Genomic DNA, 57,671 nt, shown 5'->3' with positions numbered 1-57,671 from the left:
GCCGATTACAGTGTCGAAAAAGAACCTCTGGTGGCGATAAATGAATTTAAAACTATGGTCCGGGAGCTTCACAAAGCCGGGATTGAAGTCATTCTGGATGTGGTGTTCAACCATACCGCCGAAGGCGATGAGAGCGGCCCGACATTTTGCTTTAAGGGCTTGCAGAACGGGGCCTACTACTTGCTGGATAAAAGTAATGGCAAATACGCTAACTACAGTGGTTGTGGCAATACCTGCAATGCCAATAACAGTGTGTTGCGGCGGATGATTATTGATGCCTTGCATTATTGGGTAACTGAAATGCATGTCGACGGTTTTCGTTTTGACCTGGCCTCGGTGTTGGCCAGAGACAGTCAAGGGCATCCGATGAAAGAGCCGCCGTTACTGTGGTCGATAGATTCGGATCCAATCCTTAGCAGTACCAAGATCATTGCTGAAGCCTGGGATGCCGCAGGCTTGTACCAGGTCGGTTCGTTTATCGGCGACCGCTGGAATGAATGGAACGGCAAATATCGCGATGATGTCCGGGCATTCTGGCGCGGTGATAACGGTTATGTCGGCCGTTTTGCATCGCGAATCTTAGGCTCTCCAGATATTTACTGTAGCCACCGCCACTCACCGCACAGGTCGGTGAATTTTATCTGTGCCCATGACGGCTTTACCCTCAATGATCTGGTCAGTTACAGCAAAAAACATAACCATGCCAATGGCGAAAACAACCGTGACGGCGATAACCATAATGTGTCGAGTAACTACGGAATCGAAGGCCCGACCGCGATAGCTGAAATTGATAATATTCGGAACCGTCAGTGCAAAAACATGCTGGCAACTCTGTTTCTCTCTTTGGGGACGCCGATGATCTGCATGGGCGATGAAGTACGGCGGACTCAGCAGGGCAATAACAACGCGTATTGCCAGAATAACGAAATCAGCTGGTTCGACTGGCGGTTAGCTGACAAGCATGCTGATATTCATCGTTTTGTCACTCAACTTAGCCAGATCCGCAGTGCTGAGCCGACGATCGACTGGAATATGCATATGTCGCTCAGCTCGGTGCTGGAAAATGTCGGGATTAGTTGGCATGGCACGGAGCCGAACAAGCCGGATTGGTCTGAACATTCCCACTCGCTGGCACTAACGGTTAACCATCCGATCACCAAAGATGAGCTGTATGTAATTTGCAATGCTTACTGGGATCCGCTGGAGTTCACTATCCCGGATCGAAACAGTAGTGATTGGCACATACTGATCAATACTGCCGAGCCAAGTCCCGGAGATATTTATACGATTGAGCAGGCACCGAAATATCAGGGTAATACCATTCTGGCGACCGGGCGTAGTATGATCGTTATGGTTGCTAAGAAGAGTTAGCGCCAAAGTAATCCGGTGTCCTGATGAGAGTCGGTGACATCGGGCTGAGTTAATCGCCAGCGTTTTTCTGAGAGCCAGATTATTATTCAGTTTGGTATAACCCAGAGAGTAAGATTTACCATGCTCATCGACAGCCATTGCCACTTCGATTTTGAACCTTTCGATTCCGATCCCAAGCACTATCTGGCTTTGGCCCATAGTGCCGGAGTCGGAAAAATCATTATTCCTTCTGTCGGGCAACGAAATTGGCAGCGAGTGCAGAGTCTCTGCTCGCAATTTGATGAGCTGTTCTATGCCCTTGGCCTGCATCCGTTTTTCAGTGAGGAGCACGGGAGTGGTGCGCTGGAAGGGCTGAAACAGCAGTTGGCAAAAGCTGTCGCAGACACGGGACAAAACGCATCTAAATGCGTTGCTGTCGGTGAATGTGGACTAGACTTTGCCATTGTCGGTGCTGATCGGGAACAGCAAATTGAGTTACTCAGGGCGCAACTGGAGCTGGCTAATCAGTATGCATTGCCAGTAATCCTCCATTGTCGAAAAGCCTTTCCGGAGCTGTTAAGACTGTTGAAACAACATCCGCCGTCAGCGGGTGGTGTGTATCACGGTTTCAGCGGAAGTTTGCCTCAGGCACAACAGCTTATTGAGCTGGGGATCAAAATTGGCGTAGGGGGAACGATAACGTATCAGCGGGCGAATAAAACCCGCAATACAATCGCAGCTTTGCCACTGGCAACACTGATGCTGGAAACCGATGCGCCGGATATGCCCGTTGCTGGCTTTCAGGGACAACCGAACCGTCCCGACAGGCTATGCAACATCATTGAGGCGTTAGCCGATATCAGGCCTGAGTCCCAGTCGGAAATCGAGTTGGCCACCAGTTTAACTACGGCTGAATTGTTTCGAATTTCGATGTGATCTCGATCGCTAAAGCAAACGAAAATGCCAAACGGTTGCTTTGGTTAATAAGTAGTTTGTGAGTAGCGTCACAATTGTGGTTTTGCTTTCACTTTCTTTCCTAGGAAAGTGTGATATCCGCATTAGTTTTATCGGTCACGGCATGAGTATAATGCGCCGGACTCTTAATGAGCCGAATTGTCGAGACGCCAAACTTAACTAAAGGGATGCCATAAACTATGAGCCTGTTTATGAGCCTGGTTGGGATGGCAGTACTGCTAGGTCTAGCTGTACTACTATCAGATAACCGCAAAGCTATTAATTTACGTACTGTTGGTGGTGCATTTGCCATCCAATTCTGCTTGGGTGCCTTTGTACTGTATGTGCCTGTAGGTCGTGACGTGCTGTACGGCATGTCTACTGCTGTTGCCAATGTTATCAACTATGGTAACGACGGTATCAACTTCCTATTCGGTGGCCTGACTTCACCTAAGATGTTTGAAGTGTTCGGTGGTGGCGGTTTCGTATTCGCCCTACGTGTACTTCCTGTAATTGTATTCTTCTCAGCACTGATTAGCGTACTTTACTACCTAGGCATCATGCAGGTTGTTATCAACATCCTTGGTGGTGGTCTGCAGAAAGCACTGGGTACTTCTCGTGCCGAATCTATGTCTGCTACAGCTAACATTTTCGTAGGTCAAACCGAAGCACCTCTGGTTATTCGTCCGTTTGTACCTAAGATGACTCAATCTGAGCTGTTTGCGGTTATGTGTGGTGGTCTGGCGTCTGTTGCTGGTGGTGTACTTGCTGGTTACGCTTCAATGGGTGTACCTCTGGAATACCTAATCGCGGCATCTTTCATGGCTGCACCAGGTGGTCTGCTATTTGCTAAGATCATCAAGCCTGAAACTGAAGAGCCAATCGAGCAGATGGCTGGCGATGCAGTATCTGAAGACGAGAAACCAGCGAACGTTATCGACGCAGCAGCAGCTGGTGCATCTTCTGGTATGCAGCTTGCTCTGAACGTTGGTGCGATGCTTCTTGCATTCATCGGTCTGATTGCACTGATCAACGGCCTGCTGGGTGGTATCGGTGGTTGGTTCGGTATGCCAGAGCTGACTCTGGAACTGATCCTTGGTTACGTATTCTCTCCTCTGGCATTCCTAATCGGTGTTCCATGGGAAGAAGCAACTATCGCTGGTTCTTTCATCGGTCAGAAACTGGTAGTGAACGAATTCGTTGCTTACCTGAACTTTGCTCCTTACCTAGCTGAAGGTGCAGAAGTTGTTCTTACTGACAAGACTTCAGCAATTATTTCTTTCGCATTGTGTGGTTTTGCTAACCTATCTTCTGTAGCAATCCTACTTGGTGGTCTGGGTGGTCTGGCTCCAAGCCGTCGCCACGACATTGCTCGCTTCGGTATGAAGGCAGTAGCAGCAGGTACTCTATCTAACCTGATGTCTGCAACTATCGCTGGCCTGTTTGTAAGCCTGAACGCAATGTAATCACTGATTTAATTCAGTAAGTATATTAAACGCCACAGCCATGCTGTGGCGTTTTTGTATGTGTAACTCCTCGTCCTTTTCCTGCCGCATCTCTTCACTTATGTCTATTCAACAGATTTGGTAAAAACCTTGTAACGTGTGAAACTTTGTTCTGTTTAATCGATTGCGCTCCGATTTTGGTGAGCTCCCTTTGTTACTATCAATCTTGTCGTTACAACGGCACCCCCAGTGACCGCGGGCTACACTTTTCTTGTGCTGTATAACACAGAGAGAAAAGTTATGAGCGAAACCATACTGGCGCTGGCGGCAGGTTTTATTGTCGGGGTCTTGTTTTCAGCAATAAAACTGCCCATTCCTGCGCCGCCGGTTCTGCCCGGTGTCATGGGTATTTTCGGGGTGTATGCCGGTGGTATTTTTTACCAGTGGCTTGTGGAGCGTTTCTTTACTTGATGAGTAATTTATCAAGTAATAACAATTGTTTACTCTAATCTATAGTCGTAAACACATTGTGCACGGATGGAAACACGACTTTGATGGTGGGGCGTAAAAGAGCTTGGTATTATTAGCGAGCACCATCAAGAATTGACGATTGCTGTTTCAGCGTTTCCCCGTCGTGATGGGAGTACTGTCACGGTTTGCTGAACGGCACTTATTGCAAGATGCGTTGGTTACCCTGGTGTCTTGCGCGGTGAAATGGATATCAATCAGGTTGGTAATCTCGCATTGCTTTCCTGAGTCTTCAAGGAACCAAGTCCGCTCATCTAACTGTTCGCTGTAGGCGGGCCGTTTGACGGTATAGGAATAGATTGCCGTCAAGCGTATGGAACAGTTTCTATAAGCTTGGTAGAAAATAACTGGACTGGAGATAGTCATGAGCGATTTAAAAGCTGCTGCACTACGTGCACTTAAACTAATGGATCTTACAACTCTGAACGATGACGACACTGACGCAAAAGTGATCGAGCTATGTAAGAACGCGAAAACCCCTGTAGGCAACACAGCAGCTATCTGTATCTACCCACGTTTTATCCCTGTTGCGAAGAAGCAGCTGCGTGAGCAAGGTACACCTGAAGTCCGTATTGCAACTGTAACTAACTTCCCACACGGTAACGACGACATCGAAATCGCAGTAGCTGAAACGAAAGCTGCTGTTGCATACGGTGCTGACGAAGTTGACGTAGTATTCCCTTACCGCGCTCTGATGGCTGGTAATGAGGAAGTTGGCTTCGAACTGGTTAAGCAGTGTAAAGAAGCATGTGGCGACATCCTTCTGAAAGTAATCATCGAAACTGGTGAGCTGAAGACAGAAGAACTGATCAAGAAAGCATCTGAAATCTCAATCAAAGCAGGCGCTGACTTCATCAAGACTTCAACTGGTAAAGTGCCAGTGAACGCGACACCGGAATCTGCTGAAATCATGCTGAACGTAATCAAAGAGATGGGCGTAGAGAAGACTGTTGGCTTCAAGCCAGCTGGCGGCGTTCGTACTGCTGAAGATGCGAAGACTTACCTGGAAATGGCGGATCGCATCCACGGTGCTGACTGGGCTGACAACATGCACTACCGCTTTGGTGCATCTAGCCTGCTAGCTAACCTGCTACATACGCTAGGCGAAGGCGAAAAAGCGGCTGAAGGCGGCTACTAATCTTATCTCGTAAGGTGGCAATGAATGCCACCTTATTTATTTCCGTGACTGTTTACTGTGTGGTTCTTGCCGGGTTTTAGGCACGAGCAGCATTCTTGCGGCCGAGAATCATGCCGTAAAGCGATTTAGGATGTACAAATCGGCTTTACGAGGTAAATCGTCATATGCCCTACACAAATTATCAGAATTGGGGAATACCATGTATTTACCACAAGAAATCATCAGAAAAAAACGCGACAACATCGAACTAACGGCTGACGAAATCAACTTCTTCATTCAGGGTGTGGCTAAAGACACAGTTTCTGAAGGTCAGATTGCAGCATTCGCAATGGCAATCTACTTCAATGACATGACCATGAATGAACGTGTTGCCCTGACTTGTGCCATGCGTGACTCCGGCATGGTTATTAACTGGGATCACATGAACTTCGGCGGCCCAATCGTCGACAAGCACTCTACCGGTGGTGTAGGTGACGTAACTTCACTGATGCTTGGCCCTATGGTTGCAGCATGTGGCGGTTTCGTACCTATGATTTCTGGCCGTGGTCTGGGCCATACCGGTGGTACGCTGGACAAACTGGAAGCAATTCCAGGCTACAACATTACCCCTTCTAATGAAGTATTCGGTCAGGTGACCAAAGACGCAGGTGTGGCAATTATCGGTCAGACTGGCGATCTGGCACCGGCAGATAAGCGTGTTTACGCTACTCGTGACGTGACAGCAACGGTTGATAACATCTCCCTGATCACAGGTTCTATCCTGTCTAAGAAACTGGCTGCTGGTCTTGGTTCGCTGGTAATGGACGTGAAAGTCGGTTCAGGTGCCTTCATGCCAACTTACGAAGCGTCTGAAGAGCTGGCTAAATCTATTGTTGCGGTAGCAAACGGTGCCGGTACTAAGACAACAGCTCTGCTGACTGACATGAACCAGGTACTGGCTTCAACAGCTGGTAACGCACTGGAAGTTCGCGAAGCGGTGCAATTCCTGACCGGTGAATACCGTAACCCTCGCTTATTCGAAGTAACCATGGCACTGTGTGCCGAAATGCTTGTAAACAGCGGCCTGGCGGCTGATCTGGAAGAAGCTCGTGCTAAGCTGCAGGCTGTACTGGACAACGGTAAAGCGGCAGAGTGCTTCGGCAAGATGGTTGCTGGCCTGGGCGGCCCTGCGGACTTCATGCAGAACTACGACAACTACCTGGAAAAAGCAGACATTGTTAAGCCGGTATTTGCTGAAACTACAGGTTACGCATATTCAATGGATACTCGCGGCCTGGGTATGGCAGTTGTTGGTATGGGTGGCGGTCGCCGCGTTGCGACTGACAAGATCGACTATGCAGTAGGTCTGAGTGACATGATCCGTCTGGGCGATGAAGTTAATGCGGAAACTCCGCTGGCTGTCATCCACGCCCGCACAGAAGCTCAATGGGAAGAAGCGGCTAAAGCGGTTCGCGAAAGCATCGTGGTTTCTGAACAGAAACCTGAACCGACCCCAGAGGTATACCGCCGCATTCGTCCTGAAGATGTTTAATGGAGTCAAAATGAAACGTTCAATTATCCTTGTACTAGATTCTTTCGGTATTGGTGCAACAGAAGACGCCGCTGATTTCGGCGATACTGGTGCCAATACACTTGGTCATATTGCAGCAGCATGTGCCCGCGGCGCAGCTGACAACGGCGAGCGCAGCGGCCCGCTACACCTGCCTAACATGACGAAACTGGGTCTGGCCAAGGCGTGCGAAGAATCTTCAGGTGAATACCCTGCAGGTCTGGATGCGGATGCTGAAATCACTGGTGCTTTCGCTCACGCAAAAGAAATTTCTTCAGGTAAAGACACTCCGTCTGGCCACTGGGAAATTGCTGGTGTACCTGTACTGTTTGAATGGGGTTACTTCACTGAACACTCCAACAGCTTCCCTAAAGAGCTTTTGGATCGCATCGTTGAACGCGCTCAGCTGCCTGGTTACCTGGGTGACTGCCACGCATCAGGTACTCAAATCCTGGATGACCTGGGCGAAGAGCACATGAAGACTGGCAAGCCAATCTTCTATACTTCTGCTGACTCTGTATTCCAGATTGCCTGCCATGAAGAAACTTATGGCTTGGACAAGCTGATGGAGCTTTGCCAGATCGTTCGTGAAGAGCTTGAAGACTACAACATCGGTCGTGTTATCGCGCGTCCATTCATCGGCGCCGGTAAAGGTCAGTTTGAGCGTACCGGTAACCGTCGTGACCTGTCTATCGAGCCACCTTCAGCAACTGTGTTGCAGAAGCTGGTTGACGAGAAAGGCGGTAACGTTGTTTCTATCGGTAAGATCTCTGACATCTACGCAGGCTGCGGCATCACTAAGAAAGTGAAAGCAACCGGTATTCCTGCGCTGTTCGAAGCTACACTTGAGCAAATCAAGGAAGCGGGTGACAACACTATCGTGTTTACTAACTTCGTAGATTTTGATTCAGCTTACGGCCACCGTCGCGACGTAGCTGGCTATGCTGCAGCACTGGAATACTTCGATAAGCGCCTGCCGGAAATTACTGAACTGCTTCAAGAAGATGACGTGTTAATCCTGACAGCAGACCACGGTTGTGACCCTACGTGGGAAGGTACTGACCATACTCGTGAGCACATCCCTGTTCTTGTATCAGGTCCTAAAGTGAAGCCTGGCTCACTCGGTCGCCGTGAAACGTTTGCCGATATCGGCCAGTCACTGGCAGAATACTTCGGTACAACCGATATGGAATACGGTAAGTCATTCCTGTAATCACGGAAACCTATCCCTGCCGCTGTTTCGTTCTATAGTTTTATAGTTCGAAACAGCACTTCAAAAATAGCAAATTGATGTTGGACAGAAGCATCCAACGGAAAACGGATAAATCAAGGAAATAAAAGATGGCTACTCCTCACATTAATGCAGAAATGGGTGATTTTGCAGATGTTGTTCTGATGCCGGGTGACCCGCTACGTGCTAAGTACATTGCAGAAACTTTCCTGGAAGACGTAAAGGAAGTTTGTAATGTTCGTAACATGTTTGGTTACACTGGTACTTACAAAGGCCGTAAGATCTCTGTAATGGGTCACGGTATGGGTATCCCTTCTTGCTCAATCTACGCGACTGAACTGATCAAAGACTTCGGCGTTAAGAAAATCATCCGTGTAGGTAGCTGTGGTGCAGTTCGTGACGACGTAAACCTACGTGACGTAGTTATCGGCATGGGCGCATCTACTGATTCTAAGGTTAACCGTATCCGTTTTGGTGACCATGATTTCGCAGCACTGGCTGACTACGGTATGGTTCAGAATGCTGTTGAAGCGGCGAAAGCGAAAGGTGTTGACGTTAAAGTTGGTAACATCTTCTCTGCTGACCTGTTCTACAACCCTGATTTCGACTTCTTCCAGACTATGAAGAAGTACGGCATCGTTGGTGTTGAAATGGAAGCTGCGGGTATCTACGGTCTTGCAGCAGAGTTTGGTGCTAAGGCACTGACTATCTGTACTGTTTCTGACCACATCCTGCGTGGTGAAGCGACAACTTCTGAAGAGCGCCAGCTGACTTTCAACGAAATGATGGAAATCGCACTGGAATCTGTTCTTCTGGGTGACGCAGAGTAATCCTCGGGATAGAAGTATCTGGATATTGAAAAGGGCTTGCCGATGGCAAGCCCTTTTTCTATGTGCTGTGTGTCGGGAGGTTGTTTGCTCAGTTATTAACTGAGCATATCCAATTCAGATCAGTCTTTCGCGTTTGAAGTAAGCAGGAACGGGAAGTGCCAGATATCCTTGCGGCGGCCGAAGGTAAATGCCAGCAGGAAGCCGATGATAAGCGCAGCAATTACCAATCCGCGGATAGTATTGGTCATGTACTCAACCTGGCTGGCGGCGTGTTCCAGCAGTCGCCCCTGCTCTAAGGTAATGCGGACAAAGCCCACCACCTGGCCTTCAGCCATGATCGGCTCAATCAACTGCAGGCGGCCGAAGCTGGCAACCGACAGCGGGGTAGATATTCCGGTAACCTGTTCAAGCGGCATGGATTCTTCAGTTTTGGCGACGGTGACCCCTTCCAGATCGTAAATAGTCGCATCAAGGATCAGCGGTTCCTGTGAGAGTTGCTGTACCAGAGACTGCAGTTTGTCCTGTTTCTTGTCGATCATATCGTTGGCGGCTGTTTCGGCAGCCTGGCGCACGACCATACGAGCCAGTGACTGAGTCTGATTAGTCAGAGCTTGGTAGTTGCGGATGGTGATATCCGAGCCAAACTCCAGCATGGCAACCAGCCCGCCTAAGCAGATGATCAGCACCAGAATTTGCCATGCTCGGTGTAGTCGCTTTGTTCTTAGTTTCATAATCTTAACGTCGCCAACAATATGGTCGAAATGTTCGAATGCCATATTGGGGCTTGCCCAAATAAATTGCAATAGGGTACTTTGGTAGCTGTTGAATATTATGACCAACCCATAAACATGGATGTAGTTAGCGTGCTGAAAATTGAAAAACACACTTCGATGCAACAGCATTATCCCGCTATCGGTGATGCTTCAAATTTAGACCGAAAAAAGGCCGGCGTATTGGTTTTTGGCCGCGGGATCACTGCTGAGTTGTTATCAGGATTGAATGAAAAGGCCGGAGAGACGCTGGATGTTACAGCGACTTGGACAGTCGGTAGCTATGATGCCTTGTTGCTCGGCAATGCCTTCTCTGATGCGCTGGAGCAGGCTGTGATTGCGGCTAAGCTTGACTGTACCCGAGTCAGTGATTTACCGGATTTATCGCAGCCGGGACTGGTAGTGATGGATATGGATTCCACTGCCATCGAAATTGAATGCATTGATGAGCTGGCGGTGCTGGCCGGTGTCGGCGAGCAGGTGGCGGAAGTGACCGAGAGGGCCATGCAGGGCGAACTGGATTTTGAACAGAGCCTGCGCCAACGGGTATCGAAGCTGGCCGGAGCCGATGAAGGCATTTTGGAAAGCGTGCGCTCAACTCTGCCGATGATGCCGGAGCTGCGCGAACTGGTGGCGTCTCTTCATCACCATGGCTGGAAGGCGGCGATTGCTTCCGGTGGTTTTACCTATTTCTCTGATTACTTGAAGCAGGAGCTGGATCTGGCCCATGCGCAGTCAAATACGCTGGAAATTATCGACGGCAAACTGACGGGACATGTGTTAGGCAAAGTGGTTGATGCCAGGGTGAAGGCTGATATTTTGCTGAACCTGGCTGAGCAGTACGGCATTTCGCAGGCTAATACAGTTGCAGTTGGTGATGGTGCCAATGATCTTCTCATGCTGAAAACGGCAGGGTTGGGGATTGCCTACCATGCTAAACCGAAAGTAGAAGCAGAGGCTCCTGCGGTGATCCGTTATGCCGACCTTGGCGGGGTGATGTGTATTCTGTCTGCTTCGTTGATCATGTCTTGAAAGCAGGCCGTTTGAAATAAAAAGCGAGAGTCGGTGGTTCTCGCTTTTGTGTTTAGTTACTGACTACTTGTTCTTGGCTTTGCTTTAGTTTCCGGTCCCTGGGATTGATTTGTTTGCGTCATCCAACTTCAAGTCGAACCATTACCTCATCGGTGATATCGTACATCTCACCGCATCCCGCCAGTGACGTGAACTCCATCTCCAGAGCTCGGGCCCGGTGAAGAATTTTCTTTGCCAGTGCACCCAGTTCCAGTCCCGTCAGGGCGGTCATCGGGTTGAGTACCGGTACTGCGGTGATCCTCAGCGCCATAAAACCGCCTTGTTTTTTCGCTTCTCTGATAAATTTTATCCGTTGCTCGGTGTTATCAAATTCATCACGCAGTTTGCTGTCGATGCGTTGTATCCGCCCGCCATTGATATGTAGTTTCAGGTACATCTCATGGATATAAGGTTGGTGGATTTCAACTGGTCGCATGGTTTCCGCCAGCATTCGTTTCACCCGATTACGGAAAATCGGTTCCAGCGAATAGCCATTGCCACCAGCGGCCTGGTTGAAAATTTTTGGCAGGGCCGGAAGCGGGTAATTACTGCAGATTGCCCGGATTTTCATCTTATGATCCACTTTCTCTGTGAAGTAAGGGATCATATTCAGGTGAGTCAGCAGCATCCGGTGCATTGCCAGCAGCAGATCACCGGTTGGCAGCGGTTCTTCGGTCTGGGTCAGCTTACTTTCATTATGCTGGATCAGGCGGCGCAGGAACTGCTCTCCCCGCCAGGCACTTTCCCCGCTGCCGGTGGTCAGCTGGATATTCTGGTGATTAGGGCTCACTCTGATCACACGATACGGGATATGGGTCAGCGGTGCTCTTTTATCCTGTTTTTGTAGCTCGGTGAAGCTAATGCTCACCTCCTGACCTCGCCTTAGCGGCAATGGTTGATGCAGATTCAGGTTCAGGCCGCTGATAGAAAAGTCGACGGTTGCTCCGGTCATGGTCGGTAAATCTGAGGAACTGAGTTCGATAGGGGTTTCGAACATAAACCGCGACTCACAACGTTGTGGTTTGGGATCAAAGAAGATGGCTTTGGCGTCCGATACAGGATTACGCGGGTGGCGGAATGGCTGCAAAGCCTTACCTGACAGCTGGGGCTTCATTGTCAGCCGGTAGTCCTGCTGTGCTTCTTCGTTAGTCAGATCTTGTAGGATGCCGATGTGAGTAAGGACGCTCAGTTTATCAACCATCTCGGGGGCGATTTCCTGCAGTTCGTCCAGGCAATCCTGTTCAATCGGGTAAACCGTCAGGCGGCTTACCCGCCAGCTGTTGCGCACTGCGCCGACATGCCAGAAAAGCTGGCGCTCTTCCATGGTCATTTCCGGCAGAGCCGCTGAATAGAAAAAGCTTTTCTGGCTGTGCTCATGGCAGAAACTGTAGATCAGTGTGCTGCACTGCTTCAGTCCTGCTTTACCCAGAGTTGCCATCCGTTCAGTTGAAAGCAGGTGGTTGATAACCGGCTGGTTGCGCTCGTCGTGCCAGTGATCCCAGATATGACGGTTGTGCTCGGTCAGCAGGCAATACTCCAGTTTGTTACCGGCAAAGAACATCGGCATGCTGGAGGTATGCTTGAGGAAGCAGTGCTCATAGCCTTTGGTACGGGCTTTGATCACTTCATCTTCATGATTTTTTTTGGTGCGGTGGTGTGACTGCCTCAGGCTCTGTTCGATAGCTTGCTTGATGGCGGTATTGTCGCTGGTAATTTTAAGGCGCAACCACTTGAAGCTGTCGTTATCTTTGTTGTCATCAATTCCCAGGATTCGGTATTCCACGCCTTTAGCGAGGCGGGGATCACTGAACTTTTCTGCCATTTGGGGAAAAGTTGCTTTTACCGACATGCCCAGGTTGTATTTAAATGCCGAAGGTACCTTGAATTTTGCTCCGGAGCAGGATAAATCTGAGGTAACACCATGTACCGTTTGTTTGAATGGCAGAGCCAGTTCAACCGGGGTGGTGATTTGCAGACGGTTTTCTTCCCGCGTAAGGTAATGGCCGAAGCGGATCAGGCTGGCATCAAACTGAGTATCTCGGCGGGGTGTCTCTGCTGTATGGGTTTCCTGCTTATGCTGCTGGTGGAGGATACGAAAGTTATTGCGAGTATTCATCAGCGCTTCGTAAAGGCCGACGCGGAATTTGCCGCCGAAATGCTTGATGCGTTTATGGTAGGTGTTGATGGCTACATCATCGAGCCAATGGCGTAGTCCACCTAGCTCATAGGGACGGCATTCACCGTTTACCCGGCCTCGGAGATCAACTACCTGGCGGCAGGGGGCCATGATACGGTTAAGCTCCATTTTGATTTGAAGACGAGCAGGGCCGCTGGCTTCGCTGGTCATCAGCAGAAACACGTCTTCAAAGTCATCACTGTCGTAAACCGGTATCAGTTTTTCGATCAGTCCTTTATAGTCGTCCGGCAACATAGATTTTTTGATACATTGATCCAAAGTTTAATATTTGTATTTTGCAGCAAAAGAATTTTTTGTCATTAGGATTCCGGCTGGAATTACCAGTTTAAGAATCCTGCGATGGAATAGTGTGCTGTAGATCAAGTTAGTAAGGTGAAACATGGCCAAGACCAAGCGCGCTTATGTGTGCAGTGAATGTGGTGCAGACTTTCCTCGCTGGCAGGGCCAGTGTAGCGCCTGTGCCGCGTGGAACACAATTACGGAATTTACCATTCCGAAAACCCGCTCGGCGGTCGGGGCATCGGCATCCTCAGCGGCCAACAGTTATGCCGGTGCAGCAACCAAAGTTCAGAAGCTCTCGGAAGTCGAGAGTAAAGATTTGCCGCGCTATAGCTCGGGTATTTCCGAGCTGGATCGGGTGTTCGGTGGCGGTATCGTACCGGGATCTGTTTTACTGTTATGCGGTGATCCAGGGGCGGGTAAATCGACTTTGCTGTTGCAGAGTATCGGCTCGGTAGCAGCAGGCAAGCAGGCGCTGTATGTGTCCGGTGAGGAATCGATTCACCAGATCTCACAGCGCGCCAAGCGATTGGGTACCCCTAATATCGATAAGATCAGCGTAGTGGCAGAAACCTCGGTTGAACAAATCCTCAACCATATTACTGCACAAAAAGCTGAGTTCGTGATTATCGACTCAATCCAGACTATGACCGTCGCTCACAATGAGTCGGCCGCCGGTAGCCCGAGCCAGGTGAAAGAGTCGGCAGCGGCGCTGACCCGTTTTGCCAAAACTGAAGGGGTGACCTTCATGATTGTCGGTCATATCAATAAAGACTCCAATGTGGCCGGCCCGATGCAGCTTATTCACATTGTGGACGGTTTGTTTTCCTTGTCGTCGACTTCCGATGAGAAGTTCCGGGTACTGCGTACTTCCAAAAACCGTTTCGGTGCTGATTCCGAGTCCTGTTTCTTTGCGATGACAGAGACCGGGATGAAGCAGGTGAAGAACCCGTCGGCGATTTTCCTCAGCCGTTCGGACAAGAACCACGCCGGTTCAGTATGTACCACGCTGTGGGAAGGCACCCGTCCGCTGCTGGTGGAGGTGCAGGCGCTGTGTAACAACTCGGTCACCGAGAACCCGCGCCGCCTGACCGTTGGTTATGATTCCAACCGCCTGGCGATGTCGATTGCAGTACTAGCCCGCCACGGCGGGGTGATGCTGTCGGACATGGATATTTTCGTCAACTGTGTCGGCGGTATCAAGGTAGAAGAAACCTCTGCTGACCTAGCTGTATTGTTGGCGATTTTCTCCAGCTTCAAGAATGCACCGATCCCGCAGGATGTGCTGGTGTTCGGGGAAATCGGCCTGAATGCGGATATCCGTCCGGCCGCCAACGGGGTAGAGCGTATTCGTGAAGCCGCCAAGCAGGGCTTTACCCGCGCGATTGTGCCGAAAGCCAATGCCAGCCGTCAGGTGAATGGCATTGAGATCATTGCAGTTGAAGACTTGCAGGAAGCACTGACGGCTTTTGAGCGGGTGGCGCTGTAGTCCGATTTATACGGCAAGCAAAAAACAATAAAAAACGAGAGTCGCGCTCTCGTTTTTTATATCAGATCTTTGTGTTCGCAACTCAGAGCTGGCGCTGATCCGGTGCCACTTCCTGGTTGCTGGCTGTTTTGATCGGCGCGACCGATTCCGGTACATGGTGAGTCAGCTGAACCTGCATCGATACAATATTATTGAACATCTCCAGCAGGTGGGCCCACTGTACCGTTTTCTCTTTTTCAAACAGCGAGTCAAAGTTCTCCGGTGTCCATTCTACAAACGGGCGCGGATTCAGGGCGCGGCCCAGGAAGCGAATCTCATAATGCAGGTGTGGGCCGGTTGACAGGCCGGTATTGCCGGTCCAGCCAACCAAATCGCCTTTGCGGACAAACTGGCCGCGTTTGACGTTGAATTTCTTCATATGCGAGTAAGTGGTGGCAAAGCCCATAGAGTGGTTAAGTTTCAGGAAATTACCTGAGCCTTTTTTCTTGCTCGGACGAACCACCTCTACCACAGCATCAGCCGGTGCATAAATTGGGGTGCCGATGTTGGCGGCGAAATCCAGTCCGCGGTGATATTTACGGCGTCCGGTGACCGGGTGGATACGAACACCGTACTGGGATGACATCCGGATCCCCGGTGTCGGGTTGCCGTTTGGCAACAGACGGAATAGGGTACCGCGTACGGCAGAGCTTACCGCTGCACTGTCGATTCGTTGTTCAAGCGGTAGCACCTCGCCATCGTTAGACTGCAGGCCAAGGATGGTTTCCACATCATCAATACGCTGGGTCAGCAGGGCCAGCGCCGCTTTTTTATCTGACAGCTCTTGTGACAGGGCCTGATTGGTAGCATTTTCTTCATACAGCGAAGCGGTTAGCTGCTCTGTCTGTTCATTGAGTTCGTTAAGCTGCTGATCCGACAAAATGGTTTGCTGGTACAAGCTGTAAATGCTGTAACCGGCAGAAGAGAGCATGGATAACAGGATAATGAACCCGAGGAAAAAATAGCGCTTCTTAAAGCGGTTAATTAAATAATGAGAAGTCCCTCGGTGATCAGAAACCGAGATACAAATACTGTCCGACATGTGATAACTACTATTCGTTAAGGTGCTTTTCCAGATCTGCCAGTTGTTCGAGCTCGCGATGCAATAACTCGTCCGTGCCGACGTTTAGCTCGACCAGGCGTTTGAGGTGGCTGGCACTCTCGATGTCAATATGATGGATCTGCATGCGCAGGTAATCGTCTTCCTGGCTGACCAGTTGGGTCTCCATGTTCAGTTCGACGTCACAGTCATGCAGACAGAAGCTGACGGTGTAGTATTTGTCATGGCCGGGTTTCCAGCCGGGAGGGCAGGTAAGCAGGATCCCTTGTAGAGAGAGGTCACAAACTTCCGCAGACCACTCCTCCTGAGCCTGTTTTATTTTGGCGGGAGTACGGTAAAGAATACGGATAAAGTGACGTCTTTCTGCCATAGCAATACTTTCTTTTTGTTTTAGTAAATTAAGTGTAATTAGAAATGAGACATTTCTCCAGCAATTCGATCACAAAAATGTGCTAGTCCAGCACAGGAACTGGTTGAATTCAGGGGGAATGGAGCTGGAATTAAAAAGGGCTGCAAGTGCAGCCCTTTTGAAATTAGCTTTTATCGTTTTGTAAGCATCAGCGCAATATGCTTGCCTGAATTACTTGGCGATACGCTTGTACTTGATGCGGTGTGGCTCGGCAGCCTGCGCACCCAGCGTCTTCTTCAGCCAGTCGGTGTACTCGGTGTAGTTACCTTCGAAGAAGTTCACCTGACCTTCATCACGGTAATCCAGGATGTGGGTCGCGATACGGTCCAGGAACCAGCGGTCGTGCGAGATCACCATGGCACAGCCAGGGAATTCAAGCAGCGCTTCTTCCAGTGCACGTAGTGTTTCTACGTCCAGGTCGTTGGTCGGTTCATCGAGAAGCAGTACGTTACCGCCTGCTTTAAGCAGCTTCGCAAGGTGAACACGGTTACGCTCACCACCGGACAGTTCGCCGATGCGCTTCTGCTGATCGCTACCTTTGAAGTTGAAGCGGGAAACGTAAGCACGGGCCTGAAGCTCGAAGTTGTTGATACGGATGATATCCGCACCTTCAGAGATCTCCTGGTAAACCGTGTTGTTGTCGTTCATGCTGTCACGGAACTGCTCAACAGATGCCAGTTTAACCGTATCACCCAGCTCGACAGTACCTGAATCCGGCTGTTCTGTGCCGCTCAGCATCTTGAACAGGGTCGATTTACCTGCACCGTTCGGACCAATGATACCTACAATAGCACCCTTAGGAATGCTGAAAGACAGATCGTCGATCAGTACACGGTCACCGAATGACTTAGTCAGGTTATTTACTTCAACAACCTTGTCACCCAGGCGCTCACCCGGCGGGATGAACAGTTCGTTGGTTTCGTTACGCTTCTGGTGCTCAGAGTTGTTCAGCTCTTCGAAACGGGCCATACGAGCTTTAGACTTCGCCTGACGACCTTTAGGATTCTGGCGAACCCACTCAAGTTCTTTCTCGATGGTCTTCTGGCGTGCTTTCTCTTGTGATGCTTCTTGCTTCAGACGGGCATCTTTCTGCTCAAGCCATGATGTGTAGTTACCTTCCCATGGAATACCTTCACCACGGTCAAGTTCCAGGATCCAGCCAGCTGCGTTATCAAGGAAGTAACGGTCGTGGGTAATCGCAACAACAGTACCAGTGTAGTCAACCAGGAAGTGTTCAAGCCATGCAACAGATTCGGCATCCAGGTGGTTGGTCGGTTCGTCCAGCAGCAGCATGTCCGGCTTTTCCAGCAGCAGGCGGCAGATAGCAACACGGCGGCGCTCACCACCAGACAGGTGCTTGATTTGTGCATCCCACTCAGGCAGGCGCAGGGCATCGGCAGCACGCTCAAGCTGGTTTTCCAGGTTATGGCCGTCTTTTGCTGCGATCAGACCTTCCAGTTCGCCTTGTTCTTTTGCCAGGGCGTCGAAGTCTGCATCCGGTTCAGCGTAAGCGGCGTAAACAGCGTCAAGACGGGTCAGGGCGTGTTTTACATCGCCAACCGCTTCTTCAACAACTTCACGTACTGTCTTCTCTTCATCAAGAACAGGTTCCTGTGGCAGGTAGCCGACGTTCAGGCCTGGCTGCGGGCGAGCTTCACCTTCGATATCAGTATCAATACCGGCCATGATACGTAGCAGGGTAGATTTACCTGCACCGTTCAGACCTAGGACACCGATTTTTGCACCAGGGAAGAAACTCAGGGAAATATCTTTCAGAATTTGGCGCTTAGGCGGGACAATCTTGCCCACGCGCGACATGGTATAGACGTATTCAGCCATATCCGTTTGTAATCTCTAATTAAAGGGAAAGGGGTATTTTACCTGTTCTGGACATAAGTTTAACAGCATTGTTCATAATTAGCGTTTAAGATGAATAAATACCAGTCTGCTTCCGGTTCCTGCTTATGAGATACCGGAAGTGAAGAAACAGCACGAGAAATGAAATGCCATTAGGTGCGTATTGTTTCAAGGGCGTATTATTTCTCAGGGGGCATTATCTCAAGGGTCTAAAGGACCTTAGGACAAGAGCTCTGGGAATAGCTTTCGCGGTATTTCTGAAGGAACAGAATCGACTGGAGTAGGATTAAAGAGTGACTTGTTATTTCATCCGTAAGGCATTCGGGGTAGCCCTGATGGCTCTGTGCCTGCTGGGCGGAGCCTCAGCACTGGCAGCATCGCTTGATGAGCAGCGTCAGTGGTATGAGGAAGCCAAGGAAGCGCTGAGTGACGACGATGTAGAAACCTTTCGCCGGCTGCGAGAAAAGCTGGATGATTACCCCTTGGTGCCATACCTTGATTACCGCGAATTTGCACGCAACTTGGTACAGAAAAAGCCCTCTGAAGTGGAGGCTTTTATCAAGGAATTCGACAGTCTGCCTTTCAGCGAAACTATCCGCGAACGCTACCTCCAGTATCTTGCCGATGCCGAGCGCTGGCAGAACTTTGTGTTTGTTCAGCCGATGCCTCCTCGAGACGAAGTGATGCGTTGCCATTATTACTACGCTCAGAGCAAGCTGGGTAACACCGAGCTTGCTTGGCAGGGCGCGGAGTCTTTGTGGATGACAGGAAAATCCATCAGTGACGCTTGTGATCCGCTGTTGGGTAAATGGCAAAAAGCCGGCCAGCGAACTAATAATGTTATCCTCGATCGTATGCTGCTGGTTTATGCAGAGAAAAACCGTAATCGTCTCAAATACCTATACAAACAGTTGTCGAAAAAAGGCCAGACCCGTGGTAAAGCGGTGCTGGATCTTTATGATAACCCCGAAAATGTCGGTGATTTTGCCAAGCGCAGCAAAGTCACACCTTTTAACCAGAACCTGACCATTATTGCCTATAAGCGGCTGGTGCGCAGTGATGTGCGCGAGGCGGTAAAACAGTACGATAGAGTAATGGCCGGTCAGCATTTCCCTGCAGCCAAGCGACAGCGTATGGCCGACTATACTGCCAGTGCGCTGTTTGCTACGGATGATAAAGAACTGATCCTTTGGCGTGACAGCAAGCTCGAAGGCACCCGAAGTAAATCCTTGCTGGAACGCAGATTCCGGCTGGCAATTCGTCAGGCCAAATGGCAGGAGGCACAAAACTGGATGGAGCGCCTGCCTGAAAACGAGAAAACATCAATACGCTGGACGTTCTGGCAGGCTCATTTGCTTGTTAAAGCAGGCAAAAAAGAAGAAGCAGACAAACTCTATCATTCCATTTTAGGCAAACGTAATTACTACAGTGCGGCGGCAGCGACCATCCTCGGAAAGCCGATTGTTTACCCGGTGAAAACGGCGCAAGAGACGATTGACCATAGCCATGAGCATGCCGCAGCCCTTCTGCGTATCAAAGAGCTGATTGCATTGGATAAGCTTTTTTCTGCCTATCGTGAATGGGAATACCTGCTTGATCGGCTGGATAATGATGAAGTGGTTAACCTCGCGACCTATGCCGCTGCCAATAAGTGGCATCATATGGCGGTGCAGGCGACCATATCTGGTGAGCTATGGGATTACATTGAGTTACGTTTCCCGATCGCCCATAAATGGTGGTTTGATTTCTTCAGTAAGAAGCGGGGACTGTCGGCGACCACCATGATGGCGCTGGCACGACAGGAAAGTGCCCTTAATGTCGAGGCATTATCGCCAGTCGGGGCGAGGGGGCTGATGCAGTTGATGCCGATGACTGCCAAAGAGACGGCGCAAAAACTAGGGCGAAATTATCAGGGCAAGAAAAGCTTGTTTGATCCAGGGGTCAATATTCGCCTTGGCAGCGGCTACCTGAAGATGATGCTAGAGCGCTATGACGATAACCGGATCTTCGCTTTTGCCGCCTATAACGCAGGACCGACCCGTGTAGCCCGCTGGCGAGAGGAAACAGACGGCAAGCTCAATGTTTACGAGTTTATTGAAGCGATCCCTTTTGCGGAAACCCGGCGTTATGTAGAAAACATCCTGATGTTTGAGGTGTACTATGGCGACTTGATCGGCAAGAAAACCCCGCTGCTCAAGCCCAATGAGTTAGAGGCAAAGTATTGATTGTTGGTTGTAAGCCAAGAACAGGATAGAATCCGGTGCGAGAAAGGTACTCATTGATGAGGTTTAAATGACTTCCACCCCAGAAACTCCAGACTTCACTGAATGGCAGCAAGTGATTGATATTTTGCGTCATGCTGCATCAGAGCAAAAAGAAGATGTGTTGCTGAAACTGCTACTGACACCGGATGAGCGATCTGTACTGCTGTCCCGGGTCAATATCTTTAATGAATTGTTGAATGGTGAGCGGAGCCAGCGAAAGATCAGTGAGTTGTTAGGCGTTGGTGTGGCAACTATCACCCGTGGCTCGAATGAGCTTAAGCATCATGATGAGGCTACCAAAAACTGGCTGGCACAGTTGCTGCGAGAAGAAAGCGCTAAATAACCTATGTTATACAGACCCTGCCCCGAAAGCGGCAGGGTTTTTTATTGCTGTTTTTATCCCCGAAAAGTCAGGCTGGGAACAGTTCCTGATTCATGAACGGGATCAGGGCCAGGATAAGTGCCTGCTGGTAAACCGTGCTGCGGCTGAGCTTATGGTTGGTCAGCATGGCAATCGCGCCGCCTTTTTGCTTGATGTTATTCTGGTTGAACATCTCGTCCATCACATCACCGAGCTCAATTCCCTGATGCACTTTTTCCAGCGCCTTCGGCGGTAGTGGTAGGGAGGCAGAACGGGCTTCACCGCGCTGGTTATGATTTTCGATAACCATCCAGGCAAAAGTAAATTCGCCGTCGATACCGGCTTCAATGCTGACGTAGTAGTCGGCATCCGGAACTTTTTTGCGGGCGTTGGCGATCCGGTTACGGGCACCATCCAGGGTTTCGTCGGCGCACATCGGCTGGTCACGAACCTCGCTGGCGACACTGATCCCCTCGAAAGAAAAAGTCTGGTTTGGAAATGCTGTTGCAAAAGCGTCAGCTACTGCAGATATTTTGGCAGGATTAGCTGAGGCGACGATAACTGATGACATACTATTACCTCCACCCCAGCTATTTTACGGTTTGCCGACATGATGTCACGCAAACATTCAAACCGTTGCTTAACGGTCGTAAGCCCAGTCCGACTGGATGATATAACCGTGGATCTGGAACTCACCATTGTTCACGAACAGGTTCGGGAAGTCAGGCTGGGAGGTTGAAAATACCACGCCGTCTGCCAGTTGGGTCATGTGGTAGAAGTCCGGTTCACTGCCGCGAACGGAGGCAAATACCGGCTGCTTAGGACGGTAAGTGGCCTTGCGGGTCGCCAGTGCATAGCTGCCAACCGGTGCGCATTGCGCGATGTTTTCGTTATCTACCAGCAGGCCCAGGCACTCTTCACGGTCAAGGTGATGCGGGATCGCACGCTTGCTTACTACATTCACACTGCTGCCCTGGCTGTAAGCAGTGAAATCCTTGCGATGAATAATCGGGATATAGGTGCTTGTTGTACCTTGTGCTGTTTCATCGCTGATAGCTGTAGTGGCACGGGTACCTGTATCAATCTGCCCGGTCAGCAGGTAGCTGATTGAGGTATTCAGGGTTGCTGCAATCTTTTCAAGTTCGCGAACTTCTATGCCGTATTTACCGGAAAGTTTACGGCTCATTGTGCCTTGTTGTAGGTCCAGTGCTTCGCCCAATTGCTTCTGGCTGATGCCCTGGATTTTGGCCAAACGCTTAATTCTTTCTAGATATTCCATAGTCTCTGGCTTCCTGCTCACAGTGGGTGAATGCCAAAAACGGGGCATTCGTAAAAGTCATAGCGCATTTTACTGAGATCAATTGCAAAGGAATCCATGAAGCATAAAAAGTGCGATTGATTTCGTTAAAGGAATATCCTTAATTGGCATGATGGGTAAAAAAGGGAACAAAATTTTGACGGTAAAATAAGAGTGGCGCTAAAAATGAATCTGCGAGTTGTGTCAACTTTTGTGGTTTGACCACTTGGTGTTCATCAGTTAGATAGCAAATATTGGTAATTTTTCTATCAATAGAGCTTCGTTTGCGAACGTCTTTATTTTGTGCTGAAAAATATATGAACGGTGTCGTTCTGTCGATACTTTGACCTTTTAATATAATCAGTTGCGCATAACTGATTGCCGGTATTTATTACCCAGCTCACATTTTGCTAATGGTTCGGCAATTTTTTGACGTTTGTCGTTGGCTAAACACCTTTTACATCAATAGGTTGGAATGCTTTGTGGGCATAAGGGCGTAACCAAGTATGAATGTAGTGCAACAAACAGGCCGAAATGAGAAGAAAATTTGAGTCACTTTGAGAGACTTTTACTAACTGAGATGCCGTGATTTGCTGGTGGGTATACGGTGGGGGAATTGGTTAATTAGGTGTGCGGTGGATATATTAATTTGAGGCTTTGGCGATGGTTATATGTAATGTTGATTTTCCCTGCGCTGGCGTAAGCTGAATTGGTGATATAACCTATTGTTTAAAAACGTTTATTTTAAATTTGCTTTTCTTTTGGAATACCATTTGGAATACAATAGGTTATGGTTATTAATGGATGTCTATGGATTAATGGTGACGATTAGAGCCAGGATTGTTTTAAAACTATCTGGCATTTTTCATATCAAATTCTTGGTTATGATAATCCATATAGCTTTTGAACCTTTCAAGGGAGTCAAAATCAAGATGCGTGATATTAAGTTCATGACCACTCTCTAACCCAAGCCCATTCATTTGTCTCATATCTAACGATGGTGAGACTTCAAGTTTGTATTTGTTATTATTAAATTTGAACGTTATAAGGTGGTTATCAAAAAGCTTATCAATGTGAGCACACAGCATAATACCATTTGCACCATCAAGTCGTTCCTTAGTTGTTTTACAATCTTTCCATGCTTTAATGTGAGAGGCAATCAGTATGTCACGGACATCAGTTAGTGTTATTGCACATTTCTCACCACCCCATGTGTTTATTACATGCTGCCGAAATTTCCCTTGGCCTACTCTTGCCATGATAAGGCTTTCTCGTTCCGAGTGGGAAAGAGATGTATCATCGACAATCTGATTTATATCAATACTTAAATTATCATCGAGTACTTGCTTTTCAACAAAATCTGGATCTGCAAGATTGAGTAACACATAACGGTTATTACCATAATGTTCGGTAATATCTATAGGTTCATCGAACCATATTAAATCATGAGGCTTAAATCTTATATTAAATAAGTTTAATGCGTCATCTTCTATGAAAGAGCTTGTATCAATATCTAGTGATTTGAGTTGTTGATACATATCATCAAACCAACCAGACTCATGGTAGTTAGATATAGCTACTTCGGCTTGCTTTCGGGTGACACACTCAACCTTTTTAATTTTACCCAAACATAATTTTCGATTACCGTCCATAGTATATAACCATATCGCATAGTCTAATCCTTGATGTTTTTTGTTTGGTGTGTTGATAGGTTGAAGAAATGAGTATTTATATCCATTAATAAGCTTACTGTGGTCGTTCAACCATTCTTCGTGACCATAACCTCTATCGTATTCAAATGAGTTACGATCTTTACTCTTGCCAAAATTTCCTGAAGGTAATATCCACTTATTTGTATTGAAGCAGATTCTTGCAAGTTTGTTTTCCATGGTAATACTCTGAAAAGGTCCTTAATAAAAGTTTATGGTTTGTTAGTCATGATCTTATTATGATTACGATAAGATGGTTTTAATTTAATCTTTCATATTCATCATTTATCAGCCGCTCTATTGTGTCACATATTTTACTGTTTGTGTGTTCAACTATTTTATCAAGTTTACTTTTAGTCGTTTTTGACATACTAATGCTATATGATTTCTTTCCATTTTGTTTAGACCTATACTTATACTGTGTCCATGCCTTTCTCATCTTCATTAAGATTAATTCTTTATCTCTATCGTCGTTGATGAGATCAAACAAAGCAATTGCAGAGAAATATTTCTCTTTATTGTTGATTGACTTAAATAGTCTTCGAGAATGATTGGTTGTGCGTATTTCTTTTAAGTATGATAAGGCCCATTCACATTGCTTTTCATTATATCTATCAATTAATGATTCTAAGCCTTTTTTGTTTAGGATATACTCCCATTCTCTTAATAAATCTTTGGCTATAATCTTTCTTTCTTCTATTTGTGCATTAGTCTCTTGAAAAGATTCAATTAAGCAATTACGACGAGCTAAAGTTGTAGCAGTGTCTGGATCTAATTTGTTTAGGTTTAGTTTGTTGATAGCAGTTTCAATTTTTAACTTTCTTGAGTAAATTTCTTTGTCTTTATTTAATTGTATATAACCCCAGGCCCAGTTTATTGCTCGTTCATCAACAGCACTTAGCCAAAACCAATCTTGGTTACATATCTTTTCACTCTCATAAGTCTTAATCATTTGTTTGACGCGGAACTTTAATTCTTTTTCTGAATATTTTTCAGCTAAATATTTATTTATTAGTCGGTTTTTTTCATCTAAAGGCTCTCTTTGGAAATATAAAAAATAATCAATGCCTTTTGGATCTATATTTAAATATTTAGCGTAAAACATGGCTTCACTTTCTGATTTTGCTTCAATTCGTTCTGAACTAGAAAAATCTAACATCTCCAATCCCTTGTATGAAATTAACAGTTAAAAACCACAACTACTTTGATATCTCCGTGTAGATATCTTGATGATTTTCGAGTGACTTTACCGTAGTTTTACAGTGTCTTTCTATAGAGTTTGTCACAAGTTTTTATAGAGTTTACAGATAAGAGCATGTATCTTAAGTTATTGATATGAATGAAGCTGTTATTTGTCTCTCTGAGATGGATGACTTGGCTTAAGCAGACATATGAGTTGAGTTATGAACATGTGGGTGGATGTGACATGCTCACGCTTTGTTGAGTGGATAAAGCTGAGGGGGGAGATGTGATATGCAGAAAACCTAGGACGTAGTTAGTTTTATAATGGCTCCTTGGCTCCTTGGCTCCTTAGATCTATGTGGTCGTTATTTTTTTATTGTTCTTGTAATAGTATGCCCAGGGTTGGTATGACTCTGATAATAAAAGTACTTATTAATTAAAGGTACCAATGTCTGCTTAATGGAGATGTAATTCATATTAACTTTTGCCCTTAAGTTGAGAGTGGTATTTAATCTGTTTGTTCTTTGGTTTTATTGCTGTTAGATATTTTGTCTTAAGGTTAAAACTGTCGGTATTGTTTAATATGTTTTAGCAATCATTAGATTAATCATATATAAAAATAATAGTAAGAAGTGATAGGGAAGGTTAGTAGATGAGTAATCATCGAATAGATAATCATGTAGAACTAATTATGTAAGGTGGTTAATTATTACATCTAGTCCTCTTTGTATGTTGAATACAAACCTAGAGGTTCAGAAATGAGTAACTATCAAAGAAAAAACAAATTCCACAAGAATGCTTGTTATAAAGGAATTGAGTTAGCAGCTAAGAACGCTCCATATGTAAGCTGTTATTTAAATAGCATCGATAAGGTAATAAACTATACGAGTGAACTGTACAGCCGAGTTTTTGCGGTTACTTTTGTTCTTCGCTATCCACGCAGGTATCGACAGAATCCAATGTATAATGACATTGGAGGCTTTTTTAGGTCTTTTAAAGCTAAGCATGATGCAGAACTTGATAGGAGAAATAAGAGAGGGGTAAGAGTTCATCGTAATAGAGGTGTTCACTATTTGTGGTGTCGTGAGTGTAATGAGGCTATTAACGACCACTTCCATGTAATGGTATTTCTTAATAAAGATAATTTTCAGAGGGTCGGCAAAATTGAAACACCACGCGAAAATTATGATAGAAAGAGTGTCTATCAAATGTTAGTTGAGGCATGGGCTCAGGTGCTGAATATTTCAGTATATGATGCGCATAGGGCTGTTCATATTCCACGGAATCCATATTACTATTTAGAACAAAACTCTCGTAGTTATAGAGAGCAGTTCTGTAATTTATTTCAACGAGCAAGTTATATGGCGAAATATCAAACAAAAAACATTTCAAGCGATAGGCGTTCTTTTGGATATAGTCAGCGACGAAGAGAGCACTTAAGTGTTTTCAACTAAAAAAAGAAGCCCTATATTCAGGGCTTCTCACTCTTATTAAGGACGATGTAATAGGTCCCAGGCCCGCCACTGCGAAGCTCGTAAAAAAAGTTTTGCTTCAGACTTTAATTGTGTCAGAAGTACATTACTATTTGACCAATTACCATTGAGGCAATAGCTACAAAATTGATGGCAATTACGAGACAGCAGAGAGTAATCATGAAGGCTTCCTACCATTGACTCTGCAAGTATTGCTATATCCTCATCACCAACAGCCCGGCCATTACAATCACAACTGACATATATTGTGATGGCCGTGGTTCCAGCCAAAAAACCTCGAGATGAAACAATCTCAATCAAGCCATATTTATTACGGTGAACAATTTGATCGTCACCGATATAAATACCAGAATGTTCAGCATGACCGAATGCCAAGTCACAGTAAACGACACTGCCACGAATAGGGTAAGGTGTTTTGTTGAACAGGTTATCGTATAGGCTTTGAGCTAAATTCCCTAACAAAGATACGCTAATTATCTTTACTAAATTCATTTATCTTCCTTGTTTATTCAAAGTAATCAATAACTTTAAGATGTAAGTCATTTAGCTGTTCTGTTGTCAGGTGCTTGTAGAAAGCGATAACCCAACTATTTAGTAATGCCTGGACCTTTGGCTGTGACAAAGTACATTGACGTGTTTCCGGGTGATAGAACCAACTGTGTGCGAAATTAAAGTAGAGTGACAGTTCACTCCTGGATGGCGTGTCATTAATTACATCAAATGTGGCGATAAATCTCAGTTGCCAGAAAGCTTTTATTTGTTCTCGTTCAAGCTGCATTTCGACAGGTTGCAACGGGTTCTTAGAGCTACTCTCTTTTTGACGAAAGTTAAGATTAATGCGCTTTGCATCTTCAGGAATGACAAAGCCACCTAAGATAGTGCTAATTAGCTCTGAAAGCGTGCTGTTGATACTTGTTTGATGGTTGCTAATCATTACTTGGTTCATAGATAGCCCCTCTCAGCGAATGACACACAATCTCTTCCGACCACGATATGATCCAAAACCCGTACATCGATTAAGGCCAGAGCCTCGACAAGGCGTCGAGTAATGCGTCTATCTGCGTTAGATGGGGTAGGATCTCCGGAAGGGTGGTTGTGAGCGATGATGACTGCTGCAGCATTAGCATTCAGAGCTGCTTTTACTACCTCTCGTGGATAGACATTGGCAGAGTCTATTGTTCCTAAGAACAGTACCTTGAACTCAATGAGTTGGTGCTGGTTGTCCAAAAACATAACTGCGAAAACTTCCCGTTTCCGATGACCTAATTTGTAGGCTATGTAGTCTTTAGTCGCTTGAGGGTTACAGAATGCATCTCCTCTAACGTAGTTTCTTTCAAGAATCTCAGCTGCTTGTTCCAGTACCTGACGTTCGCTGACAACCGCTACACGACGATACAAAGTTGGATGTGGCTTATGCATAAATACCTCTATTAATTAGTAAGAGAGTGAATTCATGCTGATGACATATATCTGAAAAAAGATTAATTGGTGGCAGTCAAGAAACAGTTTTTTTTCTACTCGAAGGGGAATCCATTGAAGAGAATTAAATGGAGATTTTTCAATGCGATTCATGAGATTAAAAGAAGTAATGAATGTGACTGGTTTAAGCCGTTCAAGTATTTACAACTTCATGGCTGAAGGGACTTTTCCGAAGAGTGTCCCACTTGGGGGCAGAGCCGTAGCTTGGGTTGAGGATGAGGTTCAGGAATGGATGGAAGCGAAACTTATTGAACGTGCGACTAGTCTGAATTAACTATAGCGCTAGTTAGTTGATATTTTGCCTATTCAAGAGTTAGATTATGTCACTGCATTGTATGCAACAAGTTTTTATTATTGTTCGGACTTTATAATTCTAACGGTGGGCTAGATGAATAGACAAGACGCAGAGTTGCTACTTAGAACCGCAATTGGCCAAGAAGATGCACATTTTCGTGATGGGCAATGGGAAGCCATTGATGCACTGGTAAACCATCATCAGAAACTGTTGGTTGTACAGCGAACAGGATGGGGTAAGAGCTCGGTCTATTTTATCAGCACAAAAATCTTCAGGGATAGAGGGCAAGGTCCAACAATCATCGTTTCGCCGCTTCTTGCTTTGATGCGTAACCAAATTGAGTCTGCAAAGCGATTGGGTATTAACGCTGTAACGATGAATTCAACCAATATTAATGATTGGGAGAAAGTGAAGCGCGAGATCTTAGATGGTGAGGTTGATTGTCTATTGATATCTCCTGAGCGTCTTGCAAACGATAATTTTGTTGAAACAGTCCTTCGCCCAATCTCGGACAAAATTTCCTTAATGGTTGTGGATGAAGCGCATTGCATTTCGGATTGGGGGCATGATTTTCGTCCTGACTATCGACGTATTACTAATATCCTAAAGCTATTACCTGATAATACGCCTGTATTAGGTACAACAGCTACGGCGAATGATAGAGTGGTGGATGATATTCAAACTCAGCTTGGCAATATTGAAATTCAACGAGGGTCACTTATTAGGGAGAGTCTTGCACTACAAAATATTGTTCTTCCTGATCAACCATCTCGCTTAGCTTGGTTAGCCCAGGTTATACCTAATTTAGATAATACAGGTATTGTATATGTGCTTACACAGCGAGATGCTGAAATCGTTTCGCGTTGGCTCAATACATGTGGTATCGACGCTAAACCTTATTATAGTGGCGTGACAAATTCTGACTTTGTCAATGAACGAGGGAAGTTAGATACTGACACGTATCGCGAACACCTTGAGCTGCAGTTGCTGAACAATGAGCTGAAAGTTCTTGTTGCGACAACAGCGTTAGGTATGGGGTATGACAAACCTGATTTGGGCTTTGTTATTCACTTTCAAGCTCCTGGCTCGATTGTTGCCTTTTATCAGCAAGTTGGTCGTGCAGGACGGGGTATTGATTCTGCTGTAGGTATTTTAATGTCAGGGGAAGAAGATGCCAGAATTCATGAGTTCTTTCGAAAAACAGCGTTTCCTACGCAAGCTAATGTTCAGCGAATTTTGAATGCGCTTGAACCCGTTGACTATTTAACTCCAGAAAGCTTAGAAAAAGAAGCCAATCTCCCCCAGGGAAGAATTGAGCACGTCCTAAAGTTTCTTGCTGCCGAATATTCAGCTCCAGTAGGGAATGTTGGTAAAAAATGGCATCGAAACCCAATTCCTTATCGAATGGACATGAATAAGGTTCAAGCTATAACGGGGATTAGAGAAGCTGAATGGATGGAAATGACCGAGTACCTCGAAAGTAAAGATTGCTTGATGCTCACCGTCCGAAATGCCTTAGATGATCACTCAACTGAACCATGTGGTAAGTGTGAAAATTGCATAGGCGAAGAGTTATTGCCTACGAGGATAGATGAAACACTCGGGCAAAAGGCTGCAGGCTTCCTTTGCCGAAGTGAGATGGTAATGGAACCAAGGAAACAAATTGCAGCCTCAAATGATGAAGCAGCCAAAACTTTTATAAGATATGATTTTCCTAGAGTATTGGGAGAATTAGCAGCGGAACCTGGTCGAATATTGTCTCGTTGGGGAGATGCTGGATGGGGCCAGATGGTTGCAGATGATAAGCATAGCAACCACTTCAGGGATGAGCTGGTGGATGCGACCGCTGAAATGATTATTGAACGATGGCAGCCAGAAGACTTCCCAACGTGGGTGTGTTGCATCCCATCGCTAAATCATAAGACGTTAGTACCTGATTTTGCGAAGCGTTTAGCTGATAAACTTGATCTTCCATTCGTGGATTCTTTGGAGAAAGTATTAGAGAATGAACCACAAAAATGGCAGCAGAACAGATACCATCAGTGTTCGAATTTAGACGGTGCATTCAAGGTCACTAAGTTAGGCCCTGAAGGCAGTGTTTTATTAGTCGACGACGTAGTTCGATCAAAATGGACCTTTACAGTTGGTGCTGCGCTATTGAAGCAGGCTGGAAGTGGTAAAGTATACCCAGTCGCTTTAGCTTCCACATCGGTAAATGATTAATGAATTTAACAGCAACAGCACAAGCGATTATTTTGCTTACTAGTTACTTTGGTAAGCAGGATAAAGATGCCGCAAAACCGCTCACCAATGCGGAGTGGGCGCGTTTTGCAATGTGGTTGAGAGATAGCAAACTAAGCCCTGCCGACTTATTGGATAACAACAAAAATGAGTTGTTGTCCCAGTGGCGAGACCCCAAAAATAAAGTTACCCAAGAGCGGATTGAAGCTCTATTAAAGCGTGGTCATAGCATGGCGTTGGCTCTTGAGAAGTGGAGTCGTTCTGGCTTATGGGTAATTACTCGTGCAGATAAGGACAGCTATCCTAAACGTTTACTACACAAACTAGGTAATCAAGCTCCTCCAGTTCTTTATGGCTGTGGCGATAAAGAGTTACTAAAAGCTGGTGGTGTCGCAGTAGTCGGATCTCGTAATGCTGCACAAACAGATCTAACGTATGCAGAGCAAGTAGGAGTGAAGGCTGCGAGCTCAGGTTTGGGTACAGTCTCTGGTGGTGCTAGGGGGGTGGATGAAGCGTCTATGTTAGGTGCGATGAATGCTGGCGGAGCAGTTATTGGTGTGCTAGCAGATAGCTTATTGAAAGCTTCCACATCTGCAAAATATCGAAGTGGCCTAATGAATAGCAACGTTGTGTTGGTATCCCCATTTAATCCTGAAGCTGGCTTTAACCGTTTCAATGCGATGGATCGTAACAAGTACATCTATTGTTTGGCTGATACCTCTGTAGTCGTCCACTCAGGTACCAAGGGCGGAACATGGGAAGGGGCTCTTCAAAACTTAAAAAAAGGTTGGATTCCTACATGGGTCAAACAAACCAAAGACCCACTTGCTGGCAATGCCGCAATTGTCGCTGCAGGGGCAAACTGGTGCAGTGGGAACATTGCAGAGTTAGATGTTCAATCATTGTTGGTTAGCAGCACTAATCTTAGCGCTAGCAATCAAAATGAACTATTTGGCCAACCGCAAGCCGATCTTTTCTCACCGCTTATCGACGTTCCAGAGGTGGACATAAAACAAAGTCTTACCTCAGAAGAAGACTCTGAGTCAGAACTAACAGTCGTTAAGGTTGTATCAGAAGATGCTGATAGCTCTCAATCGCCTGAAGCTACACCTAAAGTTGTATCTAAAGAGAGTTTCTTTGAGCTGTTTGTTCAATATTTGCAAATTGCAGCGAGTGAGGCTGTTTCTGAAGCGGAACTTGTTGAATCGTTAGGGCTCCACAAAAGTCAGGTGAAAGCATGGCTAGGTGTGGCAGTAGAACAAGGGCTAATAAGGAAACAGACAAGGCCGGTTAGATATCAATGGATTAGTTAATACTAGACTGTACTAACTTTAAATTTTCGGCCTTGATAGAGGCGTAACTGCAGTACTAGGAATGCTTTCCCAGTAATCAAACTAATCATAGGCAGTGCACATTGCACTGCCCAGATCATTGTCCATTCCCCAATTTTCCCATATTCTCTCACCATCAAACTTATCAACAAAATCGGTTAGAGCTAACACGCTGAAATGAATGATCAAATATTAACCTTGAAAGAGGTGGCGGCGTATTTAAAACTTGCCGAAAAAACCGCCTACAGACTCGCCAGTGAAGGTAAGCTACCAGGCTTTAAAGTGGGTGGTTCTTGGCGCTTCAAACGTGAAGATCTTGAAGCCTGGATAGAGAAGCAAAAAGGTGTGGCTGAATAATAGCCTATTGGCAACCAAGCCCCTCTATCTTTAATCCATTATCCAATTCAACGGTTCCGCGCTGGCTGAACACAATCATTGAGAAAATTATGCAAAAACTGACGCTTAACAAACTGTCCCGTAAGCTTTTTGAAGCTTGTGACATTCTGCGGGGCAAGATGGATGCTTCTGAATACAAAGAATACATTTTCGGAATTCTATTCCTTAAACGTATGTCTGACCAGTTTCATAAAGACTATGAAACCAAAGTAAAAGAGTTAAAAAAAGCTGGTCATAGTGACGCGGCTATCCAAACTGTAGTTAGTAAAGCGTCTCAGTTTAGTTTTTTCGTACCAGAGAAAGCGCGCTGGGAAAATCTGCGCCATTTAAAAACAAATGTTGGCTCAGGGCTAAACAAAGCGCTGGAAGCATTGGAAGAGAGCAATACCAAGAAAGGCTTGGAAGGCGTGCTCAAGCACATCAATTTCAACCGTAAGGTGGGTAAAAAACCCATCCCAGATGAGCGTCTGGTTGAGTTTATTCAGCACTTTGACAGCATCCCTCTCTCAAATGACGATTTCGAATTTCCCGATCTATTGGGTGCTGCCTATGAATACCTGATCAAATACTTCGCCGACAGCGCGGGTAAAAAAGGCGGTGAGTTTTACACTCCAGCCGAAGTGGTGCGCTTGCTGGTGGAAATTCTTGAGCCAGCTGAAGGCATGGAGATCTACGATCCGACTTGCGGTTCGGGCGGTATGCTGATCCAAAGCCGCAACTACGTGCAGGAAACGGGCGGCAACGTTAAGAAAATTCACCTGTTCGGCCAAGAAGACAATGGTGGCACCTGGTCTATCTGTAAGATGAATATGATCTTGCACGGAACAGGTGGCGCAGACATTGAAAATGGTGACACTCTAGCCACACCATTGCACCGAACCAAAGACGGGGAAGTGCGACCTTTTGACCGCGTGATTGCCAACCCTCCGTTTTCACAGAACTATAAGAAAGCGGATATGCAGCTCAAAGAACGCTTCAACACCTTTATGCCAGAGTCTGGTAAGAAAGCGGACTTGATGTTTGTGCAACACATGGTGGCTTCGCTCAAAGCCAACGGTAAAGCGGCTGTAGTAATGCCTCATGGCGTATTGTTCCGTGGCGCAGAAGAGCGCACTTGTCGCCAAGACTTTATTGAACGTGGCATTCTTGAAGCCGTGATTGGCCTGCCGCAAGGTTTGTTCTACGGTACGGGCATTCCTGCCTGTGTGTTGGTGCTCAACAAAGCTGGACGTGAAAACCGTGACTCAGTGCTGTTTATTAACGCTGACCGTGAATATCGCGAAGGCAAAAACCAAAACAGCCTGCGCCCCGAAGATATTGAGAAAATCACCAGCGTCTATAAAGCGATGCTGGAAGATGAAAAGCACCCAGGCGTTGAAAAATATGCCCGTCTTGTACACAAAGGTGAGTTATCCAAGCCCGAAAACGACTATAACCTCAATATTCGCCGTTATGTTGATAACAGCCCGGCACCAGAGCCGCAAAATGTGAAGGCACACTTGAATGGTGGTATTCCAGCCGCAGAAATCGATGCCCTACAAAGTACCTGGAACGACTACCCAGGTTTGAAAGAAAGCCTATTCGTACTGCGAGCAGACAAAGACTATCAAGACTTCGCTGATGAGTTCGATGCATTGTCATCGCTTAAGCCACATATTGAGAACTTCTCTGCTGTGCTTGAAAAACACGCTGCTTTCCAAGCCGTACTGGATGGTTGGAAGCAGGACCTTGCAGGCTTTGAAGCTCTGGGCGATAAAAAGCTCGGGGAGAAAGGGGTATTTGCGCTTCGCCGTGAATCACTCAATACCATCGAGCAGCACTTAATGCCTATCAAACTGTTGAACCAATACAAGGTGCGTGGTGCACTGGCAGATTGGTTTAAAACCCTGGAAGCCGATTTTAAATCTGTCGCGGCGAGTGGCTGGAACGCAGAGCTCATTCCTGATGAAGTGCTGTTTGCCAGCCAGTGTGCAGACGTCGTGGAAGAGCTGGAAACCAAGCAGGCTCGAATCAGTGAACTGCAAGCCTTTGTCGATGCAGCAGATGAAGAAGACTACGAGCCTGCCGATGAAAACCCTGCGTTACCTAGTGAATACGTTAAACAACTCAAAGACGAGCTTAAAGCTCATAAAGCGACCATCAAAACCAGTTTGGCGGTACTGAAAGCGCAGATCAAAGATGCGTTCATCCAGCTTAAAAACAGTGCGGAACTACCAAAAGGCACTAAGCAGGGGGACTTTGCTAAAGGGCTGACGGGTAAGGAGCTGAACTTTTCCATTCACAAAGAAATACTGGGTTTGGCGGGTGAGCTTGGCGTTCAGCTGGACAACTTTGAGCTGATTAAAGAGCACGCCCGCAAAGGCGCAATGGCTGCCGCTGAAGCAACCGCGATTGAAGCAAAGTTTGCGGCACACAAAGCGTTAGAAGATGAGTTGAAACAACTGAAAGCCGAAATTAAGGAAACGGAAAAACGCCGTGATGAACTGCTTGATGCTGCCCGTGACGCAATTACACCAGAAGAAGCGAAGGTCCTGATTCTGGAACGGTTCAAAACCGAGTTGGATCGCCAATACCAAAGTTATGTGCGTGCGTTGTTGCTTGACCGTATCGCTGCAGTTGAGAACTTACATAGCAAATACCAAGTTACCGCCAAAAGCATCATTGCCAAACGAGACCAGGAAGCGAGCAAGCTGGCTGGCTTTATGAAGGAGCTTGGCTATGAGTGATTGGGTACGAATTCCCTTAGATGAGTTAGTTGATGTTATTGACCCTCATCCAAGCCATAGGGCACCTGATGCGGTAGTCCAAGGTATTCCGTTTGTTGGTATTGGGGATATCCGAGAAGACGGCTCACTGATTGAAGGAAAAGGCAGAATAGTTTCCGAGAAAATATTTGATGAGCATATTAAACGCTACCAGATATCAGATCGCACTATCGGCTTTGGACGAGTGGCGACTATTGGTAAAGTCATCAGTTTTCGGAATCCTACGACTAAGTTTGTTGTATCTCCAACTATGGCCGTGTTAGAGCCTAAACCTGGGACCAATAGGGATTTCATCCTTCATGCTCTGCAAAGTGAGGATATACAGGAGCAGATTGATAAGCTCCTAACCGGCTCAACAAGATCCTCACTTGGTATTGAGTTGCTTCGAAAGCTCACGATACTTCATCCTGCTTCAGCAGTAGCACAGAAGATATCGAACGTATTAAACTCAGTATCGAACCAAATCGGTGCAACTCAAGCCCTTATCGACAAATATACAGCTATCAAACAAGGCATGATGGCGGACTTGTTTAGCCGAGGTATCGACCCAGAAACCAAAGCCCTTCGCCCAACGTTTGAAGAAGCGCCAGAGCTTTATCATGAGACGCCATTGGGAATGTTGCCTAATGGGTGGGATGTAAAAACACTTGGAGATATATCCGAAAAAATCACAAGTGGCTCTAGAGATTGGGCGAAGTTTTACTCTTCAGAGGGCGATCTTTTTGTTCGGATTAGCAATCTTACTCGCGAGCATGTGAATTTTCGTTGGGATTCAGTTAAATATGTCGATATCGGTGGTGGTTCTGAGGGGGAAAGAACCCAGCTACAGCCTGGTGACATTCTTGTTTCGATTACTGCGGATTTAGGTATTGTTGGTGTTGTCCCAGAAGATATGGGGAGAGCTTATATTAACCAACATACGGCACTAATTCGCTTATCCACTGATGGTGAAAATGCGAGATTTATTGGCAATTACTTGTCGTCTCGCCGTGGACAGGAGCAGTTTGAGAAAAACAATGATTCAGGTGCAAAAGCTGGTATCAATTTACCTACAATCGCCTCGCTTTGCTGTCCAACCCCTGAGGGAAAAGAGCAAATTTTAATAGCATCAAAAATCGATGCTTTAGACGAGGTTATTGCTGACCTCAAAAGGGAAAAGTCGAAAAACATTTCACTTAAGCAAGGCCTAATGCAAGACCTCTTAACAGGCCAAGTCTCAGTCCCCGCATAATAAAAATATAAAAAGTGGCAGCAGGTAAATGGCTCGCTGCCAGTAATAAGGATATCAAACAATGTCAGAGTACCAACTGGTAGAAAAGCCGCTGCTAAACCAGCTTAAAAGCATGGGCTGGGATGTGACGGATTTAGGGCAAGGTGTGCCGACCGACCCAACCACCAGCTTTCGCAGCTCTTTTCGTGAAGTCATCTTAAAAGACATTTTTAAAACCGCAGTACACCGCATCAACACCACTGATGACGGCAAGCCTTGGCTGACGGATAGCCAACTCGATGTCTTGCTCGATGATGTTACCGACTTTGGTACTCATAAATTGCTGGCGGCCAACGAAGAGTTTATTGGCCGTCTCCACAAATGGCAGCTCGACCGTAACGAGCTGACCGGCGAAGAATACCCAGTAGTTAAGCTGATTGATTTTGATAACTGGGAAAACAACACGTTCACCGCCATCAATCAGTTTCGTGTTGATACGCCTGGGTTGGGGAAAGAGCACATTCGCCCAGACATTGTATTGTTCGTCAACGGCCTGCCGCTGGTGGTGATTGAGTGTAAAGAGCAGTCACAGCATTGCTGTAACCCAATGGCAGCAGGTATTGACCAATTGCGCCGCTATGCAGACTTGCGCGAGCCTGAACACAGTAAACTGCGTGAGGGTGAACCCGCTCTGTTCTTTGCCAACCAGTTGATGATCAGCACTTACGGTGATGATTGTAAAGTCGGTACCATCACCTCAAATGAAGATTACTACTTCAACTGGAAAACCATCTACCCCGATACAGAGCCCTATATCGCACCGGAAATTGGCACCCATCGCAGCCAGGAGAAGCTAGTTCAGGGCATGCTCCATCCACAACGGCTGCTTGATATCATCCGTTGTTTTACCCTGTTTATGGATACTGACAACGGCCCACGTGTAAAGGTGATTTGCCGATACCAACAATTTCGCGCGGTGCAGAAAATCATTGAGCGTATGGAGCAAGGCGAAACGGGGATTCAGCGTTCAGGCGTGGTTTGGCATACCCAGGGAAGCGGAAAAAGCCTGACCATGGTGTTCTTGGTGCGTAAGCTTCGTCGCCATCCAGAGCTGAAAAGTTACAAGGTACTCATGGTTAACGACCGGAGTGACCTTGAAGAGCAACTGACCAATACCGCCGCGTTAATTGGTGATACGGTCGTTGAGATCAAAAGCACCAAGGATGCAAAGGAGGAGCTGGCTAATGACACCTCGAACACCAATATGGTAATGGTGCATAAGTTCCGCGAGCAAGACAGCAGTTTCCTGCCGGAATCCGTTCGTAAGCTGTTATCTAAGCACCTCGCAGAAGCAAAAGAAGCGGGCGATATTGAGCGCATTGAAGAGCTGGAAGCTGACTTTGATGCTGAGATTGTTATGCATCGACCTTTCGGCGTGATCAACGCCGGTGAAAAAGTGCTGATCTTGGTGGATGAGGCGCACCGCACCCAGCGAGGCGGAAAAGACCGCCCAAGCCTTTCAGATAATCTGTTTGATGCTTTCCCCAAATCAACCCGAGTGGCGTTCACGGGAACACCGCTTATTGCTGACCACCACACTTATCCAACCTGGAAGCGTTTTGGCGTCAGCCAAGAAAAAGCCTATATCGACAAATACAAGCTTCAGGATGCCGTCGATGATGGTGCGACGTTAAAAATCCTCTATGAAGGTAAAACCGCTGACAGTGCGATCTACGATAAAGCGGGGTTTGATACCAAATTTGAAAATCTCTTTGCGGACAGAACGGAAGAAGAGCTCAGAGAGATCCGTAAAAAATACGGTGCTGAAGGGGATATTCTTGAAGCAGAAAAGCGCATTGAGGAAATTGCTGAGGACCTAGTAAAACACTACATACGGCAGATTTTACCAGCTGGCTTCAAAGCCCAGGTGGTGTGCTCTTCTAAGCAAGCAGCTATTCATTACCAAGCTTACATTGAAAAAGCGCTGGCGAAAGAAATCGAGCGGTACAAAAAGCAGCCAGAACAATGTATTGATAAAGCCTGGCTTGAACGCCTTGAGTTTTTGAAAACGGCGGTAGTGATCTCCAGTGATGACACCAACGAAGCAGCGTCTTTCACCTACGCCAGAAAGCAGGCCAAAGAGTTAAAAGCCGTCGAGAGCTTCAAGAAGAAGTTTGATCACAGCAAGCCAAATACCGGCGTCGCTTTCTTGATTGTCTGCGACATGCTGTTAACGGGCTTTGATGCGCCAATTGAACAGGTGATGTACCTCGATAAAAAGCTGCGAGAGCATAACTTGCTGCAAACCATTGCACGTGTAAACAGAACTGCGAAGGAGAAAAAACGCGGTTATATAGTTGATTATATTGGTCTAGCTCATCACCTGAGAGATGCGCTGTCAATGTACTCGCAGGATGACCAAGACGACATTTTGGAAAGCTTGCAAAACATTGATAGCGAAGTGCCGGCTTTGGAAAGTCGTTATCGCCGATTGCTTCAGTTGTTTACCGAACTCAAGGTTCGCAACATTGAAGCGTTTGTAAACCAGAAGCTCAGTGTCGATGAACACTATCAAGTTCAGCTTCAAGCGATTGCAGTTTTAGAAGACCCTCGCCAGCGTGACAGTTTCAACGTGTTCTTGAAGAAGTTCCTTCAAAGCATGGACATCATCATGCCGAATTCCTTGGCGGACCCGTACAAAACGCCGATGTACCAGTTTGTGCATATTCAAGCGAAAGCGCGTCAGCGTTACCAAGATGACAGCATGAGCTTCCAGGGCGTGGGCGCAAAAATTCGTCACCTTGTGAACGAGCATCTGATCAGCCTGGGCATTAACCCTAAAATCAAACCGATTGACCTGTTCAGTGATGCGTTTATGACGAACATGGGTAAAGAGCCGGATTTACAAGCGCAAGCGAGTGAGATGGAACACGCCATTCGTAAGCACTGCAAAGTAAATGCGGATGATGACCCAGTATTTCACAAAAAAATGAGTGAGAAGCTGGATGAGATAATTAAAAAGCACTCTGGAAACTGGGAAAAGATGATCCTAGAGCTGAGTGCTTTACGAGATGAAATCGACGCGGGACGCGGCCCTAATGCCCAAGTCTCCGACCCATTCTTCGATCTGATTGTCAGCATTGCATTCCCAGATGGCGAGCCCGTTAAGCCTCTCGACAAGGTGAAAGCCTGTGTCGACACCGTTATGGAAGAGCTTGGCGAGAATATTGGTAGCCTAGACTTCTGGGAACGCGAAGATTTGATTTCGGAGCTAGAAGGGAAAGTTGAAATGCGCTTCTTACTAAGTGGCGTACCTCAATTGAGTGAGCTAAGTGAACAACTGACAACTGATGTAGTGACATTAGCGCGCAGGAGGGAGTTGTTAATTCTGTCTGAACAGGCGCTGAATGAGCGTATCGATGAAATTATCGAAAAGCTTCGTGCTATTGACCCTGAAGCGTTACAAAAACAAATCAGCGAGCAACCAGACCTCTCATTGCTGAAATATGACTTGGATGGTGTTGATTTATTCCTGGCCCAAGAGCTGGAGCAATATGAGAGTTTCTACGAGCTAGCATTGATCAAGGTGGCAACAGATATCAACTATGTTGAAGAAGAAGAGCACCGTTCGTCACTGCCGTATGAAATTAGAAAGCAGTTCTTGCTTAACTCTGAAGTCGTCCGAGATGCTCTTACCGATATTATTTTATCAATTCAATCAGAGTTAACTTTCCCTGATTTGGAACATAGGCCAATAGTTGCCTTAAAAGAGACTGCAAGAGGAAGTTTGTTCATAACTGTTGTAGTGGGGCTAATGACCAATTTAATCTACGATGTCATTAAAACGACTGCTTTGAAGGGACGCCAACCGATAAAGGACATAGTTTCAAAAGGTGATCGAGTTAAAAATGAGTTACCTGCATTGGTTGAACGAAATCGTGCAGAGCGCGGGCTTAATGAATCAAACTATGGGATTTCTTATACCGAAGAAAAGAACTTAGTTGATGATGCACTAAAGCAACTGTGTGACCGCACTTCATCAAAGCAAGATAAGAACAAATATCACTAATGCAATACAAAGATATCAAATACAGCTTGAAACAAAGCAAGCGAAAGACAACTAGCATTCTTATCGAGCGGGATGGGAGTGTTACTGTGCTTGCGCCTGAAGGCTACGATATTGAAAAAATAGAGAGTATCGTTGAGGAAAAACGGAGCTGGATTTACCGCAACTTAGCAGAGTGGGAAGACCTTAATCGTACCAAGGTTGAGCGCGAGTTCGTGAGCGGTGAGGGCTTCCCCTACCTGGGCTGCAATTATCGTTTAAAGCTGGTGGACGAGCAGAAAGAAGATTTGATCCTGAAAAATGGTTACTTCATGATGCGCCGTGATAAAGCGGAATACGGTAGCGAGCTATTCAAACACTTTTATCGAACCAAGGGGCTATCTCGTATTAGTAAACGGGTAGAGCACTTTGCCCCAAAACTAGGAGTGGATTATCGTGCAATCCGCGTCATGGAACTCCAGCACCATTGGGCGTCATGTTCACCAAAGGGTGACCTGAATTTTCACTGGCGTTGTCTCATGGCACCGCTTGCAGTGCTGGACTATATCGTGGTTCATGAACTGGCTCACCGCGTGGAGCGTAATCACAACGCTGCATTCTGGAATTTGGTCGACAAAATTATGCCGGACTATCAAAAACATGTGTCCTGGTTGAGGCATAATGGTGCAGGAATGGATCTCTAATCGGTTTGGGATATTCAGATTAAAGCTTTACCCAAATGGCAACGACCGGACATTAAGGGGTGAGAATGATAAATACAATATACCGACTGTTGCTGACTTTTAACGCGACCTCGCTGTTAATGCTTATATTTTTGGTTCAAAAGGGATACTCAATAGGGCACTTTTTCCCGAAGTGTCCTTATTTGGTCGGTACGCCGAATTATCTCTCGTATCTTGCCTATTTATCTGTACCTGTTTTACTTACAGGGCTAAGTATCATTTTAAGCTCATTGCTTGGAAAAGATGATTTTCAGCCTGACGAGATTAGTAGTATCGATCACGCAAACAATAGTTTTCTACCTAGTTATCTAGGGTACTTTTTTGTCGCGCTCAGTGTCGGCAACTGGGAAACATTGTGGTTTGTGTACGGAGTTCTGTTTGTGTTCACATTTTTGTCGCAAGCATTGTATTTTAATCCATTGTTCTTGCTTTTTGGATTTGAGTTCTACAACATTACCACTAAAAATGGTACGTCTATCTTTTTGATAAGTAGGTATAAATACAAAAAGCCTAGCGAGGTTGATGTGCCCTTAGCAAATCGAATTAATAATTACACGTTTATTGAACGAGGTGGCAATGGATCACGTTTTGGCGAAGGTTAAAGGATTACGCAAGAAGCCTTATTGCAAACTTGTATCCGATAGCAGTTTGTTTGATGCAGTTCAGATTGATGTAAATGCTTGTGTGTCTTACGACCCGGACCATAACCTTGATGAGGATGCATGGTTCAAGGTTGAGGGTTTTAGTCAGCGGCCATTTTGCCTAGATATTCTGAAGTGTCCTTTTGACTCTAAGGACTATGATGACCTGAAAAAAGAGCAGTTCGGTAAGATCGGCTGTGTTTTTTCTGTGCAAAATGGAGACTTTTACTTTCAAAAAGTTACGCCATCGCTTTTTATTCGCCGCAAGACTGTCGCATTTGGCGAGGCAGCAAAGATTGAAGATAATGGTAACCGCCTAGTTATCAACGCTAAACCAGATGCTATCTACTTCAGCCAATCGGATACACTTGTTTTCACTAACCTTGCGACGATATCGAGTATCTTCAAGGGTATCGATATTCTTTATAAAGAAGCTACAGCTCAAGAGGTTGAGAAGTTTTTGGAAGAGGATTTTATTGAGCTGTCAGATAACTACGGTCTGGAAAAAGTTTCAAAACCAAACAGAAAACGGATTGCTCTGGCTATGGATACATTAGATGCAATGGAGCCAGTTGAACGTGACCAAATGCTTACTTATATCCATAGTTACTGTGACCAAAAACTGCGTTTTGATAAAGATAATGGAAAATTTGAAATTAAAACTGACGATGAACTGAAATATCTTCTTTACGGTATTGAGCAGCGTTTCTACACAACGCCTCTAAGCCAGGAGAGACGTTTAGCGAACTCGGTTCAGTCAATGGATTAAATCTTCTCTTATTCTACTTTGCGTTCTTCATTGATAGGTTGCCTCTAGCTATCATTTTGTATGGCTACTTCACTAGTCTCCCAGATTTGACGGCGTGAATGGTTTATGTAGATAAATCCTCTTTGATAACAGTCAAAAAAATTTCAGGCATATATCACCAAGTGAGATGAACTGACACTATGGGGGAAGATATGCCAGAACAACCAATTAGGCTGATTAGATTGAAAGACGTTATCGCTATGACAGGCCTTTCGCGCTCAAGTGTTTATAAGCATGTGAGTGAAAATGGCTTTCCCGCTCAGGTACCACTTGGTGGACGAGCTGTCGCTTGGGTGGAGAGTGAAGTCTTAGATTGGGTAAAGCAACGTATCGCTTTAAGAGATCAGTAGTGGAGAGGGAGCCGTGCGCTCCCTCTTTTTGTTTTCAGCCCTAAACCACCTACTTCAGTAGGTGGTTATCATTCCTTTCGGCTTTGCCAATAAAGCGAAGTACTTAAAGGGAACATCGTTATCATTGAGCTGAATAACTGTATGTAAGCGTCTTCAACCAACTTCAGTCTGCTAGTCCAGTGATTTAGTCCAGTAACTGATAAAAAGCAGATTTGTAGAAGATAAGTGAGAAGTTGAAGCGCATCCAAAACGATAATGTGCAGTTGAACCGAATAAATGCCCCCTTTTAGGGGGCTCATACAAAGCCACCTTCTTTAGAAGGTGGATCTTTTACCTAGCTAATGATGGTTAATGATTTCATTCCAGTTATGGATAAACTGCCCAGTGACGCCTTTTCTATGTGTTTGCTCCACCAGCACATAAGACGAATCCGTCGCTCTAGGTAGTCTGAACGATTGTAAGCACTTCGTACCTGGTTATCATCAACGTGAGCTAATGCAGCTTCAATCAAGTCTGGCTCAAAGCCTTGCTCGTTAAGTGTGGTACTGGCAAGTGAGCGCAGGCCATGACTGACAAGTCTTCCGGCAAACCCCATACGTTTTAGCGCCATATTTGCTGTTTGGCTATTACAAGGCTTCTTGGGATCACGGTCGGAAGGGAACACGTAATCACGATGTCCACTGATCGCCTGCATTGTATCTAGTAGTGCTATGGCTTGCTCTGTGAGTGGAATACGGTGCTCTCGGCGCTTTTTCATTCGTTCTGCCGGAATGGTCCAGATTTTTTTGTCGATATTAATTTCATCCCAACGTGCGCCAGCAGCTTCTGCTGGTCGTGTCATGGTATGGAGTTGCCATTCTATCAAGCAACGTGTTGTACGCTTGATAGAGGCGTTAGCTATGGCAGACATTAGCTCTGGAAGCTCATCGGGCTTTAGGGCTGCCATATTTTCTTTTTTTGGCTTTTTAAAGGCGTCTTTGATTCCGCTCAGAGGGTTAGAGAAGATAAGACCAGTGTTAACTGCAAACGTCATGAGCTCATTAAGTCGTTGAGTTAAGCGTTTGACTGTCTCCAGGCTTCCTTTAGCCTCTATAGGGCGAAGTACTTGAATCACTTCTTTTGCGGTGATCTTAGCTATTGGATAGTTGCCTAGTTGAGGGAAGATATGCAGCTCTAAGGATCGCCAGATGTCATCGGCATAATTCGAAGTAATCGAATCTTTTTTTACTTCAAACCAGCTAGTTGCGACATTTTGAAGTGTGTGCTCACTTACCAAACGTTCATTATGGCGCTGATTCTCCCTGTGTTCTTTAGGATCAATTTCTTGCGCAACAAGAGCTCTAGCTTCCATGGTGAGTCTACGTGCTTGAGCGAGAGAGATTTCAGGAAAGGGGCCCAAGCCCATATTGATGCGTTTTTTGGAGTATGGGTGGCGATAGTTGAAGTTCCACAGCCGAGAACCATTCTTTCTAACGCGTAGTTGAAGTCCATCACCATCAGAAAGCACATAGTCTTTCTCTTTGGGCTTGGCGTGTTCGATTTCTTTCTGTGTTAATCGAGTCGTTGTCCTGCCCATAATCACTAGCCTCCGTTGCCATGGTATTCCAAAATTGTATACCAAGAAGTTTGGAATACCACTTGGAATACCAAAATTTGTGGAAGCTGGTGGATGTTAATGGATGCTGCAGATACAAGAAAGCCCGGCAGTGCAACGACTTACCGGGCTTTCATAACGTCCGTGGACGTTAACATACGTATGTTTGGTGGAGCTGGCGGGAGTTGAACCCGCGTCCAAAACCAGTCTAACTAATGGCGCTACATGCTTAGTCTATCTATATTCTCGTAAGAGCACTGCGGGTAGACACGCCATGCTAGTACATACCAGAATTCTATTTCGCGGTTCAGCTCTCCGGTCAAAGCTTCCCTCGCTATCTTGTTTGGGTTTGAACTCCTGTGATTCCCCGTCTTACAAGCGGAAGCTAGGGCAGAAGTGCTCTCAGCAGGTTATTAAGCTGCTAGTGCGTAGTTTTCGTCGTTTGCGACTATTTTTTTGCGGCTTTTTTACGAGGCCAACCGCACCTCGGCATGCTCCATGAGCCTTCGTGATCCTGTCGAATCCTAAATCAGCCCCAGAGAACAACAAATGTTATCAGGTAAATCTGTTGTGTCAATATCATTGTCTGCAAACTTGGCCCGGATGCTTATAAAACAATCGCTTGGGCCAAGGCTGTTTAGCGCATGCTGTGCTTCATGATGCGCTGCTTGTCGCGCTGCCAGTCGCGATCTTTCTTGTCGGCGCGCTTGTCGTGCAATTTCTTACCTTTCGCTGTACCTATTTTCAGTTTAACCCATGAACCTTTCCAGTACATGTTAAGGGCTACGATGGTTTCGCCGTCGCGGTTAACCGCACCGGTCAGCCTGTCGATTTCGCGACGGTTCAGCAGCAGCTTACGGGTACGTGTCGGATCGGCGACTACGTGGGTAGAAGCGGCATTCAGCGGGGTGATGGTAACACCGGAAATAAAGGCTTCACCGTTACGCAGGAATACGTAGCTTTCAGAGATGTTCACTTTGCCGGAACGGATCGCTTTTACTTCCCAGCCCTGAAGCTCAAGGCCTGCTTCGTATTCATCCTGAATAGAAAACTCATGACGGGCGGTTTTGTTTTTTGCAATGGTATTGCTGCCCGGTTTGCTTGGTTTTTTCTTTGCCATAATACTCGTCTATTTTTAATGCTGTCCCGGGCCAGAGGAGGTCGGCCCGGTCGAAGTGCATAAGCTGCGGGGTTACGTGCGCCCCGTACTGTGAGCTTTGCACGGATTTTGGCTGATTGCTGAGTAATGGTATCATTGAGCTACCTCTTCTTCCTAGGTTTTGCGGTGTTTTGGCGAAATACTTGTGGGATGAGGCACTTATGATGGGTAAAGGAGAAACTATGCCTCAGATTAGTCGCTCTGCACTGGTTCCTTTTAGTGCGAAGCAAATGTTTGAACTTGTTAATGATGTCGAGTCTTACCCTGCGTTTTTGCCAGGGTGTTCAGGGACGAAAATCTTAGAGAGTTCTGATCAACATATGATGGCATCGGTCGATGTTTCCAAAGCTGGTATAAAGAAGACATTCGTCACCCGTAACCAGCTTGTCCACGGTAATAAGATCGACATGCAGTTGGTGGAAGGCCCGTTCCAGCGCTTGGCTGGTGGCTGGCATTTTATTGAGCTGGATGCCGAGGCCTGCAAAGTGGAACTGAAGCTGGATTTTGAATTTACCAATGGCATTGTTGAAGCGGCGTTCGGTAAGGTGTTCCGCGAGCTGACTAACAATATGGTGAACGCGTTTACCCAACGAGCCCGAGAAGTTTATGAGTTCTGAAGAAAAACTGATTCATGTTGAGGTGGTGTATGCGCTGCCTCACGTTCAGCGGGTGATTAAGCTGGCGATCACGCCGGATACCAAAGTACAGGAAATCATTGAGCAGTCCGGTGTACTGGAGATGTATCCTGAGATCGATCTGAAGAAGAACAAAGTCGGCGTGTATAGCCGTAATGTCAGGTTGGATGCTATGGTTCACGACGGTGACCGGATTGAGATTTACCGCCCGTTAATTGCAGATCCAAGAGAGATCCGCCGTAAGCGTGCTGAGCAGGCAAAGCAAGAGGCGCAAGCTGCCAAAGCAGCAAAATAAGCTCGGATTACTGTTTGGTATCAGATAGCGGCAATAAAAAAGCTCGCCAAGGTGATTGGCGAGCTTTTTTGTGTCTGTTGTATTTGTCAGTTAATCGGGTCCATGAATTTCGGACCGGCTTCAAAATCACCTGACAGAGCAACAAGCTGATTCTGGGCGTTGAACTTCAGTACCAGATTCTTCTGGACTGGCTCGTTGTGGCCCGGCTTGTGGTAGTAGACGTAATACCAGGTGTCCGGGTATTCCGGTTCAACCAGCATCGGTGAACCCAGTACGTAACGTACTTGTTCTTTATTCATTCCGTACCTCAGGGTATCGACATCCTGTTGCTCCAGGAAATTACCCTGATTGATATCGATTCGGTACACCAGTCGTTCAACGACTGAACAGCCACCTAACAGGCTTGCAGCCAGTGTTAGTGCAGCAAGGCTTTTCCAACTCATAGCATCCCGGCAAATTCGTTTTTACTGCTGCGATGATAAACAAGCTCCATGCAGAAGTAAAAAAGCGGTCTAAGAAAAAAACTGTAATTGAGACTGCTGTACAGCCAATTAGTTGCATCAGCCTTTAAGTTTATTCGATTTACGCTGCAAACAGCAGTTCTTTTGCATTTGCCAGGGTGCGGTCGGTGATTTCGCTACCGCCAAGCAGCCTTGCTAGCTCAGATACTCGCTCGTCGTTGGTCAGCGGGTACATGTTGGTTTCAGTTTGTCCCTTGGTGCTCTTCTTGGCAACGAACATTTGCTGATGACCGCAACCGGCAACCTGAGGCAGGTGGGTCACACACATTACCTGAGTGGACTCGCCCAAGGTACGTAGCATTTTTCCGACAATGGCAGCCGTCGGGCCACTGATACCGACATCGACTTCATCGAAAATCAGGCTTGGAGTTTCAATTTTCTGCGCTGTGATCACCTGGATGGCCAGGGAAATACGCGACAGCTCACCGCCTGAGGCCACTTTGCCCAGCGGTTGCAATGGCTGCCCCGGGTTGGTTGAAACCAGGAAGGTGATGGTGTCAAAACCCAGCGGGCTGAGCATACGTTCGGCATCGCTCTGGATATCGATTTTGAAAATACCGTTTTCCATACTTAGTTGGTGCATGCTTTCTGAGATTTTCTTGTCCAGTTCTTTGGCATACCGCTGGCGGCTCTTGCTTAGTTTTTCGGCATTGGTCAGGCAGAGCTGGCGTTTGGCTTCAACCTGCTCGGCCATTTCTTCCAGTCGCTCATCGCTGCAGTCTAGATCGTCCAGCTCTTTCAGAAGATCTTGGTGCTTCTGATATAGTTCGTCCGGCATCACATAGTGTTTGCGTGCCAGTGACATGATTTTCGCCAGGCGTTCTTCCAAGTAGATCAGGCGCTGCGGATCCATATCTAGGTTATCAAGGTAACAGCGCAGTTCCTGGCTGGCTTCCTGAACCTGAATTATGGCGTCTTCTAGCATTTCCGGGATCACTTTCAGGTTGGCATCCATTTCACCTAAGTTGATTACTTGTTGGCTTGCCATCTGTAATAGTTGCAGGGCATTGCCTTCGTCGCTGTCGTACAGCATCGACAGGGCAGTCTGGCTTGAAACCGCTAGCTCACCGCTGTTAGACAGGCGTTTGTGCTCTTCTTCGATTTCGGCATATTCGTGCTCGCCTAGCGCCAGTTCGTCCAGCTCTTTTACCTGGTATTGCAGCAGCTGTTTTTGCGCTTCATTTTCGTCACGGCTCTGGGTCAGGCGTTTGAGTTCATTATGGGCCTGCCGCCAGATCTGATACGACTGGCGGGTTTTATCCATTAGCAGGTGGTGACCGGCATACTGATCTAGCATCTGCTGTTGGTAGTCTGCCCGCATTAACTGCTGGTGGGCGTGCTGGCCGTGGATGTTGATCAGCAACTGGCCCAGGGCTTTTTGTTGTGAAGCCGGTACCGGGCTGCCGTTAATAAAGGCGCGGGAACGGCCTTCTTTGGTGATCACGCGGCGAAGAATACACTCATCACCGTCGCTGAGTTCATTGTCTTCCAGCCAGCGTCGTGCCGACTGGTTATTTAGTAGGGAAAACGCCGCCGAGATTTCGGCTTTGTCTTGGTTTGGCCGCACCATGCTCGCTTCTGCGCGATCGCCTAAGCATAAACCGAGAGCATCAATAGATATGGATTTACCGGCACCGGTTTCACCTGTAATGGTGGTCATGCCCGGCTTCAGTTCGAATTCAAGGCTTTTAACAATAGCAAAGTTAGAGATGGTCATATGGGCAAGCATGTGTTCACCTGTTTAAATCAACACCTGTTTTTCCATACAGTATATACTGTATCTATACACAGTAAAGTGCTGGTCATGAAATTTTGCTGTGTAATTTTGATTTTGGATAACTTTCTGAAAATTAGAATTAATTATGAGCAGGAATAAAAAAGCCAGCACGGAGCTGGCTTAGGCGAATTGGTGATTTTTACCGCTGATCAGAACAGTTTGCTCGACCAGCCAAGTTTGCCGCGAAGCACGCTGTAGTAGCTGTAGTTTTTTGGATGGATCAGTTGGAGGTGATCCGGGCTCCGGTAGATGTAAATTTCATCGCCCGGGCTGACTGGCAGGGAAACCTGGCCGTCGCAGCTGACTTCCAGAGTGCTGCCGTTGGTAGGGGATACCAGCAGTTTGATTTTGCTGTTTCCGTCTACAACCAACGGACGGCACGATAGGGTGTGCGGGAACATCGGCACCAGGGAAATCGCATTCAAGCTCGGTGACAGGATCGGACCGCCGCCGGAAAGCGAATAAGCCGTAGAGCCGGTTGGAGTCGAGATGATCAGGCCGTCAGAACGTTGCGAGAAGGCGAAGTTATCGTCAATGTAAACTTCGAACTCAATCATATGGGCGATCTTGTCCGGATGCAGCACCGCTTCGTTCAGGGCGGCATTGCGGCTTTTTATCTGGCCGTGGCGATGGACCTCAGCCTCCAGCAGGAAACGCTTTTCGGTGATATATTCGCCTTGTAAGACCTTTTCCAGCTCGGAATCAAACGCATCGGGGTCCAGATCTGTCAGGAAGCCCAGGTTACCGCGGTTTACTCCGATCACGGCAACATCAAAGCGCGACAGCACACGGGCTGCACCCAGCATATTTCCGTCACCGCCGACAACAATAGCCAGATCGGCTTTGTCACCGATCGTCAGAAGATCGCACAACGCCCGCTGCGGTACATCGAGATCGTTAGCCAACCGGTGGTCGACTAGTACGTCATGCCCTTTGGTGGTAAGCCAGTCATACAGCGCTTTATGAGTTTGCAAAGCGTCGGGATTTCTCGGTTTACCGATGATCGCGATTGTCTGGAAATGTCGCTTCATGTCTTTGATCCGAAAATAATAGTGCAGCCAGTATAGCGTCAGGTTTAGATTCTTGTCGCGCTTTGTGAGTGATCTCGGCTTGAATCATTGAACTTCATCCCCATAATATGCGCATATACGTTTTTTCTTGGTAGGACCATTCTCTTTTTTCCTACCAGCCGACAAACAAAATATCTTGGCGGAGAAGCTAAAGCATGAGCAACGAAGATAAGAAAGTACAGGACGAACAGCTGAAGCAAGACACTGTTGAAGCAGAAGCGGTTGAAACTGAATCTGCTGAGGAAGTAGTAGAAATGACAGAGCAGGAACTTCAGGCTGCACGTATTGCTGAGCTTGAAGCTGCGCTGCTGACTAGCGAAGCGAAAGTAAAAGAGCAGCAGGAAAGTGTATTGCGTGCTCGTGCCGATGTTGAAAACATGCGTCGTCGTACCGAACAGGAAATCGACAAGGCACGTAAATATGCACTTGAAAAGTTTGCCGGTGAGCTGTTGCCTGTTATCGATAACATGGAGCGTGCTATCGAGATGGCAGATAAGAATGATGATGCAATCAAGTCAATGATTGAAGGTGTTGAGCTGACACTGAAAACCATGACTGACACTGTTGCTAAGTTCGGTCTGAACCAGATCAACCCGGAAGGTCAGCCATTCAACCCTGAATTCCACCAAGCGATGTCTATTCAGGAAAGCGCTGAGCATGAGCCAAACACCGTAATGCTGGTAATGCAGAAAGGTTACGAGCTGAACGGCCGAGTTATCCGCCCTGCGATGGTTATGGTATCGAAAGCCGCTTCAGGCAACGTTGATACTCAAGCATAAGCGGGTAAGAATTGTACGAAACCCGCAGCAATTGCGGGTTTTTTTATTTTTTTTGATTTTTTTTCGGTGTCGGCCTTGAAAACAAATTGGCTGCCCTTATTTAGTAGTCATACGACATCGTAAAACAATTTCCGCGGCTCAGCCGCATTGTCAGTCAAATTACTAAGTGGCTGGCAAATAGAGCTAAACGAATTTCGGAGAAAGCCTGATGGGTAAAATCATTGGTATTGACTTGGGTACAACTAACTCTTGTGTAGCAGTACTTGATGGTGAGAAACCACGTGTAATTGAGAACGCAGAAGGTGAGCGTACAACTGCATCAGTTATCGCTTACACTCAAGATGGTGAAACACTGGTTGGCCAGCCGGCTAAACGTCAGGCGGTAACAAACCCTGAAAACACACTATTTGCGATCAAGCGTCTGATCGGTCGTCGCTTTGAAGACGAAGAAGTTCAGCGCGACATCGAAATCATGCCTTTCAAAATTGTTAAGGCTGACAACGGCGATGCATGGGTAGAAGCAAAAGGCCAGAAGATGGCTGCTCCTCAGGTATCAGCTGAAGTTCTTAAGAAGATGAAGAAAACTGCAGAAGACTTCCTGGGTGAGGAAGTAACTGGCGCAGTTATTACAGTACCAGCGTACTTCAACGACTCTCAGCGTCAGGCAACTAAAGATGCCGGCCGTATCGCAGGTCTTGAAGTTAAGCGTATCATCAACGAACCAACAGCTGCTGCACTGGCTTACGGTCTTGATAAACAAGGCGGTGACCGCACTATCGCTGTTTACGACCTTGGTGGTGGTACTTTCGACATTTCTATCATCGAAATCGATGAAGTTGAAGGCGAGAAGACTTTCGAAGTTCTTTCAACCAACGGTGACACTCACCTGGGCGGTGAAGACTTCGATAACCGCATGATCAACTACCTGGTTGATGAGTTCAAGAAAGAGCAGTCTATCGACCTGCGTAACGACCCTCTTGCAATGCAGCGTCTGAAAGAAGCTGCAGAAAAAGCGAAGATCGAGCTGTCTTCTGCTCAGCAGACTGATGTAAACCTACCTTACATCACTGCAGATGCAACGGGTCCTAAGCACATGAACATCAAAGTGACTCGTGCGAAGCTTGAAGCTCTGGTTGAAGATCTGGTACAGCGTTCTCTTGAGCCAATGAAAGTTGCTCTGGCTGACGCAGACCTGTCTGTAGGCGACATCACTGACGTTATCCTGGTTGGTGGTCAAACTCGTATGCCAATGGTTCAGGCTAAAGTTGCTGAGTTCTTCGGTAAGGAAGCTCGTAAAGACGTTAATCCGGACGAAGCAGTTGCTGTCGGTGCTGCGGTTCAGGGCGGTGTACTTGCCGGTGACGTTAAAGACGTTCTTCTGTTAGACGTTACTCCACTGTCTCTTGGTATCGAAACCATGGGCGGTGTGATGACTAAGCTTATCGAGAAGAACACAACTATCCCGACTAAAGCGAACCAGGTGTTCTCTACTGCTGAAGACAACCAGAACGCGGTAACTATCCACGTTCTTCAGGGTGAGCGTAAGCAAGCGAACTACAACAAGTCTCTTGGTCAGTTCAACCTTGAAGGTATCAACCCGGCTCCTCGCGGTATGCCTCAGATCGAAGTTACTTTCGACCTGGATGCGGACGGTATCCTACATGTTTCTGCGAAAGACAAGGCAACTGGTAAAGAGCAGAACATCACTATCCAGGCTTCTGGTGGTCTGAGCGACGACGAAATCGAGAAGATGGTTCAGGAAGCAGAAGCTAACAAAGAAGCGGATAAGAAGTTCGAAGAGTTAGTAACTGCACGTAACCAGGCTGACCAGCTGGTACACGGTACTCGCAAGCAGATTGAAGAAGCTGGCGAAGCACTTCCTGCAGACGAGAAAGAGAAGATTGAAGCGGCTGTAAGCGAGCTTGAAGAAGCACGTAAAGGTGAAGACAAAGAAGCGATCGACGCTAAAGTTCAGGCGCTAATCGCTGCTTCTCAGAAGCTGATGGAAATTGCTCAGCAGCAGGCTCAAGCTCAGCAGGCGCAAGCCGGTGAGGGCGAGCAGCCGGCACAACAGCAAGATGACAACGTTGTAGACGCTGAGTTCGAAGAAGTTAAAGACGACAAGAAATAAGAATAAGTAACTCTTAATCTTATTTGAGCGCGGGCGTTGGAGGAATACTCTTGCGCCCGTAGCTGTATTAAGGCAGGTGACAGATTAGTATGTCAAAACGTGACTTATATGAAGTTCTCGGCGTAGCGCGTGATGCGTCTGAGCGCGAGATCAAAAAGGCTTATAAGCGCCTTGCAATGAAGTTTCACCCTGACCGTAACCAGGGCGACGAGCAGGCAGCTGAAAAATTCAAGGAAGTTAAGAACGCCTACGAGATCCTGACCGATCCGCAGAAGAAAGCGGCATACGATCAGTACGGCCATGCAGCCTTCGAACAGGGTGGCATGGGTGGCGGCGGCTTCGGCGGTGGCGGCTTTGGTGGCGGCGCTGACTTCGGCGACATCTTTGGTGATGTGTTCGGTGATATCTTCGGTGGTGGCGGTCGTCGTGGTGGTCAGCAGCGTGCTCAGCGTGGTGCAGATTTGCGCTACAACATGGAGCTGACACTGGAAGAAGCAGTTCGCGGTTGCAGTAAAGAAATCCGTGTACCGACTATGGTTCACTGTGACTCTTGTGACGGCAGCGGTGCGAAGAAAGGCACATCGGCAACAACCTGTTCGACCTGTCACGGTCAGGGCCAGGTTCAGATGCGTCAGGGCTTCTTTGCTGTTCAACAGACATGTCCGCACTGTCATGGTCGTGGCAAGATCATCAAAGACCCTTGTAATGTATGTCACGGTCAGGGCCGTAAAGAAGAAACTAAGACCCTGTCTGTGAAGATCCCTGCCGGTGTTGATACGGGAGACCGTATTCGCCTGTCCGGTGAAGGTGAAGCTGGGGAATTCGGTGCACCGGCTGGTGACTTGTACGTACAGGTACATGTAGCTCAGCACAGCATCTTCGAGCGTGATGGCAACAACCTGTACTGCGAAGTTCCTGTTAGCTTTACCATGGCTGCGTTGGGTGGTGAGGTTGAAGTTCCTACCCTAGATGGTCGTGTAAACCTGAAAGTACCTTCAGAAACACAAACTGGCCGCATGTTCCGTATGCGTGGCAAAGGCGTGAAATCTGTTCGCGGTGGTGCTATGGGCGATCTGATCTGTAAGCTGGTGGTAGAAACACCGGTTAACCTGAGTGCTCGTCAGAAAGAGCTTCTGCAGGAGCTGGAAGAGACACTGGGCGGCTCTGCTGCAAAGAAGCACAAGCCTAAGTCAGAAGGCTTCTTCGATGGAGTGAAGAAGTTCTTTGATGATTTGACAGGTTAATAGTTGTTGTTCGAAAAGCCGGCAGATGCCGGCTTTTTTTATGTCTTTTCATCTACACTTTTGTTGCTACATTTTTTGGGGTGGTTGTATTAGCGTGTAGGCGGTTTCAATGATTCAATTACTAGCGATATTTAACTAAAGTAAGGGAGCTACCAACATTGTCCTGAACCTGATGCCGTTCCGATGCCTCCGGCATTTAGAGTCAGGATTTTGCAGCTGTCCTGAGCCTGTCCGCTACTTGCCTGTGGTGTGGCGATGATTTTATAAGTATCCATCCCAATTCCTGACGAATCAATTTCCAGCTTGTACCTGTTCGTATCCGTTTCGCAGAAACTGCATGTGCTCTCTGTGACTATTGAGTCATCGTAACTTCCTGTTTGAGTGTAACTTTCCTCTAGATTGAGTTGGATCTTGATCATATCTGCCATAACCTGAGAGCGATGTCCTTTTAATACATGTGCTTGGTAAGAAGGGTAGGTTAATGCTGTTAATACTCCGATAACGGTGACAGCTATCAGTAATTCGATCAGTGTCACGCCATTTTGTTTTTCCATTTCTCTGAATCTCTGATTTATTAGAGTTAACTCGACAAGTCTTTTTTATTAAATCTGGCCTATTTTGCTGTGGTGGTAACATGTGATTCAAGTTGTCTATTAGTAGTCAGCAGGGATTGATTGGGTTATTGGAAAATAGGTCGCGTAATTGTGTCAGCTATACATTTCGTACATTCTGGTAGTCGAGTAAAGCGAGGTTTCACTTTACTAGAGCTGATCATTACGCTTTCTGTAATGATGATTCTTGTCGGTGCTGCAGCACCTTCTTTTTCCAAAATTATCGAAGAAAATGAAATAAGACGGCTGGCAACCGAAATTGAGTGGCTGTTGGTTCAGGCAAAGTCTGAAGCGGTAATGCGAAGTAACCCTGTAATGGTGAAAGTAACTAATATCACTGGTACGCCTAATGTTTCCTCTGACTGGCTAATTGAAGCATCTGTTTCAGGTGGTTCTACAGTTATTTCAAGAGTTGTTGGTTCACAATTTCCTAAGTTGAAAATCAGTAAGCGATTTAATACAGACACAATTACCTTTGACTCTTTAACAGGGAGACCTAACTTCAATGGACATTTTGCTTTCTCATCGGCAGACAACAAAATTGTAAAAGTTATGATAAATAATGTGACTGGGCGTTTGTATGTTTGCTCCAAGGAGGGAGACTATGACTATAGCAAATGCTCATAGATATAGTTATGGATTTAGTATTATTGAATTGCTTGTTGCTTCTTTTATTAGCTTAATGGTTTTAGCTGTTGTGACAGGTGTCTTTATTTCAGGGTTTAACTCTTTTTCGCAACGTTCATTACAATTAATGGTCGCTCAAGATGCTAATGATGCATTAAAGATACTGAAGGAAGACATTTTAAGGGCTGGTTATAACTCCAGCACTAACTCATCGTTTGTTATTAGTGGTGCTGCTAGTACGGTTTATATAAAACCATCATCTTCAGGAAACTCTAATTGTATTGCTTATGGCTATAATGATGGGAAAAAAGAATATTTCCGTTCTTATTACTTGAAAGATAATAAGTTAAATTTTTATGCGACAAAAGATGAAGTTATCACTACATCAACTGCATGTGAAGGAGGGAAGTCAGTATTAGACAATAAGCAGTTAAAAGTAACCAAGTTTGAGTTGACAGAGAAGAAGTTGACGGTTGGCTCTGTAAATAGTAAATATATCACTATTAATCTGGAAATAGCGACACGTGATGATGCTATTTCAGCAGCAAAGACGATTACAGTGAAGACAAGGAACTGGACCTAATGAGAAGGCAACGAGGGGTTGTGACATTATTGGTGACAACAATGATACTTCTTGCTTCACTGATATTTTCACTTGCTTCATATAAGAATCTTTATTATCAGTTGAAGCGCTCGCAGAATGAGGTGTTATCCAGAAAAGTTCATTGGTTGGCTGAAGGCGGTTTGGAATGTGGTTTTGCTGCTGTCAATCGTGCTGGTGGTGTAAATACAGCACTAACACCGTTAATCTATAGTTGCGAAACAGAAAACACTGATATAAATATTAATGCGTCGGGAGCTGATTATGAAATTTCCTCTTTGGCATCAATTGATAACAAAGCTAAGGCTTTTGTTAATAAGTCTTTTTCACTAACATCTCAAAGCAGCGGTGCATTTAAGTCAACGTCTGACATTATATTTAATGTTAGTGGCGGTAATATGGACGTATATCCAGATCCGGGCGTTAGAAAAGGTGATGAATATAACTGTATATTAGCAAGGTTTTCTGGAGATTTGACAATAAAAGGCGTTTTGCAAAATAAAGGGCTTTATTTTGAATACCCTCCATATTCAGATTTTGATTTTTCTGGAAAACCTAAATGTAAGAGTAATTATAGAACTGTTTCTGTGAAAAATACGTCATTCTCATTAACTCCTGAACGCTTTAATAGTGATTTTAAAAAAGAAGTTAATTTAGACCCATTTAAAGAGATGTTCGGTTATTCCAAAGGGCAGTGGAAAGAAGTGAAAAAAGAGTTCTTTCCAATAAATCAAGGAAGTAGTTGCTCTACAGCTATTGCAAAAGCCATTAAAAATGGTAAGCAACGCATTTGGATAGAGGGAAGTTGCGATTTAAAACATAATGCGGATGAAATCAATGAAGCCATGACATTAACAGGGGCGGCAAAGTCAGCGTTGATTCTTGTTCAAGATGGAGTGGTGGCTTTTAACGGAGCAGCTGTTAGCTTGAATATTATCATTTATCAGTTTCTAACACCTAAAACGTCACCAGAGCTTCCATGGCAGCCTTCTGCTGCGGAATGGAATGCGACGTCGGTGGCTGCACACGTACCGGATAAATCAACGTACGTACATTATCAATTTGGTGCTTTGCATACAAAGGGAGGGTTTGTATTTGATATGCCCGGCTATAAGGCGAATCTTACAGGAAGTGTTAATTTTTCATTCAACGGTGATGTATTGAAAGACGTTTTAATACCTTTTGCGAAACCGAGATGGAACCAAGGATCTTGGCGTGATTTCTAACAATAACGGCTTTAGCCTACTAGAAGTAGTGATTTCATTGTTTATGATGGCCGCTGGTGTGATGGGGCTGATTAAAATGCAGTCTTACATGGAGGTAAAATCATATAATGCACTTAAATCGATAGATGCACTCTACCTTGCAGAACAGCAACTGGAATATTTTCGTACCAGGGCAGAGGTTAGTAGTGGCGTAAACTTAATTTCGTATGATGATATTAACTCGTCTCAGTGTCCTTCTATAGATACCACTGTTCCGCCTGAGTACAGCTTGTCATGCAAAGTGGCTACAATAGAAGCCTTATCTGGTAGTGCCAAGAAAATAACGGTTGCAGCTAAATGGAGTGATCGCTGGCAAAATCAACAAAAGGTCGAGCTGACGACAATTATCTCCAGATATAGTGAGTTTGATTAAGCCTTTTAACTCTCATTATGTCGTTAATCGAAGCAACCGAACGCACCGATTGTTTAAAATATGTGCGGTTAATCTTTTTTTCGTAAAAAGTGGTTGCCAATATCGAATTTCTCCCTATAATTCGCTCCCGTTGTCACGAAAAATGTTCATTGCGAACAGATTGATAACCAAGTTCTTTAACAA

The 57,671-nt window shown here is 46.3% G+C and carries 51 protein-coding genes and 1 other RNA gene (1 of these 52 running past the window's edge); 33 read left to right on the top strand and 19 right to left on the bottom strand.

Going from position 1 to position 57,671, the window contains the following annotated elements; genetic code table 11:
* The 8 genes from glgX to deoD form a co-directional block, all read left to right on the top strand.
* Positions 1-1,371, top strand: partial view of a glycogen debranching protein GlgX gene (gene glgX, locus C942_RS08780; RefSeq protein ID WP_007464792.1) — the 3' portion only. Its footprint begins 708 nt before the window's first position; 1,371 of the gene's 2,079 nt are visible here — the last part of the coding sequence; its start codon lies off the left edge, out of view; its stop codon occupies positions 1,369-1,371.
* A gap of 120 nt (positions 1,372-1,491) precedes the next feature.
* Positions 1,492-2,286, top strand: coding sequence for a TatD family hydrolase (locus C942_RS08775; protein ID WP_007464790.1), 795 nt, complete (start codon positions 1,492-1,494; stop codon positions 2,284-2,286).
* 218 nt (positions 2,287-2,504) lie between these two features.
* Positions 2,505-3,770: a NupC/NupG family nucleoside CNT transporter gene (locus tag C942_RS08770; protein WP_007464788.1), complete on the top strand. Its 1,266-nt coding sequence runs from the start codon at positions 2,505-2,507 to the stop codon at positions 3,768-3,770.
* A 279-nt stretch (positions 3,771-4,049) separates the two neighbouring features.
* Complete coding sequence (locus C942_RS08765) at positions 4,050-4,220, top strand: XapX domain-containing protein (RefSeq protein ID WP_007464786.1); 171 nt, start codon at positions 4,050-4,052, stop codon at positions 4,218-4,220.
* A gap of 421 nt (positions 4,221-4,641) precedes the next feature.
* Positions 4,642-5,415: a deoxyribose-phosphate aldolase gene (gene deoC / locus C942_RS08760; RefSeq protein WP_007464785.1), complete on the top strand. Its 774-nt coding sequence runs from the start codon at positions 4,642-4,644 to the stop codon at positions 5,413-5,415.
* A gap of 199 nt (positions 5,416-5,614) precedes the next feature.
* Positions 5,615-6,946, top strand: coding sequence for a thymidine phosphorylase (gene deoA, locus C942_RS08755; protein WP_007464783.1), 1,332 nt, complete (start codon positions 5,615-5,617; stop codon positions 6,944-6,946).
* Positions 6,947-6,956: 10 nt separating this feature from the next.
* Positions 6,957-8,177: a phosphopentomutase gene (deoB, locus tag C942_RS08750; protein ID WP_007464780.1), complete on the top strand. Its 1,221-nt coding sequence runs from the start codon at positions 6,957-6,959 to the stop codon at positions 8,175-8,177.
* A 128-nt stretch (positions 8,178-8,305) separates the two neighbouring features.
* Complete coding sequence (gene deoD / locus C942_RS08745; protein WP_007464779.1) at positions 8,306-9,025, top strand: purine-nucleoside phosphorylase; 720 nt, start codon at positions 8,306-8,308, stop codon at positions 9,023-9,025.
* Positions 9,026-9,144: 119 nt separating this feature from the next.
* Here deoD and C942_RS08740 read toward each other — a convergent pair whose 3' ends face one another.
* Positions 9,145-9,801: a YtjB family periplasmic protein gene (locus C942_RS08740; protein ID WP_007464778.1), complete on the bottom strand. Its 657-nt coding sequence runs from the start codon at positions 9,799-9,801 to the stop codon at positions 9,145-9,147.
* 87 nt (positions 9,802-9,888) lie between these two features.
* On the opposite strand from C942_RS08740, the gene serB reads away from it, so the two are divergent.
* Positions 9,889-10,827, top strand: coding sequence for a phosphoserine phosphatase (gene serB / locus C942_RS08735; protein WP_007464777.1), 939 nt, complete (start codon positions 9,889-9,891; stop codon positions 10,825-10,827).
* Between the two features lie 118 nt (positions 10,828-10,945).
* Here the strand turns inward: serB and C942_RS08730 are convergent, their stop codons facing one another.
* Positions 10,946-13,321, bottom strand: a complete 2,376-nt coding sequence (locus C942_RS08730) for a PilZ domain-containing protein (RefSeq protein WP_232428157.1) — start codon at positions 13,319-13,321, stop codon at positions 10,946-10,948.
* A gap of 121 nt (positions 13,322-13,442) precedes the next feature.
* Between C942_RS08730 and radA the strand changes: the two genes are divergently transcribed.
* A complete protein-coding gene (gene radA, locus C942_RS08725; protein ID WP_007464774.1) occupies positions 13,443-14,831 on the top strand; it encodes a DNA repair protein RadA in 1,389 nt (462 codons plus the stop codon).
* A gap of 82 nt (positions 14,832-14,913) precedes the next feature.
* Here radA and C942_RS08720 read toward each other — a convergent pair whose 3' ends face one another.
* The 3 genes from C942_RS08720 to ettA form a co-directional block, all read right to left on the bottom strand.
* Positions 14,914-15,912, bottom strand: coding sequence for a M23 family metallopeptidase (locus tag C942_RS08720; RefSeq protein ID WP_007464772.1), 999 nt, complete (start codon positions 15,910-15,912; stop codon positions 14,914-14,916).
* Between the two features lie 10 nt (positions 15,913-15,922).
* Complete coding sequence (locus C942_RS08715) at positions 15,923-16,300, bottom strand: PilZ domain-containing protein (RefSeq protein ID WP_007464769.1); 378 nt, start codon at positions 16,298-16,300, stop codon at positions 15,923-15,925.
* A gap of 210 nt (positions 16,301-16,510) precedes the next feature.
* The gene (ettA, locus tag C942_RS08710; RefSeq protein WP_007464767.1) at positions 16,511-18,178 is read right to left on the bottom strand and encodes an energy-dependent translational throttle protein EttA; all 1,668 of its coding nucleotides are present in this window, start codon (positions 18,176-18,178) and stop codon (positions 16,511-16,513) included.
* Positions 18,179-18,489: 311 nt separating this feature from the next.
* Between ettA and sltY the strand changes: the two genes are divergently transcribed.
* Together sltY and trpR are read left to right on the top strand one after the other, a co-directional pair.
* Entirely contained in the window at positions 18,490-20,421 is a 1,932-nt protein-coding gene (sltY, locus tag C942_RS08705; RefSeq protein ID WP_007464764.1) for a murein transglycosylase, read from the top strand.
* Between the two features lie 67 nt (positions 20,422-20,488).
* Positions 20,489-20,803, top strand: coding sequence for a trp operon repressor (gene trpR / locus C942_RS08700; RefSeq protein WP_007464762.1), 315 nt, complete (start codon positions 20,489-20,491; stop codon positions 20,801-20,803).
* A gap of 67 nt (positions 20,804-20,870) precedes the next feature.
* Here trpR and yjjX read toward each other — a convergent pair whose 3' ends face one another.
* From yjjX to C942_RS08675, 4 genes are all read right to left on the bottom strand, one after another.
* Positions 20,871-21,392 (bottom strand): inosine/xanthosine triphosphatase, encoded by a 522-nt coding sequence (gene yjjX / locus C942_RS08695; protein ID WP_007464760.1) that lies wholly within the window; start codon positions 21,390-21,392, stop codon positions 20,871-20,873.
* Positions 21,393-21,461: 69 nt separating this feature from the next.
* Positions 21,462-22,100, bottom strand: coding sequence for a helix-turn-helix domain-containing protein (locus C942_RS08690; protein WP_007464758.1), 639 nt, complete (start codon positions 22,098-22,100; stop codon positions 21,462-21,464).
* A gap of 869 nt (positions 22,101-22,969) precedes the next feature.
* Positions 22,970-24,007, bottom strand: coding sequence for an HNH endonuclease (locus tag C942_RS24340; protein ID WP_007464756.1), 1,038 nt, complete (start codon positions 24,005-24,007; stop codon positions 22,970-22,972).
* Positions 24,008-24,086: 79 nt separating this feature from the next.
* Positions 24,087-24,986: a hypothetical protein gene (locus C942_RS08675; protein ID WP_007464754.1), complete on the bottom strand. Its 900-nt coding sequence runs from the start codon at positions 24,984-24,986 to the stop codon at positions 24,087-24,089.
* A gap of 781 nt (positions 24,987-25,767) precedes the next feature.
* Here C942_RS08675 and C942_RS08670 point away from each other — a divergent pair.
* On the top strand, positions 25,768-26,463 hold the full coding sequence (locus C942_RS08670) for a YagK/YfjJ domain-containing protein (protein ID WP_007464752.1): 696 nt from the start codon (positions 25,768-25,770) through the stop codon (positions 26,461-26,463).
* 36 nt (positions 26,464-26,499) lie between these two features.
* Here the strand turns inward: C942_RS08670 and C942_RS08665 are convergent, their stop codons facing one another.
* The 3 genes from C942_RS08665 to radC are packed head-to-tail and all read right to left on the bottom strand — an operon-like array spanning position 26,500 to position 27,921.
* Entirely contained in the window at positions 26,500-26,994 is a 495-nt protein-coding gene (locus tag C942_RS08665) for a lecithin retinol acyltransferase family protein (protein WP_007464750.1), read from the bottom strand.
* Positions 26,995-27,007: 13 nt separating this feature from the next.
* Positions 27,008-27,448: a DUF2787 family protein gene (locus C942_RS08660; RefSeq protein WP_007464748.1), complete on the bottom strand. Its 441-nt coding sequence runs from the start codon at positions 27,446-27,448 to the stop codon at positions 27,008-27,010.
* Positions 27,445-27,921, bottom strand: a complete 477-nt coding sequence (gene radC / locus C942_RS08655) for a RadC family protein (protein WP_007464746.1) — start codon at positions 27,919-27,921, stop codon at positions 27,445-27,447. The genes C942_RS08660 and radC overlap by 4 nt, the downstream gene beginning before the upstream one ends.
* Positions 27,922-28,063: 142 nt before the next feature.
* Here radC and C942_RS08650 point away from each other — a divergent pair, with 142 nt between their 5' ends.
* The 11 genes from C942_RS08650 to C942_RS08600 all read left to right on the top strand — a co-directional run bounded on the left by C942_RS08650 (position 28,064) and on the right by C942_RS08600 (position 42,806).
* On the top strand, positions 28,064-28,255 hold the full coding sequence (locus tag C942_RS08650; RefSeq protein WP_007464744.1) for an AlpA family transcriptional regulator: 192 nt from the start codon (positions 28,064-28,066) through the stop codon (positions 28,253-28,255).
* Positions 28,256-28,369: 114 nt separating this feature from the next.
* A complete protein-coding gene (locus C942_RS08645; protein ID WP_007464742.1) occupies positions 28,370-30,499 on the top strand; it encodes a RecQ family ATP-dependent DNA helicase in 2,130 nt (709 codons plus the stop codon).
* The gene (locus C942_RS08640; protein ID WP_007464740.1) at positions 30,499-31,830 is read left to right on the top strand and encodes a DNA-processing protein DprA; all 1,332 of its coding nucleotides are present in this window, start codon (positions 30,499-30,501) and stop codon (positions 31,828-31,830) included. Before C942_RS08645 ends, C942_RS08640 begins: the two co-directional genes overlap by 1 nt.
* 195 nt (positions 31,831-32,025) lie before the next feature.
* A complete protein-coding gene (gene mads1, locus C942_RS08635; RefSeq protein ID WP_007464736.1) occupies positions 32,026-32,205 on the top strand; it encodes a methylation-associated defense system helix-turn-helix domain-containing protein MAD1 in 180 nt (59 codons plus the stop codon).
* An 89-nt stretch (positions 32,206-32,294) separates the two neighbouring features.
* The gene (locus C942_RS08630) at positions 32,295-34,970 is read left to right on the top strand and encodes a type I restriction-modification system subunit M (protein WP_007464734.1); all 2,676 of its coding nucleotides are present in this window, start codon (positions 32,295-32,297) and stop codon (positions 34,968-34,970) included.
* Positions 34,963-36,240, top strand: coding sequence for a restriction endonuclease subunit S (locus C942_RS08625; RefSeq protein ID WP_007464732.1), 1,278 nt, complete (start codon positions 34,963-34,965; stop codon positions 36,238-36,240). Before C942_RS08630 ends, C942_RS08625 begins: the two co-directional genes overlap by 8 nt.
* Before the next feature lie 61 nt (positions 36,241-36,301).
* Positions 36,302-40,288: a type I restriction endonuclease subunit R gene (locus C942_RS08620; protein WP_007464730.1), complete on the top strand. Its 3,987-nt coding sequence runs from the start codon at positions 36,302-36,304 to the stop codon at positions 40,286-40,288.
* On the top strand, positions 40,288-40,968 hold the full coding sequence (locus C942_RS08615) for a M48 family metallopeptidase (protein WP_007464728.1): 681 nt from the start codon (positions 40,288-40,290) through the stop codon (positions 40,966-40,968). Before C942_RS08620 ends, C942_RS08615 begins: the two co-directional genes overlap by 1 nt.
* 65 nt (positions 40,969-41,033) lie before the next feature.
* Positions 41,034-41,609, top strand: a complete 576-nt coding sequence (locus C942_RS08610; RefSeq protein WP_036799356.1) for a hypothetical protein — start codon at positions 41,034-41,036, stop codon at positions 41,607-41,609.
* Complete coding sequence (locus tag C942_RS08605; protein ID WP_007464726.1) at positions 41,584-42,417, top strand: hypothetical protein; 834 nt, start codon at positions 41,584-41,586, stop codon at positions 42,415-42,417. The genes C942_RS08610 and C942_RS08605 overlap by 26 nt, the downstream gene beginning before the upstream one ends.
* A 191-nt stretch (positions 42,418-42,608) precedes the next feature.
* Positions 42,609-42,806, top strand: a complete 198-nt coding sequence (locus C942_RS08600) for a helix-turn-helix transcriptional regulator (RefSeq protein ID WP_036799387.1) — start codon at positions 42,609-42,611, stop codon at positions 42,804-42,806.
* Between the two features lie 334 nt (positions 42,807-43,140).
* Here the strand turns inward: C942_RS08600 and C942_RS08590 are convergent, their stop codons facing one another.
* The 3 genes from C942_RS08590 to smpB all read right to left on the bottom strand — a co-directional run bounded on the left by C942_RS08590 (position 43,141) and on the right by smpB (position 45,520).
* Positions 43,141-44,382, bottom strand: a complete 1,242-nt coding sequence (locus C942_RS08590) for an integrase domain-containing protein (RefSeq protein ID WP_007464722.1) — start codon at positions 44,380-44,382, stop codon at positions 43,141-43,143.
* Between the two features lie 185 nt (positions 44,383-44,567).
* Positions 44,568-44,937, bottom strand: a transfer-messenger RNA (tmRNA) gene (gene ssrA / locus C942_RS24625).
* Positions 44,938-45,037: 100 nt separating this feature from the next.
* The gene (gene smpB, locus C942_RS08585) at positions 45,038-45,520 is read right to left on the bottom strand and encodes an SsrA-binding protein SmpB (protein ID WP_007464721.1); all 483 of its coding nucleotides are present in this window, start codon (positions 45,518-45,520) and stop codon (positions 45,038-45,040) included.
* Positions 45,521-45,741: 221 nt separating this feature from the next.
* Between smpB and C942_RS08580 the strand changes: the two genes are divergently transcribed.
* Positions 45,742-46,176, top strand: coding sequence for an SRPBCC family protein (locus tag C942_RS08580; RefSeq protein ID WP_007464719.1), 435 nt, complete (start codon positions 45,742-45,744; stop codon positions 46,174-46,176).
* Entirely contained in the window at positions 46,166-46,489 is a 324-nt protein-coding gene (locus tag C942_RS08575) for an RnfH family protein (RefSeq protein WP_007464717.1), read from the top strand. Before C942_RS08580 ends, C942_RS08575 begins: the two co-directional genes overlap by 11 nt.
* Positions 46,490-46,575: 86 nt before the next feature.
* Here C942_RS08575 and bamE read toward each other — a convergent pair whose 3' ends face one another.
* The 3 genes from bamE to nadK all read right to left on the bottom strand — a co-directional run bounded on the left by bamE (position 46,576) and on the right by nadK (position 49,818).
* Positions 46,576-46,932, bottom strand: coding sequence for an outer membrane protein assembly factor BamE (gene bamE / locus C942_RS08570; protein ID WP_007464715.1), 357 nt, complete (start codon positions 46,930-46,932; stop codon positions 46,576-46,578).
* A 139-nt stretch (positions 46,933-47,071) separates the two neighbouring features.
* Complete coding sequence (gene recN, locus C942_RS08565; protein ID WP_007464714.1) at positions 47,072-48,739, bottom strand: DNA repair protein RecN; 1,668 nt, start codon at positions 48,737-48,739, stop codon at positions 47,072-47,074.
* Between the two features lie 197 nt (positions 48,740-48,936).
* The gene (gene nadK / locus C942_RS08560) at positions 48,937-49,818 is read right to left on the bottom strand and encodes an NAD(+) kinase (RefSeq protein ID WP_007464712.1); all 882 of its coding nucleotides are present in this window, start codon (positions 49,816-49,818) and stop codon (positions 48,937-48,939) included.
* A gap of 194 nt (positions 49,819-50,012) precedes the next feature.
* On the opposite strand from nadK, the gene grpE reads away from it, so the two are divergent.
* From grpE to dnaJ, 3 genes are all read left to right on the top strand, one after another.
* Entirely contained in the window at positions 50,013-50,636 is a 624-nt protein-coding gene (gene grpE / locus C942_RS08555) for a nucleotide exchange factor GrpE (RefSeq protein WP_007464710.1), read from the top strand.
* Between the two features lie 208 nt (positions 50,637-50,844).
* A complete protein-coding gene (dnaK, locus tag C942_RS08550) occupies positions 50,845-52,767 on the top strand; it encodes a molecular chaperone DnaK (protein WP_007464708.1) in 1,923 nt (640 codons plus the stop codon).
* Positions 52,768-52,856: 89 nt separating this feature from the next.
* Complete coding sequence (dnaJ, locus tag C942_RS08545) at positions 52,857-54,011, top strand: molecular chaperone DnaJ (protein WP_007464705.1); 1,155 nt, start codon at positions 52,857-52,859, stop codon at positions 54,009-54,011.
* A 149-nt stretch (positions 54,012-54,160) separates the two neighbouring features.
* Here dnaJ and C942_RS08540 read toward each other — a convergent pair whose 3' ends face one another.
* Positions 54,161-54,565 carry a type IV pilin protein gene (locus C942_RS08540; protein ID WP_036799348.1) on the bottom strand — a complete coding sequence of 135 codons (405 nt, stop codon included), beginning with the start codon at positions 54,563-54,565 and terminating at the stop codon, positions 54,161-54,163.
* Between the two features lie 120 nt (positions 54,566-54,685).
* Here C942_RS08540 and C942_RS08535 point away from each other — a divergent pair, with 120 nt between their 5' ends.
* Genes C942_RS08535 through C942_RS08520 form a run of 4 tightly spaced genes read left to right on the top strand, consistent with a single transcriptional unit; the run spans position 54,686 to position 57,488 of the window.
* A complete protein-coding gene (locus C942_RS08535; RefSeq protein WP_083882326.1) occupies positions 54,686-55,249 on the top strand; it encodes a GspH/FimT family pseudopilin in 564 nt (187 codons plus the stop codon).
* A complete protein-coding gene (locus C942_RS08530) occupies positions 55,227-55,832 on the top strand; it encodes a PilW family protein (protein WP_036799346.1) in 606 nt (201 codons plus the stop codon). Before C942_RS08535 ends, C942_RS08530 begins: the two co-directional genes overlap by 23 nt.
* Positions 55,832-57,076, top strand: a complete 1,245-nt coding sequence (locus tag C942_RS08525) for a hypothetical protein (RefSeq protein WP_007464700.1) — start codon at positions 55,832-55,834, stop codon at positions 57,074-57,076. The genes C942_RS08530 and C942_RS08525 overlap by 1 nt, the downstream gene beginning before the upstream one ends.
* Entirely contained in the window at positions 57,066-57,488 is a 423-nt protein-coding gene (locus tag C942_RS08520; protein WP_007464699.1) for a type IV pilus modification PilV family protein, read from the top strand. The genes C942_RS08525 and C942_RS08520 overlap by 11 nt, the downstream gene beginning before the upstream one ends.
* Positions 57,489-57,671 lie beyond the last annotated feature (183 nt).

It is taken from the genome of Photobacterium marinum, assembly GCF_000331515.1.
Lineage (GTDB): Bacteria > Pseudomonadota > Gammaproteobacteria > Enterobacterales > Vibrionaceae > Photobacterium > Photobacterium marinum.
This window is presented reverse-complemented; position numbering and strand designations above follow the sequence as displayed.

Coding starts and splice junctions, on each gene's coding strand:
- C942_RS08775 (WP_007464790.1), top strand. CDS start 1,492: ATGCTCATCGACAGCCATTGCCACTTCGATTTTGAACCTTTCGATTCC.
- C942_RS08770 (WP_007464788.1), top strand. CDS start 2,505: ATGAGCCTGTTTATGAGCCTGGTTGGGATGGCAGTACTGCTAGGTCTA.
- C942_RS08765 (WP_007464786.1), top strand. CDS start 4,050: ATGAGCGAAACCATACTGGCGCTGGCGGCAGGTTTTATTGTCGGGGTC.
- deoC (WP_007464785.1), top strand. CDS start 4,642: ATGAGCGATTTAAAAGCTGCTGCACTACGTGCACTTAAACTAATGGAT.
- deoA (WP_007464783.1), top strand. CDS start 5,615: ATGTATTTACCACAAGAAATCATCAGAAAAAAACGCGACAACATCGAA.
- deoB (WP_007464780.1), top strand. CDS start 6,957: ATGAAACGTTCAATTATCCTTGTACTAGATTCTTTCGGTATTGGTGCA.
- deoD (WP_007464779.1), top strand. CDS start 8,306: ATGGCTACTCCTCACATTAATGCAGAAATGGGTGATTTTGCAGATGTT.
- C942_RS08740 (WP_007464778.1), bottom strand. CDS start 9,801: ATGGCATTCGAACATTTCGACCATATTGTTGGCGACGTTAAGATTATG.
- radA (WP_007464774.1), top strand. CDS start 13,443: ATGGCCAAGACCAAGCGCGCTTATGTGTGCAGTGAATGTGGTGCAGAC.
- C942_RS08720 (WP_007464772.1), bottom strand. CDS start 15,912: ATGTCGGACAGTATTTGTATCTCGGTTTCTGATCACCGAGGGACTTCT.
- C942_RS08715 (WP_007464769.1), bottom strand. CDS start 16,300: ATGGCAGAAAGACGTCACTTTATCCGTATTCTTTACCGTACTCCCGCC.
- ettA (WP_007464767.1), bottom strand. CDS start 18,178: ATGGCTGAATACGTCTATACCATGTCGCGCGTGGGCAAGATTGTCCCG.
- trpR (WP_007464762.1), top strand. CDS start 20,489: ATGACTTCCACCCCAGAAACTCCAGACTTCACTGAATGGCAGCAAGTG.
- yjjX (WP_007464760.1), bottom strand. CDS start 21,392: ATGTCATCAGTTATCGTCGCCTCAGCTAATCCTGCCAAAATATCTGCA.
- C942_RS08690 (WP_007464758.1), bottom strand. CDS start 22,100: ATGGAATATCTAGAAAGAATTAAGCGTTTGGCCAAAATCCAGGGCATC.
- C942_RS24340 (WP_007464756.1), bottom strand. CDS start 24,007: ATGGAAAACAAACTTGCAAGAATCTGCTTCAATACAAATAAGTGGATA.
- C942_RS08675 (WP_007464754.1), bottom strand. CDS start 24,986: ATGTTAGATTTTTCTAGTTCAGAACGAATTGAAGCAAAATCAGAAAGT.
- C942_RS08670 (WP_007464752.1), top strand. CDS start 25,768: ATGAGTAACTATCAAAGAAAAAACAAATTCCACAAGAATGCTTGTTAT.
- C942_RS08665 (WP_007464750.1), bottom strand. CDS start 26,994: ATGAATTTAGTAAAGATAATTAGCGTATCTTTGTTAGGGAATTTAGCT.
- C942_RS08660 (WP_007464748.1), bottom strand. CDS start 27,448: ATGAACCAAGTAATGATTAGCAACCATCAAACAAGTATCAACAGCACG.
- radC (WP_007464746.1), bottom strand. CDS start 27,921: ATGCATAAGCCACATCCAACTTTGTATCGTCGTGTAGCGGTTGTCAGC.
- C942_RS08650 (WP_007464744.1), top strand. CDS start 28,064: ATGCGATTCATGAGATTAAAAGAAGTAATGAATGTGACTGGTTTAAGC.
- C942_RS08645 (WP_007464742.1), top strand. CDS start 28,370: ATGAATAGACAAGACGCAGAGTTGCTACTTAGAACCGCAATTGGCCAA.
- C942_RS08640 (WP_007464740.1), top strand. CDS start 30,499: ATGAATTTAACAGCAACAGCACAAGCGATTATTTTGCTTACTAGTTAC.
- mads1 (WP_007464736.1), top strand. CDS start 32,026: ATGAATGATCAAATATTAACCTTGAAAGAGGTGGCGGCGTATTTAAAA.
- C942_RS08630 (WP_007464734.1), top strand. CDS start 32,295: ATGCAAAAACTGACGCTTAACAAACTGTCCCGTAAGCTTTTTGAAGCT.
- C942_RS08625 (WP_007464732.1), top strand. CDS start 34,963: ATGAGTGATTGGGTACGAATTCCCTTAGATGAGTTAGTTGATGTTATT.
- C942_RS08620 (WP_007464730.1), top strand. CDS start 36,302: ATGTCAGAGTACCAACTGGTAGAAAAGCCGCTGCTAAACCAGCTTAAA.
- C942_RS08615 (WP_007464728.1), top strand. CDS start 40,288: ATGCAATACAAAGATATCAAATACAGCTTGAAACAAAGCAAGCGAAAG.
- C942_RS08610 (WP_036799356.1), top strand. CDS start 41,034: ATGATAAATACAATATACCGACTGTTGCTGACTTTTAACGCGACCTCG.
- C942_RS08605 (WP_007464726.1), top strand. CDS start 41,584: ATGGATCACGTTTTGGCGAAGGTTAAAGGATTACGCAAGAAGCCTTAT.
- C942_RS08600 (WP_036799387.1), top strand. CDS start 42,609: ATGCCAGAACAACCAATTAGGCTGATTAGATTGAAAGACGTTATCGCT.
- C942_RS08590 (WP_007464722.1), bottom strand. CDS start 44,382: ATGGGCAGGACAACGACTCGATTAACACAGAAAGAAATCGAACACGCC.
- smpB (WP_007464721.1), bottom strand. CDS start 45,520: ATGGCAAAGAAAAAACCAAGCAAACCGGGCAGCAATACCATTGCAAAA.
- C942_RS08580 (WP_007464719.1), top strand. CDS start 45,742: ATGCCTCAGATTAGTCGCTCTGCACTGGTTCCTTTTAGTGCGAAGCAA.
- C942_RS08575 (WP_007464717.1), top strand. CDS start 46,166: ATGAGTTCTGAAGAAAAACTGATTCATGTTGAGGTGGTGTATGCGCTG.
- bamE (WP_007464715.1), bottom strand. CDS start 46,932: ATGAGTTGGAAAAGCCTTGCTGCACTAACACTGGCTGCAAGCCTGTTA.
- recN (WP_007464714.1), bottom strand. CDS start 48,739: ATGCTTGCCCATATGACCATCTCTAACTTTGCTATTGTTAAAAGCCTT.
- nadK (WP_007464712.1), bottom strand. CDS start 49,818: ATGAAGCGACATTTCCAGACAATCGCGATCATCGGTAAACCGAGAAAT.
- grpE (WP_007464710.1), top strand. CDS start 50,013: ATGAGCAACGAAGATAAGAAAGTACAGGACGAACAGCTGAAGCAAGAC.
- dnaK (WP_007464708.1), top strand. CDS start 50,845: ATGGGTAAAATCATTGGTATTGACTTGGGTACAACTAACTCTTGTGTA.
- dnaJ (WP_007464705.1), top strand. CDS start 52,857: ATGTCAAAACGTGACTTATATGAAGTTCTCGGCGTAGCGCGTGATGCG.
- C942_RS08540 (WP_036799348.1), bottom strand. CDS start 54,565: ATGGAAAAACAAAATGGCGTGACACTGATCGAATTACTGATAGCTGTC.
- C942_RS08530 (WP_036799346.1), top strand. CDS start 55,227: ATGACTATAGCAAATGCTCATAGATATAGTTATGGATTTAGTATTATT.
- C942_RS08525 (WP_007464700.1), top strand. CDS start 55,832: ATGAGAAGGCAACGAGGGGTTGTGACATTATTGGTGACAACAATGATA.